At 45.6% G+C, this 47,285-nt stretch carries 46 protein-coding genes and 9 tRNA genes (1 of these 55 only partly in view); 40 read left to right on the top strand and 15 right to left on the bottom strand.

What is annotated here, in order from left to right:
• On the bottom strand, window positions 1–718 hold the 5' portion of the coding sequence (gpmM, locus tag LNL84_RS14965; RefSeq protein ID WP_244358369.1) for a 2,3-bisphosphoglycerate-independent phosphoglycerate mutase. Its footprint begins 815 nt before the window's first position; 718 of the gene's 1,533 nt are visible here — the first part of the coding sequence; it begins with the start codon at window positions 716–718; its stop codon lies off the left edge, out of view.
• A 384-nt stretch (window positions 719–1,102) separates the two neighbouring features.
• On the opposite strand from gpmM, the gene LNL84_RS14970 reads away from it, so the two are divergent.
• From LNL84_RS14970 to cysE, 4 genes are all read left to right on the top strand, one after another.
• Window positions 1,103–1,537: a rhodanese-like domain-containing protein gene (locus tag LNL84_RS14970; RefSeq protein ID WP_244358370.1), complete on the top strand. Its 435-nt coding sequence runs from the start codon at window positions 1,103–1,105 to the stop codon at window positions 1,535–1,537.
• A gap of 163 nt (window positions 1,538–1,700) precedes the next feature.
• A complete protein-coding gene (secB, locus tag LNL84_RS14975) occupies window positions 1,701–2,168 on the top strand; it encodes a protein-export chaperone SecB (RefSeq protein WP_244358371.1) in 468 nt (155 codons plus the stop codon).
• A gap of 156 nt (window positions 2,169–2,324) precedes the next feature.
• Complete coding sequence (gpsA, locus tag LNL84_RS14980) at window positions 2,325–3,344, top strand: NAD(P)H-dependent glycerol-3-phosphate dehydrogenase (RefSeq protein ID WP_244358372.1); 1,020 nt, start codon at window positions 2,325–2,327, stop codon at window positions 3,342–3,344.
• 42 nt (window positions 3,345–3,386) lie between these two features.
• Window positions 3,387–4,208 (top strand): serine O-acetyltransferase, encoded by an 822-nt coding sequence (gene cysE / locus LNL84_RS14985; protein WP_244358373.1) that lies wholly within the window; start codon window positions 3,387–3,389, stop codon window positions 4,206–4,208.
• A 54-nt stretch (window positions 4,209–4,262) separates the two neighbouring features.
• Here the strand turns inward: cysE and LNL84_RS14990 are convergent, their stop codons facing one another.
• The gene (locus tag LNL84_RS14990; RefSeq protein WP_244358374.1) at window positions 4,263–5,612 is read right to left on the bottom strand and encodes an MATE family efflux transporter; all 1,350 of its coding nucleotides are present in this window, start codon (window positions 5,610–5,612) and stop codon (window positions 4,263–4,265) included.
• 244 nt (window positions 5,613–5,856) lie between these two features.
• Here LNL84_RS14990 and LNL84_RS14995 point away from each other — a divergent pair, with 244 nt between their 5' ends.
• The 3 genes from LNL84_RS14995 (at window position 5,857) to LNL84_RS15005 (ending at window position 8,616) form a co-directional block, all read left to right on the top strand.
• Window positions 5,857–6,147 carry a co-chaperone GroES gene (locus tag LNL84_RS14995; RefSeq protein WP_017061289.1) on the top strand — a complete coding sequence of 97 codons (291 nt, stop codon included), beginning with the start codon at window positions 5,857–5,859 and terminating at the stop codon, window positions 6,145–6,147.
• A gap of 71 nt (window positions 6,148–6,218) precedes the next feature.
• On the top strand, window positions 6,219–7,865 hold the full coding sequence (groL, locus tag LNL84_RS15000; protein ID WP_244358375.1) for a chaperonin GroEL: 1,647 nt from the start codon (window positions 6,219–6,221) through the stop codon (window positions 7,863–7,865).
• Between the two features lie 187 nt (window positions 7,866–8,052).
• A complete protein-coding gene (locus LNL84_RS15005) occupies window positions 8,053–8,616 on the top strand; it encodes a VC2662 family protein (protein WP_244358376.1) in 564 nt (187 codons plus the stop codon).
• Window positions 8,617–8,665: 49 nt separating this feature from the next.
• On the opposite strand, the gene LNL84_RS15010 is transcribed toward LNL84_RS15005, so the two are convergent.
• Together LNL84_RS15010 and epmB are read right to left on the bottom strand one after the other, a co-directional pair.
• Entirely contained in the window at window positions 8,666–9,148 is a 483-nt protein-coding gene (locus LNL84_RS15010) for an MgtC/SapB family protein (RefSeq protein ID WP_244358377.1), read from the bottom strand.
• 92 nt (window positions 9,149–9,240) lie between these two features.
• Window positions 9,241–10,263 carry an EF-P beta-lysylation protein EpmB gene (epmB, locus tag LNL84_RS15015; protein ID WP_244358378.1) on the bottom strand — a complete coding sequence of 341 codons (1,023 nt, stop codon included), beginning with the start codon at window positions 10,261–10,263 and terminating at the stop codon, window positions 9,241–9,243.
• A gap of 33 nt (window positions 10,264–10,296) precedes the next feature.
• Between epmB and efp the strand changes: the two genes are divergently transcribed.
• Window positions 10,297–10,863, top strand: coding sequence for an elongation factor P (efp, locus tag LNL84_RS15020; RefSeq protein ID WP_244358379.1), 567 nt, complete (start codon window positions 10,297–10,299; stop codon window positions 10,861–10,863).
• Window positions 10,864–10,931: 68 nt separating this feature from the next.
• Here efp and frdD read toward each other — a convergent pair whose 3' ends face one another.
• From frdD to frdA, 4 genes are read right to left on the bottom strand one after another with little or no spacing between them, the layout of a single operon-like run.
• Entirely contained in the window at window positions 10,932–11,294 is a 363-nt protein-coding gene (gene frdD, locus LNL84_RS15025; RefSeq protein ID WP_341829461.1) for a fumarate reductase subunit FrdD, read from the bottom strand.
• A gap of 10 nt (window positions 11,295–11,304) precedes the next feature.
• A complete protein-coding gene (gene frdC, locus LNL84_RS15030; protein WP_244358381.1) occupies window positions 11,305–11,688 on the bottom strand; it encodes a fumarate reductase subunit FrdC in 384 nt (127 codons plus the stop codon).
• 3 nt (window positions 11,689–11,691) lie between these two features.
• Window positions 11,692–12,450 (bottom strand): succinate dehydrogenase/fumarate reductase iron-sulfur subunit, encoded by a 759-nt coding sequence (locus tag LNL84_RS15035; protein WP_244358382.1) that lies wholly within the window; start codon window positions 12,448–12,450, stop codon window positions 11,692–11,694.
• Window positions 12,450–14,264: a fumarate reductase (quinol) flavoprotein subunit gene (gene frdA, locus LNL84_RS15040; RefSeq protein WP_244358383.1), complete on the bottom strand. Its 1,815-nt coding sequence runs from the start codon at window positions 14,262–14,264 to the stop codon at window positions 12,450–12,452. Before frdA ends, LNL84_RS15035 begins: the two co-directional genes overlap by 1 nt.
• A 251-nt stretch (window positions 14,265–14,515) precedes the next feature.
• On the opposite strand from frdA, the gene epmA reads away from it, so the two are divergent.
• Window positions 14,516–15,487 (top strand): elongation factor P--(R)-beta-lysine ligase, encoded by a 972-nt coding sequence (gene epmA, locus LNL84_RS15045; RefSeq protein ID WP_244358410.1) that lies wholly within the window; start codon window positions 14,516–14,518, stop codon window positions 15,485–15,487.
• On the opposite strand, the gene LNL84_RS15050 is transcribed toward epmA, so the two are convergent.
• From LNL84_RS15050 to rsgA, 4 genes are all read right to left on the bottom strand, one after another.
• Window positions 15,484–16,380: a DMT family transporter gene (locus tag LNL84_RS15050; protein ID WP_244358384.1), complete on the bottom strand. Its 897-nt coding sequence runs from the start codon at window positions 16,378–16,380 to the stop codon at window positions 15,484–15,486. The two genes, epmA and LNL84_RS15050, sit on opposite strands and share 4 nt — an antisense overlap.
• Before the next feature lie 110 nt (window positions 16,381–16,490).
• Window positions 16,491–17,906: an SLC13 family permease gene (locus LNL84_RS15055; protein WP_244358385.1), complete on the bottom strand. Its 1,416-nt coding sequence runs from the start codon at window positions 17,904–17,906 to the stop codon at window positions 16,491–16,493.
• 264 nt (window positions 17,907–18,170) lie between these two features.
• The gene (gene asd, locus LNL84_RS15060) at window positions 18,171–19,040 is read right to left on the bottom strand and encodes an archaetidylserine decarboxylase (protein WP_244358386.1); all 870 of its coding nucleotides are present in this window, start codon (window positions 19,038–19,040) and stop codon (window positions 18,171–18,173) included.
• A gap of 123 nt (window positions 19,041–19,163) precedes the next feature.
• Window positions 19,164–20,219: a small ribosomal subunit biogenesis GTPase RsgA gene (gene rsgA / locus LNL84_RS15065; RefSeq protein WP_244358387.1), complete on the bottom strand. Its 1,056-nt coding sequence runs from the start codon at window positions 20,217–20,219 to the stop codon at window positions 19,164–19,166.
• Window positions 20,220–20,318: 99 nt separating this feature from the next.
• On the opposite strand from rsgA, the gene orn reads away from it, so the two are divergent.
• From orn to LNL84_RS15115, 10 genes are all read left to right on the top strand, one after another.
• Window positions 20,319–20,864 (top strand): oligoribonuclease, encoded by a 546-nt coding sequence (gene orn / locus LNL84_RS15070; protein ID WP_244358388.1) that lies wholly within the window; start codon window positions 20,319–20,321, stop codon window positions 20,862–20,864.
• Between the two features lie 170 nt (window positions 20,865–21,034).
• Window positions 21,035–21,110 (top strand) — tRNA-Gly (locus tag LNL84_RS15075).
• 41 nt (window positions 21,111–21,151) lie between these two features.
• Window positions 21,152–21,228 (top strand) — tRNA-Met (locus LNL84_RS15080).
• 118 nt (window positions 21,229–21,346) lie between these two features.
• Window positions 21,347–21,422: transfer RNA gene (locus LNL84_RS15085), tRNA-Gly, on the top strand.
• 41 nt (window positions 21,423–21,463) lie between these two features.
• A tRNA-Met gene (locus LNL84_RS15090) sits at window positions 21,464–21,540 on the top strand.
• A 118-nt stretch (window positions 21,541–21,658) separates the two neighbouring features.
• A tRNA-Gly gene (locus LNL84_RS15095) sits at window positions 21,659–21,734 on the top strand.
• A gap of 41 nt (window positions 21,735–21,775) precedes the next feature.
• Window positions 21,776–21,852, top strand: a tRNA-Met gene (locus LNL84_RS15100).
• A gap of 118 nt (window positions 21,853–21,970) precedes the next feature.
• A tRNA-Gly gene (locus tag LNL84_RS15105) sits at window positions 21,971–22,046 on the top strand.
• 41 nt (window positions 22,047–22,087) lie between these two features.
• A tRNA-Met gene (locus LNL84_RS15110) sits at window positions 22,088–22,164 on the top strand.
• Between the two features lie 118 nt (window positions 22,165–22,282).
• Window positions 22,283–22,358 (top strand) — tRNA-Gly (locus LNL84_RS15115).
• A 749-nt stretch (window positions 22,359–23,107) separates the two neighbouring features.
• Here LNL84_RS15115 and queG read toward each other — a convergent pair.
• Window positions 23,108–24,235 carry a tRNA epoxyqueuosine(34) reductase QueG gene (gene queG, locus LNL84_RS15120; RefSeq protein WP_244358389.1) on the bottom strand — a complete coding sequence of 376 codons (1,128 nt, stop codon included), beginning with the start codon at window positions 24,233–24,235 and terminating at the stop codon, window positions 23,108–23,110.
• Window positions 24,236–24,466: 231 nt separating this feature from the next.
• Between queG and tsaE the strand changes: the two genes are divergently transcribed.
• The 13 genes from tsaE to rlmB all read left to right on the top strand — a co-directional run bounded on the left by tsaE (window position 24,467) and on the right by rlmB (window position 39,647).
• A complete protein-coding gene (gene tsaE / locus LNL84_RS15125) occupies window positions 24,467–24,931 on the top strand; it encodes a tRNA (adenosine(37)-N6)-threonylcarbamoyltransferase complex ATPase subunit type 1 TsaE (RefSeq protein WP_244358390.1) in 465 nt (154 codons plus the stop codon).
• Between the two features lie 2 nt (window positions 24,932–24,933).
• A complete protein-coding gene (locus LNL84_RS15130) occupies window positions 24,934–26,640 on the top strand; it encodes an N-acetylmuramoyl-L-alanine amidase (protein WP_425244315.1) in 1,707 nt (568 codons plus the stop codon).
• A gap of 12 nt (window positions 26,641–26,652) precedes the next feature.
• The gene (gene mutL / locus LNL84_RS15135) at window positions 26,653–28,641 is read left to right on the top strand and encodes a DNA mismatch repair endonuclease MutL (protein WP_244358391.1); all 1,989 of its coding nucleotides are present in this window, start codon (window positions 26,653–26,655) and stop codon (window positions 28,639–28,641) included.
• A complete protein-coding gene (gene miaA / locus LNL84_RS15140) occupies window positions 28,638–29,585 on the top strand; it encodes a tRNA (adenosine(37)-N6)-dimethylallyltransferase MiaA (protein ID WP_244358392.1) in 948 nt (315 codons plus the stop codon). The genes mutL and miaA overlap by 4 nt, the downstream gene beginning before the upstream one ends.
• 190 nt (window positions 29,586–29,775) lie before the next feature.
• Window positions 29,776–30,039: an RNA chaperone Hfq gene (hfq, locus tag LNL84_RS15145; protein WP_244358393.1), complete on the top strand. Its 264-nt coding sequence runs from the start codon at window positions 29,776–29,778 to the stop codon at window positions 30,037–30,039.
• Window positions 30,040–30,083: 44 nt separating this feature from the next.
• Entirely contained in the window at window positions 30,084–31,373 is a 1,290-nt protein-coding gene (gene hflX, locus LNL84_RS15150; protein ID WP_244358394.1) for a ribosome rescue GTPase HflX, read from the top strand.
• Between the two features lie 45 nt (window positions 31,374–31,418).
• Window positions 31,419–32,618 carry an FtsH protease activity modulator HflK gene (gene hflK / locus LNL84_RS15155; protein ID WP_244358395.1) on the top strand — a complete coding sequence of 400 codons (1,200 nt, stop codon included), beginning with the start codon at window positions 31,419–31,421 and terminating at the stop codon, window positions 32,616–32,618.
• A gap of 2 nt (window positions 32,619–32,620) precedes the next feature.
• On the top strand, window positions 32,621–33,601 hold the full coding sequence (gene hflC / locus LNL84_RS15160; RefSeq protein WP_244358396.1) for a protease modulator HflC: 981 nt from the start codon (window positions 32,621–32,623) through the stop codon (window positions 33,599–33,601).
• Between the two features lie 63 nt (window positions 33,602–33,664).
• Window positions 33,665–33,853, top strand: coding sequence for a DUF2065 domain-containing protein (locus tag LNL84_RS15165; RefSeq protein ID WP_244358397.1), 189 nt, complete (start codon window positions 33,665–33,667; stop codon window positions 33,851–33,853).
• 176 nt (window positions 33,854–34,029) lie between these two features.
• On the top strand, window positions 34,030–35,346 hold the full coding sequence (locus LNL84_RS15170) for an adenylosuccinate synthase (RefSeq protein ID WP_244358398.1): 1,317 nt from the start codon (window positions 34,030–34,032) through the stop codon (window positions 35,344–35,346).
• Between the two features lie 300 nt (window positions 35,347–35,646).
• A complete protein-coding gene (gene motX, locus LNL84_RS15175; RefSeq protein ID WP_425244314.1) occupies window positions 35,647–36,282 on the top strand; it encodes a flagellar protein MotX in 636 nt (211 codons plus the stop codon).
• A gap of 128 nt (window positions 36,283–36,410) precedes the next feature.
• Entirely contained in the window at window positions 36,411–38,894 is a 2,484-nt protein-coding gene (gene rnr, locus LNL84_RS15180) for a ribonuclease R (RefSeq protein ID WP_244358399.1), read from the top strand.
• 12 nt (window positions 38,895–38,906) lie between these two features.
• Complete coding sequence (rlmB, locus tag LNL84_RS15185) at window positions 38,907–39,647, top strand: 23S rRNA (guanosine(2251)-2'-O)-methyltransferase RlmB (RefSeq protein ID WP_244358400.1); 741 nt, start codon at window positions 38,907–38,909, stop codon at window positions 39,645–39,647.
• Between the two features lie 61 nt (window positions 39,648–39,708).
• Here the strand turns inward: rlmB and LNL84_RS15190 are convergent, their stop codons facing one another.
• Both LNL84_RS15190 and LNL84_RS15195 read right to left on the bottom strand, forming a co-directional pair.
• Window positions 39,709–39,936, bottom strand: a complete 228-nt coding sequence (locus LNL84_RS15190) for a SlyX family protein (RefSeq protein WP_244358401.1) — start codon at window positions 39,934–39,936, stop codon at window positions 39,709–39,711.
• Window positions 39,929–40,918 (bottom strand): WD40 repeat domain-containing protein, encoded by a 990-nt coding sequence (locus LNL84_RS15195; RefSeq protein WP_244358402.1) that lies wholly within the window; start codon window positions 40,916–40,918, stop codon window positions 39,929–39,931. The genes LNL84_RS15190 and LNL84_RS15195 overlap by 8 nt, the downstream gene beginning before the upstream one ends.
• Window positions 40,919–41,092: 174 nt before the next feature.
• Between LNL84_RS15195 and fkpA the strand changes: the two genes are divergently transcribed.
• The 8 genes from fkpA to fusA all read left to right on the top strand — a co-directional run bounded on the left by fkpA (window position 41,093) and on the right by fusA (window position 47,161).
• Window positions 41,093–41,872, top strand: coding sequence for an FKBP-type peptidyl-prolyl cis-trans isomerase (gene fkpA, locus LNL84_RS15200; protein ID WP_244358403.1), 780 nt, complete (start codon window positions 41,093–41,095; stop codon window positions 41,870–41,872).
• Window positions 41,873–42,154: 282 nt separating this feature from the next.
• A complete protein-coding gene (locus tag LNL84_RS15205; RefSeq protein ID WP_244358413.1) occupies window positions 42,155–42,829 on the top strand; it encodes a helix-turn-helix transcriptional regulator in 675 nt (224 codons plus the stop codon).
• 2 nt (window positions 42,830–42,831) lie between these two features.
• A complete protein-coding gene (gene tusD, locus LNL84_RS15210; RefSeq protein ID WP_244358404.1) occupies window positions 42,832–43,227 on the top strand; it encodes a sulfurtransferase complex subunit TusD in 396 nt (131 codons plus the stop codon).
• Window positions 43,227–43,580, top strand: a complete 354-nt coding sequence (gene tusC, locus LNL84_RS15215; protein WP_244358405.1) for a sulfurtransferase complex subunit TusC — start codon at window positions 43,227–43,229, stop codon at window positions 43,578–43,580. Before tusD ends, tusC begins: the two co-directional genes overlap by 1 nt.
• An 8-nt stretch (window positions 43,581–43,588) precedes the next feature.
• Window positions 43,589–43,870: a sulfurtransferase complex subunit TusB gene (gene tusB / locus LNL84_RS15220; protein ID WP_244358406.1), complete on the top strand. Its 282-nt coding sequence runs from the start codon at window positions 43,589–43,591 to the stop codon at window positions 43,868–43,870.
• A 175-nt stretch (window positions 43,871–44,045) separates the two neighbouring features.
• On the top strand, window positions 44,046–44,420 hold the full coding sequence (gene rpsL / locus LNL84_RS15225; protein WP_004399892.1) for a 30S ribosomal protein S12: 375 nt from the start codon (window positions 44,046–44,048) through the stop codon (window positions 44,418–44,420).
• Between the two features lie 96 nt (window positions 44,421–44,516).
• A complete protein-coding gene (gene rpsG / locus LNL84_RS15230) occupies window positions 44,517–44,987 on the top strand; it encodes a 30S ribosomal protein S7 (protein ID WP_244358407.1) in 471 nt (156 codons plus the stop codon).
• A gap of 77 nt (window positions 44,988–45,064) precedes the next feature.
• A complete protein-coding gene (gene fusA, locus LNL84_RS15235) occupies window positions 45,065–47,161 on the top strand; it encodes an elongation factor G (RefSeq protein WP_244358408.1) in 2,097 nt (698 codons plus the stop codon).
• The last annotated feature ends 124 nt before the right edge of the window (window positions 47,162–47,285 follow it).

Below are 47,285 nucleotides of genomic sequence, written 5' to 3' on the forward strand. Positions count from 1 at the left end.
GCTCTGTTGGTGCAACGAATTCATCGTTTTCTTCACGAGCGTAAGCGGCTTCCAAGCCTTCTACGGCCGAGTCAAACGTAAAGGCACCCTCTGCTTGAGTCAGCAGATCGTAGGCCTTTTCTACGCGATCCCAGTTGTTGTCGCGATCCATTGCATAGTAACGCCCCACAAGAGACGCGACGCGGCCTTTACCAAGTTCGGCAAATAGAGCGTCGAAGCGTTTTAGTGAACCTTCAGCACTGCGTGGTGGAGTGTCGCGTCCGTCTAGGAAGCAATGTAGGTAGATTTTTTCAGCGCCACGCTCTGCTGCCATTTTTACTGCCGCATAGATGTGATCTTCGTGAGAGTGTACGCCACCTGGAGACATCAGCCCCATTAGGTGAACCGCTTTACCTGCTGCTATGGCTTTATCCATCGCGGCAGCCAGTACTTCGTTTTGACCGAATTCACCATCAGAGATAGATTTAGTGATACGCGTAAGATCCTGATATACCACTCGGCCTGCACCAATGTTGGTATGACCAACTTCAGAGTTACCCATTTGACCATCAGGAAGACCCACGTCCATGCCAGAAGCAGAGATTAAGGTATTTGGATTGTTGGCAATCAAGCTATCCATTACAGGCGTGTTCGCGTTATTAATTGCATTGCTTGCGCTATCTTCACGGTATCCCCAACCGTCAAGAATCACTAGAGCCATCGGCTTCTTAGCAGACATAGTGTATGACCTCGTCAAATTCAAAGTAACTTTACAAAAACAAATTAGCGTAATTTTACTACACTTTTTAACCAAAACTGTAGTGGCAGATCAAATATTGTTGCTGAAAAACTGTTGTTTGCTTTCAAGTGTGGTGTTGGATTACCCGCAAACAGGGGGCTGCGCCCCTGTAATCATAGGCGTAATCTTTAAGTAAAGTGGCTGTTTCGAACCATTTATACGCTAGGAATGTTGAGTAACTCCAATTGATGGTGCCTATTTCACTAATAGTAAAGGAGAATGATCTCAATTATTGGCTAGAAACATTTTCCCCTCTCGCCACAGCGAGGGTTAGCCGCTATACTCCTCGTCTGATTTTATGTTCAACCGATAAGAGCGCAAGCTATGCAAGAGTACTTAGAATTTTTTCAGCAAAATATGATCATGTCGTTAGTTTGGGTTGCACTATTCGTTGCTCTCATTGCCAACATTGTTAAAGCAGCCAACGCGGCTTACAAAGAGATCTCCGCAGCTCAGGTCACTCAATTAATGAACCATGAGAACGGTGCTGTGATTGATATTCGCTCTAAAGATGATTTCAAACGTGGTCATATTACGGGCGCACTTCACATTTTGCCGTCTGATATCAAAGCAGGTTCAATCGCGGAGCTTGAAAAACGTAAATCAGACCCAATCATTGTGGTATGTAAGACAGGACAGACAGCGCAAGAAAGCGCAAACCTTCTAGCGAAGGCTGGCTTTGAGAAAGTGTACCTATTGAAAAACGGCCTAGTGGCATGGAGCGAAGCGAATCTTCCTCTAGTTAAAGGCAAAAAGTAGGGCGTTACTGGCTAAAATCGCGGCATTTATCGACCAAGGGTGTGATAAATGCCACGTAATTTAAGGCTCGCCTAGTCATCACTCGTCGGCTTCGTTAGTCTGCTGTCAAAGAGAATCACTCGTCTCGACAGAATTAATTTAGACGTATTTAAGGATAAGCATCATGGCTGAAGCAGCACAACAAGACGCACAACAAAACTTCACGATTCAACGTATCTTTCTAAAAGACCTATCGTTTGAAGCTCCTAATTCACCAGCAATGTTCCAAAAAGAATGGAACCCTGATGTGAAACTTGACCTTGATACACAAAGTCGTGAGCTTGGTGAAGGTGTATACGAAGTTGTACTTCGTTTGACTGTGACCGTTAAGAATGCTGAAGAAACAGCTTTCCTTTGTGAAATTCAACAAGGTGGTATTTTCACTGCTGAGAAGATGGAAGCGGGTCAACTAGCTCATTGCCTAGGAGCATTCTGCCCGAACATCCTGTTCCCTTACGCACGTGAAACGATTTCTGGCCTAACGATGAAAGGTACGTTCCCACAACTGAACCTAGCGCCAGTTAACTTTGACGCTTTGTTCATGAACTACCTACAACAGCAAGCTAACCAAGAAGGTCAAGCTGACGCTTAATTGCAAGCGCTGACGATAGAGTTTCGTCAGGTTTTGAAGCTAAAGCAAAATAAATGCACAGCGCGGTATGCGGTGTGCATTTTTTGTTTAGAGATCTAAGAATACGTAATACACTGTCTCTCAACAGCAACACGAGATTGTTAATCAGGTGAAACAATGAATAATGCATACGGAAAAGAGATCACTATGACAGTGATCGGTGCGGGGTCTTACGGAACATCACTCGCGATCTCGTTGGCGCGTAATGGTGCTAACGTTGTGATTTGGGGGCACGATCCTCAACATATGGCTCGTCTACAAGCAGACAGAGCAAACCACGAATTTTTACCGGGCATTGAGTTTCCAGAATCACTCATCGTCGAGGCCGATTTAGAGAAAGCGGTGAGCGCGAGCCGAGATCTGCTGGTCGTTGTACCTAGCCATGTATTTGGCGTGGTTTTAACGAGCATTAAACCGCATCTGCGTGCTGATACTCGAATTTGCTGGGCAACAAAAGGATTGGAGCCTGAGACGGGTCGTTTGCTAAAAGACGTCGCTCATGATGTTCTTGGTAGTCACTACCCTCTTGCGGTGCTTTCTGGCCCAACGTTTGCCAAAGAGCTTGCCATGGGCATGCCAACGGCGATATCGGTTGCTTCTCCGGACGCGACATTTGTGGCAGATCTGCAAGAGAAAATTCACTGCAGCAAAACATTTCGAGTGTATGCCAATAACGACTTTACTGGCATGCAACTGGGTGGCGCGGTGAAAAACGTTATCGCTATCGGTGCAGGTATGTCTGATGGCATCGGTTTTGGTGCTAATGCTCGCACCGCATTGATCACTCGTGGTCTGGCTGAAATGACCCGTCTTGGTGCGGCATTGGGTGCGCAACAAGAAACGTTTATGGGCATGGCAGGGCTAGGTGATTTAGTGCTTACTTGTACCGATAATCAATCTCGTAATCGTCGTTTTGGTTTGGCTTTAGGTCAGGGTAAAGATGTTGATGAAGCTCAGACAGAAATTGGTCAGGTCGTTGAAGGCTATCGTAATACCAAAGAAGTATGGCTACTGTCTCAGCGTATGGGGGTAGAAATGCCAATAGTTGACCAAATCTATCAAGTGTTGTATCAAGGGAAAGATGCAAGGAATGCTGCACAAGATCTGTTAGCTAGAGACAAAAAAGCAGAAAAATAACGCAGCGAATCCGGTGGGTATTTCTCGTTCGTAGGACATGACATGAAACACTGTGAGAAACAAAAAGTTTGGCAAGCAATCGTTAAAGAAGCAAGAGAGTATTCGGAGCAAGAGCCGATGCTCGCGAGCTTCTATCATGCGACCATCATTAACCATGAGAGTTTGGGGGCAGCTTTAAGCTATATTTTAGCGAACAAGCTAAAGACCGCATCGATGCCAGCAATGGCGGTGCGCGAAGTGGTTGAGCAAGCCTTTAGTGAAGATCCATCGATTACGGGTTCTGCAGCATGTGATATCTGTGCGACGGTCAATCGAGACCCTGCGGTATCAATGTATTCTATGCCGCTGCTGTATTTGAAAGGCTACCATGCTCTTCAAGGTTATCGTGTTGCCAACTGGTTGTGGAAGCAAGGCCGTAAGGCTCTTGCCACTTACTTGCAGAACCAAATTTCAGTCGCGTGCCAGGTTGATATCCACCCGGCGGCTAAAATTGGTCGAGGTATCATGCTCGACCATGCCACAGGGATTGTGATTGGTGAAACGGCGGTTGTCGAAAATGATGTGTCAATCCTGCAAGATGTCACCTTAGGCGGTACTGGTAAAGAAGGCGGGGATCGTCACCCCAAAATTCGTGAAGGCGTTATGATAGGCGCTGGTGCCAAAATACTGGGTAACATTGAAGTCGGCGTTGGCGCAAAAATCGGCTCGTGTTCTGTGGTATTGCAACCTGTACCTGCACACACGACCGCAGCAGGTGTACCGGCTAAAATCGTCGGTAAACCGAAAACTGACATGCCTTCATTGGATATGGACCAGCAGTTTAACGGCAAGTCTCAAACCTTTGTCGGCGGAGACGGCATCTAAGTTACGGTATTGCGTTGCCTGGTGATCGTTAGGCAACGCAAACTCTTTCCCAGCTTACTTACTTTGAACTGGCAAACCTTGATATTTACGCAGCCTTAGTGCGTAGAAGTAGCCCCAAATGCCTCCAGCGATATTGCCAACCGCAATACCAATAAACAACCCTTCAATCGAATACCAATGACTGCCCAGTGCCGCAAAGGGCAATGTGAACACAAACAAGCGCATTGCGCTCCAGCTAAATGCCTTCATAGGTTGGTGCATGGCGTTTAATCCGCTAACCAGCATCATAATGATGCCCTGGAAACCATAGCTAATGGGTACCACCAACAAGTAATGCCACAGCATATCTCTTACCGCTTGTTCTTGCGAAAACAGGGCTGAAATCGGAATGCTTAGCGGCACCATCACAATAAATAGAAATAGCTGAAACACGATGGAAAAGCGGATGCTAATGAACATGCCTGAAAAACTGCGCTCTGGAGAGTTCGCACCAAAGTTCTGAGACATGAAAGGCGTCAATGCCGAGCTTAAAGAGATCAATACCAGAATCAATATGGATTCAATTCTCTGTGCGGCACCATAGGCAGCGACGGCAGCGGTTCCATGTGTAGAAAGAAGCTTCATGAGGATGGCTCCAGACAACGGAGACATGGCTGTGGACAGCCCGGCAGGAGTGCCTATTTTGAGAATTAGAAGCCAATCATTGAGTAACGTTTTACGATAGATGGCAGCCAGTAACTTTTCCCTGGCAATCAATACGTACAAAGAGCCAAACAGAGCACCAAGCCAAGCCAGACCACTGGCAATGGCCGCTCCTTGAATACCAAGTTCAGGAAAAGGACCAATGCCAAAGATCAGCAGCGGATCGAGGATGCCATTCAAGACGCCAGACAACATCATTATTTTTGCAGGTGTTTTGGTGTCCCCTGTCGCTCTGATAGCACTGTTACCAGCCATTGGGATCACCAGCAGGGGAATCGTGAGGTACCAGATACTCATATATTGATTGATCAAGGGCAGCAACGATTCTTCGGCGCCAAGTAGGCGAAACAGCGGATCGATAGTAAGCAGCCCAATGGCTGAAGCCAAGATAACCAGCAATACCGCGAGCAATAGGCCATGAGTGGTAAAGCGCGCGGCATAAGTGGCATCACCCTGACCGAGCAATCGACCGATATTGGTTGATAATCCCATCCCGATACCCATCGTAATGCAGTTGACGGCAAATGTAACAGGGAAGGTAAAGCTTATCGCAGCGAGGGCTTGCGTCCCTAACAAAGAGATAAAAAAAGTATCGACGAGATTGAACATCAGGATCGCCACCATGCCAAAAACCATGGGGACCGTCATCTGACGTAGAACAAGTGGTATAGGGGCGCTCAGTAGGCCGTGTTTGTCTTGCATTCGCTATAGCAGAAAAATGAAGCTGGTGCCAAGCATACAGTAATTTGGTACAGACAGCGACCATCTCCACCATAGCCGCTCTCAATGGTCGTATAAGCGACAATCTTCACGCAAAAGCGTTAATGTAATCACACTTTTTTCATGCTGTCCCCTTGGGTTTAGAGGAAATGCCCCCAACATAATTACCACATGCCAATGAACGGCAACTCAAAGCATAAATGAAAACAATCAGGAGAAACGACCGATGAATATCCGTCCTCTACACGACCGTGTAATCGTTGAACGTCAAGAAGTTGAATCTAAGTCAGCTGGTGGCATCGTTCTAACTGGTTCGGCTGCTGAAAAATCAACACGCGGCACGATTCTCGCTGTGGGCAAAGGTCGCATCTTAGAAAATGGTTCTGTACAGCCATTGGACGTAAAAGTTGGTGATACCGTTATCTTTGCTGAAGGCTACGGCACGAAAAGTGAAAAAATCGATGGTAAAGAAGTTCTCATCATGTCTGAAAATGACATCATGGCAATCGTTGAATAACGAAGTAGACGTTGAGTAATTTTTGCTCTGAATTGAAGCAAAAACAATGAATTTAGATAAGGAAATAAAAGATGGCTGCTAAAGACGTTAAATTTGGTAATGACGCACGAATTAAAATGCTAGAAGGTGTCAACGTTCTGGCTGACGCGGTAAAAGTAACACTAGGTCCTAAAGGCCGTAATGTCGTTCTAGACAAATCTTTTGGCGCACCCACCATCACTAAAGATGGTGTTTCCGTTGCTCGTGAAATTGAACTTGAAGACAAGTTCCAAAACATGGGCGCGCAAATGGTTAAAGAAGTTGCTTCACAAGCAAACGATGCGGCGGGTGACGGTACGACAACGGCAACAGTATTGGCTCAATCTATTGTGAGTGAAGGCCTTAAAGCGGTTGCTGCAGGCATGAACCCAATGGATCTGAAGCGCGGTATCGACAAAGCTGTCGCTGCTGCGGTTGAAGAACTGAAAGCATTGTCCGTTGAGTGTAAAGATACCAAGGCGATTGCTCAGGTAGGTACTATTTCTGCAAACTCAGACGAAACCGTTGGTAACATCATTGCAGAAGCGATGGAAAAAGTAGGCCGTGACGGTGTTATCACCGTCGAAGAAGGTCAGGCGCTACAAGATGAATTAGACGTAGTTGAAGGTATGCAGTTTGATCGCGGTTACCTATCTCCTTACTTCATTAACAATCAAGAAGCTGGAAGCGTTGATTTAGAGAGCCCGTTCATTCTTCTTATTGATAAGAAAGTATCAAACATCCGTGAGCTCCTACCAACACTAGAGGCAGTTGCTAAAGCGTCTCGTCCGCTGCTTATCATCGCAGAAGATGTTGAAGGCGAAGCGCTAGCAACGCTAGTAGTGAATAACATGCGTGGCATCGTAAAAGTGGCTGCTGTTAAAGCGCCTGGTTTTGGTGATCGCCGTAAAGCAATGCTACAAGATATCGCTATCCTGACTGGCGGTACGGTGATTTCTGAAGAAATCGGCCTAGATCTTGAGAAAGTAACATTAGAAGACCTAGGTCAAGCTAAGCGCGTTACGATCACCAAAGAAAACTCAACCATCATTGATGGCGCGGGTGAAGAAGGGATGATTCAAGGTCGTGTTGCTCAAATTCGTCAACAAATTGAAGACGCAACATCTGACTACGATAAAGAAAAACTTCAAGAGCGTGTTGCTAAGCTAGCGGGCGGCGTTGCTGTCATTAAGGTTGGCGCGGCAACTGAAGTAGAAATGAAAGAGAAGAAAGACCGTGTTGAAGATGCTCTGCACGCGACTCGTGCTGCTGTTGAAGAGGGCGTGGTCGCAGGTGGCGGTGTTGCTCTTATTCGCGCCGCGTCTAAAGTTGCAGGCCTAGAGGGCACTAACGAAGAGCAGAACGTGGGTATCCGCGTAGCACTTCGAGCAATGGAAGCACCACTACGTCAAATTACGACAAACGCAGGTGATGAAGAGTCTGTGGTTGCCAACAACGTCAAAGCCGGCGAAGGCAGCTACGGCTACAATGCCGCGACTGGCGAATATGGCGACATGATTGCGATGGGTATTTTGGACCCAACGAAAGTAACGCGCAGTGCACTTCAGTTTGCCGCATCGGTTGCTGGCCTGATGATCACCACTGAAGCGATGGTGACAGATTTACCACAGAAAGACTCCCCAGCAATGCCTGATATGGGTGGCATGGGCGGCATGGGTGGTATGCCAGGCATGATGTAGTCATGTAAGTTCTGACTGACAAAGCCGAAGGATTTTCCTTCGGCTTTTTTATGGCTAAACGTTTGTGCCTTGAAAAACCGAATGTATTGAAACTTTAATAACTTAAATGTGATGTTTCCATTGTTGGAGTAATTAACATCACCTATAGTTATTGGGATACGTCATAAATGTCAGTGGAGACAAATAAATGAAAAAGATGATGTCAGCATTAGCAGTAGCAGCGGTGGTCGCTTCCCCAATGGCTTTGGCAGATAGCTCACCAGTTATGTTCTCAACCCTTAACGGCTTTAACGCTCCAGACGCAAATGCCGTTGGCGGTGTCAGGTTATCAGTACTGCACGGTAAGGTAAGTGAAGTCAAAGGTGTCGATTTCTCACTGCTTGGTATGTCTGAAACTCAGCGTACGACAGGTGTGAACTTTGGTTTATTCTTTGGTGCGTCAAAAGTAACTCAAGAAATGAAAGGTGCATCGCTTGGTATTTTCAACTGGAACACAGGCAAAACCACCGGTGTTAACCTAGCAGCAGTCAACGTTACCAATGATGTGAAAGGCCTTAACTGGAGTGCGGTTAACTACTCAGAAGGCTACACAATGGCAGATATTGGTCTTGCAAGTTTCTCTGAAAAATCAAACTTCCAGCTAGGTATCTTCAACATGACCTCTCAAATTGATGGGGTTCAAATCGGCCTTATCAACTGTGCAGATAACGGCTTCTTCAAGTGTTTCCCTATTGTGAACTTTGCTAAGTAATCGATAGGCTGCACCAGAAAAGAGCTCTTGGTTACCCAGGAGCTTTTTTCTATTTTGAGAAGCGGTGACGCTTGAGGATTTTTTTGTGAACGCCTCTGCGCAGACTTTGAAAACTGCTTTCAGCTTTATCAACACCCAGCAATACCATCAGCGCACATAACGTTAAAAGGATCGAAGATTGAAGGTAGCCCAGCCCAATCATCATTCCCAGCCCCGCGAGTACCCAGATAATGGCAGCAGAGGTTACGCCGTGGATCTTACCATCTTGCGTCATCATGACGCCTGCGCCTAAAAAGCCTACCCCAGTGATGACCTGTCCGAGAACTCGAGCGTGATCAAGCGAACTGGACGATAAAGAGACGGCCATAGCAATAAATAAGTAGGTGCCAGAGATAATCAGTATTGCAGTGCGGATGCCGACAGGTTTCCCTCTGGTTTGACGCTCAAGCCCGATTAGGGTGCCATTTAGCGCGCAGCAGCCCAGTGCCGCCCAACTAAAAGGCCCTAAATCCAACAGTTCAGAAATGTTCATTATGCTTGCCTCGAAAATAACGGAGTATCTTCCTATTAGACCGTGCAAGCGAACGAAAATATTTTGTCGACAGGATTAAAGCTTGCTCTAGCTTATTCCAATAGTAAATCGAGAGGAGTCTTGCTGCGTTTTCCTGCCTGCTCGCGAGTCAGCTTGGGAACAAGGTAGCCCGACACGCGCTCAATCACGCCTCTCATAATGTGCTTGGCCTGCTGATCGGAAACGAAATAATGGGCAGCTCCCTGCACCTTATCGAGTACGTGCATGTAATAGGGCAAGATACCAGCGGAAAAGAGCTTGTGGCTGAGAGTAACTTGCGTTTCGATGTTGTCGTTGATCCCTTTTAGCATTACGCCCTGATTGAGTAGCGTAACGCCCGCGAGTTTAAGCTTGCTCATTGCCATTGTGACGCTATCGTCCACTTCATTCGGGTGATTAATGTGGGTGACAAGGACGGTATTGAGCCGTGTACCTTGTAAAGCCTGACATAAAAAGTTGGTGACTCGGTCAGGGATCACGACTGGAAGTCGGCTGTGTATTCGTAGTGTTTTCACATGCTTGATGCTGGCCAGTTTATCGATGAGCCAAGCCAGTTCCTCATCTTTGGCCATCAAGGGGTCGCCTCCTGAAAAGATCACTTCGTCTACCTCAGGGTGCTGTGTAATGTAGTCTAGCGCTTGCTGCCAAGTCGCTTTGTTACCGCGGTTATCTTGATAGGGGAAATGTCGACGAAAACAGTATCGGCAATTGACCGCACAACCACCTTTGAGGATCATCAGTACTCGACTGGAATACTTATGTAATAATCCTGGAATCGGATTGTCTTGTTCTTGTAATGGATCGCTAGAGTAACCCTCATGCACTTCGAATTCCTCGCCTAAAGGCAAAACCTGCCTCAGGAGGGGATCTTGAGGGTTGCCTTTTTCCATTCTATCAACAAAGCTTTGAGGAACACGCATTGGGAATAACTTACGTGCCGCTAACCCCGCTTCCCAAGGTTCGAGGTCTATTTCGAGCTCTTTTAGTAATGTAGAAGGATCGGAGATCGCATTCGATAGTTGTTTGAGCCAGTTTTGCTCAACAGGAATCAGATTTCGGGGTATGATAGGCGGCATTGAATTTAACTCGAAGAACACTAAGAGGAAAAAATGGCTACTGTTAGCACAAATGAATTTAAAGGCGGTCTTAAACTGATGCTCGATAACGAGCCATGCGTAATCCTAGAAAATGAATACGTAAAGCCAGGTAAAGGTCAGGCATTTAACCGCGTAAAAATTCGTAAGCTGTTGTCTGGTAAAGTATTAGAGAAAACCTTTAAGTCGGGCGAAACCGTTGAACTCGCAGACGTAATGGATATCGATCTAGATTACCTATACAACGATGGTGAATTCTACCACTTTATGAACAACGAAACATTCGAACAAATTGCTGCTGATGTAAAAGCAGTCGGTGACAATGCTAAGTGGTTGGTAGAAAACAACACTTGTATGCTTACTCTTTGGAATGGTAACCCAATTACGGTCACTCCACCTAATTTTGTTGAGCTTGAAGTAACAGAAACCGATCCTGGTTTGAAAGGCGACACTCAAGGTACTGGCGGTAAACCCGCAACATTGACGACTGGCGCAGTGGTTCGTGTCCCATTATTCATCCAAATTGGCGAAGTTATTAAAGTGGATACTCGTACTGGTGAATACGTCAGCCGTGTGAAGTAATTGACTTCAACCCAATGACTTATAATAAAAAAGGCAGCGAATCCGCTGCCTTTTTTGATGGGCTTAGCTTAGATCATAAAGACGAAGATGATCGCAAGAGCACTAATGAGGCCGGCAAAGAAGTAGCAAGCGACTTTGCCGGCAACGCCAACATGCAATTTAAGATCGTGCATACCATGATGCAAGCGATGCATCGCATGCCACATTGGAAGGGCGAGGGTGCCAATGACAAAAAGAGCACCAATAAAGCTTGTCGCAAATTCTGAAACGCGCTCATAGCTCAACGATTCAGCATCGATGACTCCGAGTGGTGCAAGGATACCGAGTACTAAGATGGTTACCGGGGTAATCATGGCGAACCACGTACCACCTGCGCCAAATAAACCCCACCAAATAGGCTCGTCGGAACGCTTTGGATTTTGGTTAATCACATCAAACTCCTTACACAATGATTAAAACAATCAGAGAGATTGCGGCAACCGCAGCCCACTGTGTTAATACGATCGTCTTCTTGTCAACCAACTTGCCTTTAATGCGAATTGGCATAACTTGGGGCATCATGCTGAAAAACGTGTGTGCATGAAGCAAGCTGCCAGCTAATGCGACGATATTGATAGCAACCACTAGTGGGTTTGCCATAAAACTTAGCCAGCTTTGCCATGCTTCAGGGCCTTTGACTAAGGCACCCAACCCAAAGGTCAGGAAGAGGGTAAACAATATCAGTGGTAAAACGGTCGCTTCTCTCAACATGTAGAAACGATAAAAAGGATTGTTTTTCCACCACGTACGTTTGACTTCACGAACATAAGGTTTTCGATTACTCATCCGTTATGCCTCCACTTTTTTCGGTGAACCGTCGGGTTTTAGCATCGCAATGACAAAGTCCATCGACGATTCGACTTTTCCTTGGTTGACGGCCGCGGCAGGATCGACATTTTTGGGACAGACATCAGAGCAATAGCCCACAAACGTGCAACCCCAGGCACCGTTGTCACCATTGATAAGCGCCATACGCTCGTCTTTACCGTTGTCTCGGCTGTCGAGGTTGTAGCGATGCGCTAAAGTCAGCGCAGCTGGCCCCATAAACTCTGGGTTTAATCCAAATTGAGGACAAGCGGCGTAACAAAGGCCACAGTTAATACACCCAGCAAATTGCTTGTATTTGGCCATTTGCTCTGGTGTTTGAATGTTGGTCCCGTCTTCAGGCGTGCGATTATTACCGATAATGTAAGGCTTAATTGCTTCCAATCGTTCGATGAAAGGAGTCATGTCGACGATGAGATCTTTTTCGATAGGGAAATTCGCCAAAGGCTCGATTTTCAGTCCATCGGTAAAGTCTCGTAGGAAGCTCTTACAAGCCAACTTAGGCACGCCATTCACCATGATGCCGCACGAGCCACAGATGGCCATGCGACAAGACCAGCGATAGGCGAGATCTTTGTCGAGGTAATCTTTGATGTAACCGATAGCATCGAGCACTGACATCGTTTCATCGAAGGGGACTTCAAACGTTTGGAAATAGGGCTCTGCATCATTCTCTGGGTCATAACGCAGAATATCGACTTTCTGAATGCGATTAATAGACATTACTGTTGTTCCTCCACGCGATTTTCTGCTGCTTTGGCTTCCTCAGCAGCGGCCTTCTCGGCAGCTTCACCGTAGAGACGAGCTTTTGGCTGAGATTTCGTGATGGTCACTTTGCTGTAGTCGACGCTTGGTGCCGCATCTTCTTGATAGAAGGCAAGTGAGTGTTTTAGGAAATTGTCATCATCACGCTCGGTACAACCGTCATCCAAACGCTGATGCGCACCACGTGATTCTTTACGAAGGATCGCGGAATGCACCATGGCTTCAGCTACTTCAAGACCGTAACCCACCTCAATCGCATACAGCAAGTCGGTATTGAACACTTTGCCTTTATCTTTGATGCTTATTTTCTTATAGCGAGCTTTCAGTTCAGTGATCTTGTCGATAGTCGCTTGCATGAGATCTTCTTGGCGATAGATACCACACCCCGCTTCCATTGTTTGACCCATTTCCGTGCGGATATCGGCCCAGTTTTCATCGCCTTCCTGGTTCATCAGGCCTTCTATTCTCTTTTCGACTGCTTTAATTTGCTCTGCGATCGACTCTTCGTTCCAACCTGTAAACTCAGCAGCGCGCTGCACGGCTTGCTCACCGGCTACACGGCCAAATACGACAAATTCAGCCAGTGAGTTGGAACCAAGACGGTTGGCACCGTGTAGGCCTACCGAAGCACATTCACCGACGGCAAATAGGCCTTTGATGCGAGTTTCACATTGACCGTTGGTCTCAATACCACCCATGGTGTAATGAACCGTTGGACGAATTGGAATTGGCTCTTTGGCAGGGTCAACATTGACGTAAGCTTTGGCTAGCTCGCAGATAAAGGGTAAGCGCTCTTGTAAGTAATCTTCGCCTAGGTGGCGCAGATCAAGGTGAACCACATCACCTAAAGGGTGCTTGATGGTGTTACCTTTTTGCTGCTCATGCCAGAAAGCTTGGGAAACTTTGTCACGAGGACCCAGTTCCATGTATTTGTTTTTCGGCTCGCCGACAGGTGTTTCAGGCCCCATTCCATAGTCTTGTAGGTATCGGTAACCATTTTTGTTGACAATGATACCGCCTTCACCACGGCAGCCTTCTGTCATCAAAATACCCGTTCCAGGCAGACCTGTTGGGTGGTATTGGACAAACTCCATATCACGCAGTGGGATACCGTGGCGATACGCCATCGCCATGCCATCACCTGTTACGATACCGCCATTGGTATTGCAGTGATAAACACGACCCGCGCCGCCCGTTGCCAATACGACTGATTTTGCCTTGATAGTGACTAACTCACCCTCAGACATATGAATGGCGATAAGACCCTGGACTTCACCGTCATTGACGAGCAAGTCGACAACAAAGTACTCATCGAATCGTTTAATTTGATCATATTTCATCGACGTTTGGAACAGAGTATGCAGCATGTGGAAGCCCGTTTTGTCGGCGGCAAACCACGTTCGCTCGACCTTCATACCACCAAAACGGCGAACATTAACCTCACCATTTTCTTTACGACTCCAAGGGCAGCCCCATTGTTCCATTTGAATCATTTCGCGTGTTGCATTTTTGACAAAGTAGTCAACAACATCTTGCTCACATAACCAATCGCCACCGCCTACGGTGTCGTTAAAGTGGTTGTCGAGACTGTCCTCATCTTTGATGACAGCAGCAGAACCACCCTCAGCTGCGACCGTATGGGATCGCATCGGGTAGACTTTAGAAATAAGTGCGACTTCTAATTCTGGGTTTGCTTCGGCGGCTGCTATAGCCGTTCTAAGACCAGCGCCACCGGCGCCGATGACCGCGATATCTGTGGTAATTGTTTTCACAGTTATCCTCCAGTGTGAAAGCGAGATGTTTCTCGCGAGTTATAATTTATTGCTAATTAAAGCTTTGTAGGGAGAAAGTCAGTTTAGAGAAGCGCCGCGTCAGAAAAATTGATGTAGTTGGGGTTTTCTCTCGGAAGTGCATGTATTGGCATAGTAAAATCTGCGATGTGTGATTAATATCACGCACAATTGAGCTAATCGATGTTAACGCGTACAATTATTGATAAATACAGCTAATGAGTTTGATTATGATTTGCAGTGACTGGCAGCCTACAGCCACCATGCTCTCCCTTAAAAAGCGCGCTTCGTTGATCTCCAAGATAAGGGCCTTCTTTTCATCACGTAATGTAATGGAAGTGGAGACGCCAGCAATGAGCCATGCAACGGTCACCGACGTGCATTTACACACTTTTACCACTCAATTTGTTGGGCCTGGGTATGCGGATGGGCGCACATTGTTTTTTATGACTAGCCCAGAGTTTCACATGAAACGGCTTCTGGCTGCGGGCAGTGGATCGATTTATCAAATGGGGCGAGCTTTTCGCAATGAAGAGAGTGGTCGCCATCACAACCCAGAGTTCACCATGCTTGAGTGGTATCGCATCGGGTTTGATCATCACCAATTGATGGATGAAGTCGACGAGTTGCTCATGCTACTACTCAAGACCTCCCCTGCCGAACGAATGAGCTATCAAGAAGCGTTCATCACACATTTGCAGGTGTGCCCATTGTCAGCCTCAATGAATGAGCTGCGTATTGCTGCCGATCAACTAGGGTTGAGTGACATTGCCGAAAAGGAGCGCGACCGGGATACCTTGCTACAGTTGCTGTTTAGCGTTGGTGTGGAAGGAAAAATTGGTCAATCGGTGCCAGCGTTTGTTTACGATTTTCCGGCTTCTCAAGCGGCGCTTGCTAAGGTGAACATGAATGATCCTCGAGTTGCGGATCGTTTTGAAGTGTATTTTCAGGGAATCGAACTGGCAAATGGCTTCCATGAGCTCGATAACCCCAAAGAGCAGCTTGCTCGATTTGAGAAAGACAATGAAAAACGCATGGAAATGGGGTTGAACCCACAACCGATCGACCATCACCTGATTGCGGCATTAGACGCTGGATTGCCGCCGTGTGCTGGCGTTGCGTTAGGAGTCGACCGTCTGATAATGCTGGCTATGGGCGCTAGCCATATTAATGAAGTCGTCGCCTTTCCCTTTCCGCGAGCTTAGCTGACCAAAATGCTGGTACCTGATACTGCCAGCAGAGCGCCTAACCACGCATATCGATTGGGGCGCTGTTTGGTATAGAGCCAAAGCAGCGGCAGTACCATGATTGGCGTGGTCGATGAAAGCAATGCCACCATGCCGACATTACCTGTTTGTAAGGCGAACAAAATCAGCGTCATTCCCACCGCCATTGCTAAAAAACCATTAAGAGCGGTAATGGTAAAAATAGACCACGTAATAGGATTGAGGCTTTTGGCGTGTCTTGCGCCAGTAAAGAGAAAAAGGCTGTGGGCGACAAATGCCGTGATCATCCGAATGGCTGATGCTGCGATTGGATCAACGTCTGTTTGCATAACGGGTTTTGCGATGATGCCACCTAAAGCCTGGCAGAGGGCGGCGGTGATGCCTAATCCAACCCCAAACCAGACATTCCCTTTGATGTTATCGAGTGCACTTGCCTTACTATTTGTATTACCTTTACGCCCAAAAAATATGGCTGTTGCAACACCAGAAAATACCAAAGCAGAGCCTAGCAGTTCAAGCGAGGTCATGGTTTCTGAAAATAAAAAATAGCCCAGTACGGCAGAAAACACAGCGTGGCAGGAGAACAATAGCCCAGCCTGCCTTGGGCCCATACGGTTGAGGCAAGCAAACAGCGCGGTATCGCCAATGAAGATCCCGATCAGCCCAGAAAGCATCATTGGCGTAATATGAGACGACGTGACGCTTGCCCAACCACCAGTCATCAGAGCCATTGACGAGAGAATGAAGGCAGTGCATCCCATTCTCCAACGACTGTAAGAAAAGGATCCTAAGTGCTTGGCGGGCGTGACCGAGATGATGCTTGATACTGCCCATAAAAACGCGGCAATCAGTGCCAACCATTCAAATCCCATTACTGTCCCTAGAGTCTGTGTTTTCTTTATTGGATTAGGTTTTACTACGGAGGCTAAGAAAGTGCAATGAAATCCTCTTGTCTCGCCAAGAGGATTTCACATCGGTGGTGTTAGGTTAGGATGAGCGTGGCGCTGTAGACGATAATCAGACCAATGACACCAATGATGATCCCCGTTTTAGCCATATCCTTACTTTCGATAAGCCCCGTCGAATAGGCTAACGAATTAGGAGGTGTAGAGACTGGGAGAATCATGCCAAGAGATGCCGAGAACGCAACTACGACGAGTAATCCTTGCAACCCGCCGATGCTTGCTAAGCTTTCCATCGAAGCGCCAATTGCGGCAGCGATAGGCATCAGCAAGTTGGCTGTCGCAGTGTTAGACATAAAGTTAGCCATTAACCAGCAGACCATCGATAAGGTCGCAACCACAGCCATAGGTGACAAAGACTCATAATCAATAGCGTGCGCCAGCGCCACCGCTAACCCCGTTTTATCGAGTCCGATGCCAATCGCAATTCCCCCGGCGACAAGCCAAAGAACATCCCAGTTGATTTGTTTCAGTTCCTCTTTGCCCATAATTCCGGTGAGCGTGAAAATGGCCAAAGGAATAATCGACACAACGTAGGTATTCATTCCATGTATCTTGGTGGTCATCCAAAGCACTATTGTCAGCGCAAAGGTGATATACACGACGATTGCGCGCCAATTGCGTTGAAATTGGCCGTTGAGCTTAAGAACCATCTCTTCTTGTGAAGAAGGAAACAGTTTTTGCAGTAAGAACCAAGCGATCGTCAGTTGAATCATTACAAAGGGCAAGCCCATCATCATCCAGGATAGAAAGTCTATGCTGTTTTCGCCGGTTAAATATTGCAATGCTATGGCATTGGGGGGAGTACCAATTGGAGTTGCTATCCCTCCGGTATTCGCTGCGATGGGGATACAAAGTACCAATGCTTTGATACCCAAATCGCCCTTAGGAGCGGAAGCGACGATAGGGCCAAGCAAAGCAAGCATCATCACCGTCGTCGCCGTATTCGACATAAACATAGAAAACACGGCGGTGATTAGCATCAGCCCGAGCATGATGTAACGAGGTTGGTGGCCAAAGGGCTTTAATAACACCCGCGCAAGGTTATTGTCGAGCTGGTACTTTGAGGCGGCAATCGCCAATGCAAACCCCCCCATAAAAAGGATAATAATTGGCGAAGAAAAGGCACCGAAAATGTCAGTGTATTTCATCAGCTCGCCAAGTTCGTGGCCAGCTGGTGGCGCACGAAATAGATGTAATCCCTTGTCTGAAATCATAATCAGCTCAAGAGCAATAATAAGGATAGAGGTGGCGAAAACCGGCACAGGTTCAAGCACCCATAATAGTGCAGCTAAGAGAAATATTGCCAAAAGTCGATGCTGGATGAGGGTTAGATCGTCAATAGGTATGGCATCGATAGGCATCATTAAGACGCCGAGAGGAATGGCAAAACAAGCAAATAGCTTGATGAGCAGCCCTGTGTTCAACTTAGGCATGGCAGTGATTACCCTATGTAATTTTTAAAGACTGCCAATTAGGTTAAATTATCTAAGAATTAGGGTCTTAGAGGATTGTTGTACTTTTGGAACTTTGTCGCGTTTTTCGTGACGAGTCTTGTTCTTTATCAATGAATAAGCCGGAAACAGTCGCCAGACATGACAGCGATAAAAATCATGACTCATTGCGTTACAAGAGAGACTGATTAAATGAAAAAACGGCGCGTTAAGCACCGTTTTTATCATGATAAAAGCGAATAATGATCAGGGTTGCGACGATGTACCGTGTGCGTATGGCGTCCCCATCACTGTTGGCTCATTATTTTTCATGGTGTCATCGAAAGTCAGTGCACCTTTAGCGAAGAGGTTAATGACCGTTGAGCCTAATTTAAAGCGGCCCATTTCTTCACCTTTCTTAAGAACAACAGCGCGGTTACCTTCGCTTGGGTAATCCCAGCGATAGATGCTTTTTCCACGCGGTGGAGTTACGGTGCCAGACCAGATTAGCTCGATACTGCCGACAATGGTTGCTCCAACTAAAACCTGCGCCATTGGGCCAAATTCAGTGTCGAAAATGCAGACTACACGTTCATTACGAGCAAACAAGTTTGGCACATTCTCAGCAGTCAGTGGATTTACCGAAAACAGATCACCCGGTACGTATATCATCTGGCGTAATACGCCGTCACATGGCATGTGAACTCGGTGATAATCGCGTGGCGATAGATACAGAGTCGCAAAGTCGCCATCGACAAACTCATTCGCTAATGCTTCGTCGCCACCTAGCAATTCTTGAGCACTATAATTGTGGTTCTTAGCTTGAATAAGTTGACCCGACTCAATCGGTCCGAACTGGCTCACACACGCATCGGCTGGGTGGCAAAGGGTGTCGCTGTTATCATCAATCGGGCGAGTCCCTTGTTTTAATTCGCGAACGAAAAACTCATTGAAAGTTTTGTAATGAGCAGGGTCTGAGTTGAGAGCTTCATCCATGTTGACGTTGTACTGCTTAACAAACCAGCGAATGATTCCCGTGGTTAGGCTGCCTGCTTCTGCAGATGCTAGCTTACCAACGAGGCGCGTTAGTCCATGCTTAGGGAGACAGTACTGCAGTCCAACTTTCATCTTATCCATTGTTTAAATTTCCAACACTCATTGAATATTCTTAATACAGGGCGCGAGATACTAAAGCAATTGTTGTGGGTTGTCAGCTTTTAGTCTCGCACATCTGGGTGGTGATAACAGTATTAGTGCTAATTACAAGTCAGCCTTTTTGTTACGTGAATACTGCCTATTCGCTTTATTTTCGACCATGCTTTCAATTATTCGGTGGTAATTCTCGTAACGAGAACGATCAATTTTTCCGTTCTCGACCGCTTCAGTGATGATACACCCAGGATCATCACCATGTTTACAATCTCTGAATTTACAGCCACCTAGATAGGGACGAAACTCAACAAAAGCGTCAGTGACTTCGTGGGTTTCTAGATGCCACAAGCCGAACTCTCGAACTCCCGGTGAATCGATCAAATCGCCACCCGATGGGAAGTGATACAGTCGAGCTGCAGTGGTGGTATGTTGCCCTAGCCCTGAATTGGAAGAGACTTCCCCTTCTTCAACGTCAAGCTCAGGCATCAGCGCGTTGACAAGGCTGGATTTACCAACACCAGATTGTCCAACGAAAATATTGATCTTGTCTTTGAGGTGGGTTTCAAGTTCAGAGATGCCTTCCCCTGTCTCCTTGCTCACAAAAACAACTTGATAACCAATGCGCTTGTAGATTTCCAATTGATCGAAAAAGGTTTGTCGCTGGTCGGTGTCGATAAGATCTATTTTATTAAGAACGATTAGAGGAGCAATTTGTAATGTTTCCGATGCTATGAGGTAGCGGTCAATAATATTGAGCGACAGTTCAGGCAAAACCGAAGAAACGATCACCATTTGATCGACGTTTGCTGCGACTGGTTTTAAACCGTCATAGTAATCAGGGCGGGTTACTATGGATCGTCTAGGCTCAACGGCTTCAACCACTCCAGAAATTCCGGCCATAGATTCAAGTCCAACGCGCCAAGTCACGATGTCGCCAGAGACAAGAGATTCTATCCCTCTACGCAAGTTGCAGCGGTGAACGTCTTGGGTTTCAAGATCTTCAATATCCGCATGCTGTCCGAAACGAGTAATAACAAGACCTTGTTTGGATCCGCCAAGCATGGACTCGTCCCATTGGACCGTCTCTTCATTTTTTAAGCGTTTTTTTTGATTGCTACGTACACGACGTACCTGACCTTTTGTCAGTTTTTTCTTTTTAGCCACAATATATTATTGATGCTCATCACATCAAACCGTTTGGGTTGCTGGATTTATTTTCGGTATAGTACCTTTTTTAAAAGAAAACAAATAGGCGAGGACAGTATGTCTTTTAGTGATCAGAACTTAATTTGGGTCGATCTTGAGATGACAGGGCTAGATCCTGAGCAACACAAGATCATTGAAATAGCTTCCATCGTGACGGACAGTCAGCTCAATATCCTAGCGGAAGGCCCTGTCATTGCGATTCACCAGCCCATTAGCGAATTGGCGAAGATGGACGATTGGTGTACACGGACTCACACCGAAAGTGGCTTAGTGAAGCGCGTTCAAGAAAGTGAGATTGATGAAGAACAAGCAATAAATGAGACGATTGCCTTTCTAGAACATTGGGTACCGAAAGGTGCATCACCGATTTGTGGCAACAGTATCGGCCAAGATCGACGTTTCTTGTACAAGCACATGCCAAAGCTTGAAGAGTATTTCCACTATCGTTATGTTGATGTAAGCACCATAAAGGAATTGACGCGCAGGTGGCAACCGAGTGTTTTAGACGGCTTTACCAAGCAAGGTACCCACTTGGCCCTTGATGATATTCGCGAGTCAATTGCAGAGTTAAAGTACTATCGCGAGAATATCTTTACTATCTGATGAAGTGCGTTTTTCGTGGGATTGCTCATAAAGTGTTAATTATGAGTGGTTTTTTGTGTGCTTTTTCATCAAGATCGAAAAAAAAAGAGTTTTTTATCCATAAGGACTTGCATCACAAAAAAATGCTCTTATAATTCGCAGCCCTAAACGACGAAACACGTTGTTTAATTGCGACACTAGCTCAGCTGGTAGAGCGCAACCTTGCCAAGGTTGAGGTCACGAGTTCGAACCTCGTGTGTCGCTCCAATTTGATAAGCTCTCATCATGCTTTAAATGATGACTACGGACGCGGGGTGGAGCAGCTTGGTAGCTCGTCGGGCTCATAACCCGAAGGTCGTCGGTTCAAATCCGGCCCCCGCAACCAAATTCAGACGAACGTTTGGTGGTTTTAATATCATAACCCTCAAGCCGTCGACGGATGCGCCGCCCGATTCAAATCAGGCCCGCAACCAAATTCAGTCAATAGCGTTTGCTGTTGATATGCGACACTAGCTCAGCTGGTAGAGCGCAACCTTGCCAAGGTTGAGGTCACGAGTTCGAACCTCGTGTGTCGCTCCAATTTGATAAGCTCTCATCATGCTTTAAATGATGACTACGGACGCGGGGTGGAGCAGCTTGGTAGCTCGTCGGGCTCATAACCCGAAGGTCGTCGGTTCAAATCCGGCCCCCGCAACCAAATTCAGACGAACGTTTGGTGGTTTTAATATCATAACCCTCAAGCCGTCGACGGATGCGCCGCCCGATTCAAATCAGGCCCGCAACCAAATTCAGTCAATAGCGTTTGCTGTTGATATGCGACACTAGCTCAGCTGGTAGAGCGCAACCTTGCCAAGGTTGAGGTCACGAGTTCGAACCTCGTGTGTCGCTCCAATTTGATAAGCTCTCATCATGCTTTAAATGATGACTACGGACGCGGGGTGGAGCAGCTTGGTAGCTCGTCGGGCTCATAACCCGAAGGTCGTCGGTTCAAATCCGGCCCCCGCAACCAAATTCAGACGAACGTTTGGTGGTTTTAATATCATAACCCTCAAGCCGTCGACGGATGCGCCGCCCGATTCAAATCAGGCCCGCAACCAAATTCAGTCAATAGCGTTTGCTGTTGATATGCGACACTAGCTCAGCTGGTAGAGCGCAACCTTGCCAAGGTTGAGGTCACGAGTTCGAACCTCGTGTGTCGCTCCAATTTGATAAGCTCTCATCATGCTTTAAATGATGACTACGGACGCGGGGTGGAGCAGCTTGGTAGCTCGTCGGGCTCATAACCCGAAGGTCGTCGGTTCAAATCCGGCCCCCGCAACCAAATTCAGACGAACGTTTGGTGGTTTTAATATCATAACCCTCAGGCCGTCGACGGATGCGCCGCCCGATTCAAATCAGGCCCGCAACCAAACTTAGTCAATAGCGTTTGCTGTTGATATGCGACACTAGCTCAGCTGGTAGAGCGCAACCTTGCCAAGGTTGAGGTCACGAGTTCGAACCTCGTGTGTCGCTCCATTTTCTCTCAGTAGAAAGAACAAGCCATCAGTGTGCTTAACGCTGACAAAGTGCAACACTCGCTCTGCTTATAGAGCATTCCCTAATAAGGTTGAGGTCAACTTCTTTATCTTAAATTAGAGAATATTATGTGCGGCCAAAATCAAATAGCCTTCATTGTGCTAAACAATGACGCTGCGGTATGAACTCGATAAAGTTCAACAAAGTTGAGATAACTTAGTCCCCATTACTGCTGCTCTTTACCCAATGCTGAGAAGCACCATCCCATGCAATCCAAGCTAATAGCGTTTGTTTTGAGTCATTCTCATAGTTATCCACCTTTTTGTGTCACTTAAAAGGCAAGATTTCCAGAGCTGGCAGTCAATTTACGTAAGCTAATGGTTTCAATTTACAGTTTAACTAACAGACTTACCCACAGAACAGTACTTGTGGATAACTTAGTGGGTAAAGTGTATTTATCCTTTTCTATAAAGTATTCCAGAAAGATCTTTTGGAAACGGAAAATGCCTTCTTCTTTTTGTTTTACTTTAACTGTTTGAAAATAAAGGTTTTTATTGTTTTTGGGCTTTAAGGCGTGAAACTAAAAATGATCAATAGCTTACATTTATTTGATCCTAGTCATATGTTGGATATGTGTTTAACCTTTTTTCTCAACGACTAAAGAGTGCATCGAATGTAGTTTTTCCACAAAATCAGAAATGAGATGCTGGTCAATAAATTATATTTGCTTTTTTAGGATGCCTTGTTGGTTATGCATCTCGAGGCAATCCCTTTTTCACTATCCGGATTAAGCGACGTTTTCTAATTTCAATGCGCGAGTTTTGCTCGAAAGGTAGCTGTGCAAGTTGTTGATCCAAAGCCCAAGAAATATGTTCATCAAGCAGTGTGCTCATGCCCATGCGCATTTCCAATGCATCCAGGTATTCTTGTTTAAATGGTGCATTACCAATAGCAACGGCAATGTTACGCAGCCACTGTTGATGCCCGATACGTCGAATGGCACTGCCTTCCAAATTTTTTAAGAAGGTATCTTCATCCCATTTAAACAATGCAAGTAGGTCAGAATCGCCAAAAATGTCTTTTCTCTGGAAGTCGTGGCGTTGAGAAAGCGGAGCTTCTCTATTCCAAGGGCAAACCAATTGGCAATCGTCACAACCATAGATTCTATTTCCGATCGCTTTTCGAAACTCAATCGGAATAGCGTCCTTGTTCTCTATGGTTAAATAAGAGATGCAACGCCTACTATCAACAATCCCTTCTTCAACGATGGCCGAGGTAGGGCAAGAGGTCATGCAAGCACTGCATTTTCCGCATTGATTGGTACTGGCTTCGTCGACAGGCAGCGGTAAGTTGATGAAAAGCTCACCTAGAAAGAACCACGATCCGGCATCTTCATCTAACAGCAGCGAATGTTTTCCTATCCAACCAAGTCCAGCTTGTTGTGCCAGAGGTCGTTCAAGTACAGGCGCTGAATCAACAAACGGACGGTAACCTAGTTCTCCCGCTTCGCTCTCTATTTTTTGCGCCAGCTTTTTCAGTTGGTTACGCATTAACTTGTGATAATCCCGCCCAAGAGCATAGCGACTAATATAACCACTATCTGCATTCTCAAGGTTTGAGGCAAATAAAGCCTGAGAGGGAAGGTAATTCATACGAACACTAATGATTCGGGTGGTACCAGGGTGGAGTTTATCCGGGTTCAGCCTTAGCTCCTGGTTTTCCGCCATCCAAGCCATATTGCCGTGATAGCCAGCCTCTAGCCAATTTGAAAGGCCGACTTGTTGTGTGGAGAGATCGATATCACTGATCCCAACTTTTTGGAATCCGAGTTCAAAAGCCCAGGTCTTAATGCTGCTGGCAAGGTTATCGAAATTCATTTAGTTTTCATCCACGGCGAAAAGGGGTCGTATTCTATACCTAAAGTGTACTCAATTCCGAGCAAAGATTAGGGGGATTGAGTAAGTTGTATGGATCTGTTTTTGTTATTGATCACGTCATAGACAATAATTTTCGGATAACTTACATAAGATCGCTTGTCTCTTAAAAGCCAGACAGTTTACTATTCTTATTATTTTGTGTTATTTAGCCGCCATTTAGAGAAAACTGTGATGAGCATTAAAAAATTTGTATTGGTTGATGAAGCAGCCACTATTTCCATGGGAACTAAATTGGCGTCTGTCTGTTCAAAACAAACAACGGTGTACCTGCATGGTGATCTTGGAGCAGGAAAAACAACGTTTAGCCGTGGCTTTATTCAAAGTCTGGGTCATAACGGTAATGTTAAAAGCCCGACTTATACGCTGGTTGAACCGTACCAACTTGAGGGGTGGAATGTTTACCACTTCGACTTGTACCGTCTTGCGGATCCAGAAGAGCTAGAATTTATGGGGATCCGAGATTACTTTTCTGATGATGCGATCTGTCTTGTTGAATGGCCAGAGAAAGGACAAGGCCTGCTACCAGAAGCAGATCTAGACATTGAACTTCGCTATGTGGAGACACATCGAGAAATCACCTTTACGGCAAATACCGAATATGGAAATCAGTTACTCGAACAATTGGAGTTAAGTTGAACATTAGGACGTTGACGAATGTAGTATACGCTTTATTCGTATCTCTATTATTTCTGCCGACATTGACTTTTGCCAATGCACTTGAAGGTATTCGAGTGTGGCCCTCACCTGATGAAACTCGGGTTGTTATTGATTTAAAGTCTGAGGCGCAATACAGTTATTTTTCGTTGACCAGTCCAAATCGGGTAGTGGTTGATCTTGAAAATACCACACAAAGTACCAAGCTGCCGCTCACTGTAACGGACAGCCCAGTATTGACAAAAATTCGCAAGAGCTCACCGCCCGATAAAAGCAGCTATCGATTGGTGTTGGAGCTCAAAGCATCTTCAACGCCACAATTGTTTAAGCTCAAACCTACCCCTGGTGGACAATATGGCCATCGTTTGGTCATTGATCTTCCTCACGGTAAAGAAGCCTCTTCAACGGCAAGTGTTCCTGCTAGTCAAACTAAAGTAAGCAAAGACGCCTCCCAATTTCAGGGAACCGCGGACATTGTGGTTGCCATCGACGCCGGACATGGCGGGGAAGATCCAGGCTCGATTGGACCCACAAGGAAATATGAAAAGCACGTGACCTTAAGTGTCTCGAAAAAATTGGCTGCTCAAATTAATGCAATACCTGGTATGAAAGCGGTATTAACCCGCCGTGGTGACTATTTTGTGAACCTCAATAAGCGTTCAGAAATTGCACGTAAAAATCAGGCGCATTTATTGGTCTCAGTTCACGCAGATGCATTTAGAACACCTCAACCTCGCGGAGCGTCCGTATTTGTGTTAAACACCAAACGGGCAAACACTGAAATCGCTCGTTGGGTCGAAAACCATGAGCAACAATCGGAGTTATTAGGCGGTGCTGGTCAAGTACTGGCTAAAAACACTCAAGACAGAAATGTCAGCCAAACGTTGCTCGATTTGCAGTTTAGCCATTCGCAGAAAGAAGGTTATAAAGTCGCAACTAAGATCTTAAAGGAAATGGGCAAAGTGGCGCATCTTCATAAAAAGGATCCGGTTAATGCGAGTCTTGCTGTGCTTAAATCCCCCGATATTCCGTCAGTATTGGTTGAAACGGGCTTTATCTCTAATCCGAAGGAAGAGCGGTTACTCAATACTAGAAGCCACCAAGACAAATTAGCGCGCGCTTTAACCAAAGCGATTGTGCAGTACTTTGAAGATAACCCGCCGCCAGGAACATTAATGGCGAATCGTACTAAAGCACAAAAACATTCAGTTAGTCGTGGTGAGTCATTATCGGTTATCGCCAGTAAATACGGTTCATCGGTTTCAGAAATTAAAAAAGCGAATAACCTAAAAGGTAACTCTCTTGCGATAGGGCAGGTGTTGCTTATCCCTGGCGCGACTCAATCAATTTCAGTACCCAATCGAGTGAATACCGTGGAAACAGAGACCATCACCCATGTGGTTCAACGTGGAGAGTATCTGGGTAAAATAGCGACTAAATACAAAGTATCAGTGGGCGACATTCGAAAAGAAAACAAGCTCAAAACGGATGTGTTGAAACTGGGTCAAAAGCTGAAGATCACGGTGAGTCTAAAAGATCGCCCTGTGCGCAAGCATAAGGTGCAGCGCGGTGAGTTTCTTGGCAAGATCGCCAGTAAGTATAGTGTTACGGTGAGTAGCCTACGCTCAGCCAATCAATTGCGATCGGATGAACTGGCCATAGGTCAAGTTCTTGTTATACCAAATCGATAGGGCTGAACCGAAATGACGATTAAAATACTACCAGCTCGATTAGCCAACCAAATAGCCGCAGGCGAAGTGGTAGAAAGGCCTGCGTCGGTAGTGAAGGAGTTGGTCGAAAATAGCCTAGATTCCGGTGCAACAAGAATCGATGTTGATATCGAAAAAGGCGGAACGAAGCTGATTCGCATCCGTGATAATGGTAAAGGGATTGTCAAAGATGAATTGCAACTAGCCCTCAGCCGACACGCTACCTCCAAGATTCATACTCTCGATGATTTAGAAGCGATCATCAGCTTGGGCTTTAGAGGCGAAGCATTGGCCAGTATTTCTTCGGTATCGCGACTGACTCTTACCTCACGTCCCGCTACTCAGCAACAAGCATGGTCTGCTTATGCGGAAGGTCGTGAAATGGCTGTGAAGATTCAGCCAACTGCGCACCCAATCGGGACCACTGTGGAAGTGCTGGATCTTTTCTTTAATACGCCCGCGAGACGAAAGTTTCTTCGTACCGAAAAAACTGAGTTTACCCATATTGATGAACTGCTTAAACGCATTGCTCTAAGTCGTGTTGACATAACGATAAACCTCAAGCATAACGGTAAGATGGTTCGTCAGTACCGAGCGGCTAAAACAGAGGTTCAGTGTGAGAAGCGCATAGCATCGGTGTGTGGAAATGCTTTTGTTCGTAATATGTTGAAGATCGAGCTAGAGCATAATGGTCTTAAGCTGTATGGCTGGATTGCGACTCCTGAAGGAGCGCGCGCGCAAAGTGATATGCAGTTTTGCTACGTCAATGGTCGTATGATGCGAGATAAACTCATCAATCATGCCATTCGTCAAAGTTACGAAACGAGTCTAACGTCTGAACAGTACGCGGCCTACATTCTCTTTATTGAAATTGATCCACACCATGTTGATGTTAATGTCCACCCGGCCAAACATGAAGTGCGCTTCCATCAATCTCGACTGGTGCATGACTTTATTTATCAAGCTCTTGCCAGTGCCTTATTACAGGCAGATCATGTCAAACAGCCTAAAGCGTCTGCCGCCGCTTTTCATACAGCAACAGAGCCTCAGTCGAATTTAAATCAAAACACCTTGAACGAGCCAAAGGCTCCGGAACCCCTTGATGGCGCATTGCTCGATGCCATTGAAAAGATACCTGATTATCCCGGACGCTCAGGGTATCAACAAGTGTCTGTACCGACGTCGACAAGTGGGCAAAATTTGTCCGCGAGGCAGCGTGAGGGTGGTCAAACAAGCGAGTGGCAAAGTACTCGCCCTCAAAACAGTTATGGCTCTTCTAAACAGCATTCATCGATAAGAGAAACAGCCCCTAGCCGCAAAGAGGTGGAGGCCTATCATCAGCTGATGTCAACACCTTTACCCAATGACAATGGGCGTGACACACTCGCATTGAGCACGCCATATACAGCGGATGTCACGTCACCGGCCATTGGAGCACTCGGTAAATCCATTGCAGTTGTTCACGACACATATTTATTGATGACAATAACTGATGGGTGCGCATTGGTCTCGGTATCGCGTGCTGAATGGTGGCGCAGTCGTTATCAACTCGACGTTAGTAAAGGGGCGTTAAAGGCACAACCTTTGTTGGTGCCTTTGGCAATGAAGTTACCAGCAGAACAATTGCAAGTGCTTGATAGCCTGATGCCACTGTTATCAAAATTCGCCATAGAATTAAAAGTCCGGGACAGTAAAAATGTGATGGTCATGGCGGTACCGCAACCATTACGTCAACAAAATTTGCAATTGTTAATTGGTGAAATGTTGGCATACTTGGCGGCCAATCTGACAGCAAGCCCTGAACAACTGGCCTGTTGGTTAGCTGACAAGGTACAAGTGGAAAAAAGTCACTACACTTTGTCTGAAGCGATACAGGTTTTAGCAGAAGTGGAACGTTTAGCGGATGGCGAGTTGCCATTGAATGATTCGCGCTTTGTTAAGCCTGTAGATTTTTCGACAACTATTGCAGCATTGATATCATGAGTGAGAAACTACCTTTAGTCTTATTTTTAATGGGACCAACAGCCTCCGGTAAAACAGAATTGGCGATTCGATTGCGTCAGAAATTTCCGGTAGAGATCATTAGTGTCGATTCAGCCCTGATTTATAAGGGTATGGATATTGGTACAGCAAAACCTGATGAGAGTGAGCTTACATTGGCGCCGCATCGTCTGATTGATATTTTAGATCCGGCGCAAGCGTACTCGGCGGCTGACTTTCGCGCTGATGCCCTTAAAGAAATTGCTGACATTCATGCTCAAGGTAAAATCCCATTGTTGGTTGGCGGTACCATGATGTACTTCAAAGCGTTGTTAGAAGGGTTATCGCCACTTCCAGCGGCCGATCCTGAGATCCGAAAGCAGATTGAAGAGCAAGCTAAGCAAAAAGGTTGGAGCGCGATGCATGATGAGTTACGTAGCTTTGACCCAGTATCGGCTGATAGGATCCACCCCAACGATCCACAACGCTTATCTAGAGCTATCGAAGTTTATCGTATATCTGGAAAGTCATTGACTGAACTTACCTCAACCAAAGGTGAACCGCTGCCATTTCGTGTGAAACAGTTTGCGGTTGCTCCACAAGATAGAGCATTACTTCACAAAAGAATTGAATTACGTTTTAATAAGATGATACAAGCAGGCTTTGAACAAGAAGTTAAAGCGTTATATGCTCGTAAAGATCTACATTTGGATCTTCCATCTATTCGTTGCGTTGGTTATCGACAAATGTGGGAATATTTGGACGGCAGTTGCAGCCTTGATGACGCGGTTTTTCGTGGTATCTGTGCAACTCGTCAATTGGCTAAACGTCAGATCACCTGGTTAAGGAGTTGGGATGATTTGGTTTGGCTTGATAGCGAACACATTGAGGAATCTTTAGAAACCCTATCAGACGCCATAGCATCCGATGGCATTAACTGTGTATAATGTGGTCGCATTTGCGTATTTATACCCAAAAAGGAACTGAGTTTTATTTTCAAAGTGAATTGATGATCTATGATTATAAAACTAAGGGGTATTTCATTGATTTAGCTCAGATGCAAAGGCAGCACCGAACTTGCAGTGCACCAATAGCTAAATAATTACAACAACAAAATTAATATAAGGAAAATAACAAATGGCTAAGGGGCAATCTCTTCAAGACCCATTTTTGAATGCACTACGACGCGAGCGTATTCCTGTTTCAATTTATCTGGTTAATGGCATCAAGCTACAAGGTCAAATTGAATCATTTGATCAATTCGTGATCCTTTTGAAAAATACAGTTAACCAGATGGTGTATAAGCATGCGATCTCTACTGTTGTTCCGGCTCGTGCCGTAAGTCACCACAGTGGTGAGCGTCCAATTTCTAATGGCCAACAAGAGAAATCTGAAGATTAATATTCGTTTTCCTGGAAATACAGCATTAGATAGGAGTTGGCAGCTTGTTTGACCGTTATGAATCGGGTGAGCAAGCTGTACTTGTTCATATCAACTTCACGCAAGAGGGTGAGTGGGAAGATCTCAACGAGTTTGAGATGCTAGTTTCCTCAGCAGGGGTTAGTGCACTGCAAGTCGTGACAGGCAGTAGGCAGTCACCTCACCCTAAATACTATGTCGGAGAAGGAAAGGCTCAAGAAATAGCACAGGCCGTCCAGCTTGCTGGCGCTGATATTGTTATTTTTAATCACGCACTTTCACCAGCTCAAGAGCGAAACCTCGAGCAAATTTGTAAATGTCGAGTGTTGGATCGTACTGGTCTTATCCTAGATATATTTGCTCAACGAGCACGAACCCATGAGGGTAAGCTGCAAGTAGAGCTCGCTCAGCTACGACATATCTCAACTCGATTAATTCGAGGTTGGACTCACCTTGAAAGACAAAAAGGTGGGATAGGCTTACGAGGTCCTGGTGAGACTCAACTCGAGACTGACCGACGTCTATTGCGTGATCGGATCAAAACCATTCTTCGTCGATTGGCGAAAGTGGCTAAACAACGTGAACAAGGCAGACGAGCAAGAAATCGTGCAGAAATCCCAACGATTTCATTAGTGGGTTATACCAATGCTGGTAAATCAACATTGTTCAATCGCATCACTGAAGCTGGGGTTTATGCCGCAGATCAGCTGTTCGCGACTCTCGACCCCACGTTAAGAAAAATTGAATTAGCGGATATCGGACCTGCAATTCTTGCAGATACCGTTGGATTTATCCGTCATCTCCCGCACGACTTAGTCGCCGCCTTCAAAGCAACATTGCAAGAAACGCAAGAAGCTGACATTTTGTTACATGTTGTAGATGCAAGTGACGACCGTTTTCGGGAGAATATGCAAGCCGTTCAGGACGTGCTAGAAGAGATCGATGCCCATGAGGTGCCCTCTCTAGTCGTTATGAACAAGATAGACAATCTAGAAGAACAACGCCCTCGCATTGAACGCGATGGCGAAGGTAAACCAAGAATTGTTTGGGTGTCTGCCATGGAAGGGCTTGGTATCGAACTGTTATATGAGGCGCTAACTGAACGGTTAGCTAGTCAAATGGTTCAATATCAACTGTGTATCCCACCGCAATATCAAGGTCGGATCCGCAGTACATTTTTCCAGATGAAATGCATACAAAGAGAAGAGTATGATTCAGATGGTAACTTGTTGATTGATATTCGGATGCAACAAATAGATTGGTCTAGACTTGAGAAAAGAGAAGGGGCGCTCTTAGGTGACTTTATCGTTACTTAAAGGGCTGCTACAGTATAACGTCATACTAAATGATGGAGCTTCCTAATGGCGTGGAATGAGCCTGGTAATAATAATGGAAACAACGGCCGCGATAATGACCCTTGGGGTAATAACAATCGCGATGGCCGCAAGTCCGGCGACCGTAATCAAGGTCCGCCTGACTTAGACGAAGTTTTCAATAAGCTAAGTCAAAAGATTGGTGGTAAATTTGGCAAAAAAGGTGGCGGTGGCTCATCAATAGGCGGTGGCGGTAGCGCAATCGGCTTTGGTGTTATTGCATTGATCGCTGTTGTCATTTGGTTCTCCTCTGGTTTTTATACCATTGGTGAAGCAGAACGTGGTGTTGTCCTTCGTCTGGGTAAATACGATCGTATTGTCGATCCTGGTCTAAACTGGCGACCTCGCTTTATTGATGAGTACCAAGCGGTCAACGTACAAGCGATTCGTTCACTGCGTGCATCGGGTACTATGCTAACTAAAGATGAAAACGTTGTGACAGTGGGTATGGATGTCCAATACCGAGTGTCTGACCCATACAAGTATTTGTTTGTGGTAACCAATGCAGACGACAGTTTGAGTCAAGCGACTGACTCAGCACTACGCGCGGTTATTGGTGATGCGTTAATGGATAGCATTCTAACAAGTGGTCGTCAGCAAATTCGTCAAAGTACACAAGAAACCTTGAACGATATTATCGATAACTACGATATGGGTCTTAGCATTGTTGATGTGAACTTCCAGTCGGCTCGACCACCAACACAGGTGCAAGACGCGTTTGATGATGCGATTTCTGCTCGAGAAGATGAAGAACGTTTTATTCGTGAAGCTGAAGCTTACAAGAATGAAATTACGCCCAAAGCAACGGGTCGTGCTGAGCGTTTGAAGAAAGAAGCACTCGGTTACTCTGAGCGTACGATCAACTCAGCGTTGGGTCAGGTAGCTCAGTTCGAGAAATTACTACCAGAATATCAGGCAGCGCCAGAGGTTACACGTAATCGTCTCTACCTAGATACGATGGAAGAAGTGTACTCCAACACATCGAAAGTGATTATTGACTCTGAATCGAGTGGCAACTTGCTGTACTTACCAATTGATAAGTTAGCGGGACAAGAGTCGTCGACACAAACCCGTAAGCCAAAAGCGACTTCTGCCTACGATGAGATTCAATTGGATTCACAATCAAGTGGAACGCCACCGAGTAGTAGCAATTCACGCGATTCGAATTCACGTCAAGGGAGATACTAACAATGCGTAAATTGACGATACCAGTATTAGTCGTTGCATTAGCATTGATGCTGATGTCTCTATTTGTGATTCCAGAAGGCGAGCGTGGCATCGTAATTCGATTTGGTCGAGTGCTGAGTGATGACAACAATGTTTCTCGCATCTATGAGCCTGGACTTCACTTTAAAATGCCACTGTTTGACCGAGTGAAAACACTCGATGCTCGTATTCAAACAATGGATGGTCGTGGAGACCGCTTTGTAACGTCTGAGAAAAAAGATGTTATCATCAATACCTATGTGAAGTGGAAGATTGAAGATTTTCGTCAATACTACCTTGCTACAGGTGGTGGTGATGCTCTGACCGCTCAAGCACTATTGGAAAGAAAAGTGACTGATGTGTTGCGTTCTGAAATTGGTGCAAGAGAAATCAAGCAGATAGTTTCTGGCCCTCGCAATAAAGACGTATTGCCTGAAAGTGCAGACAGTGACGAAGTGACAACAGAAGCTGCAAAACAGGCGCTTGAGATTGATGGTGAGCGTGACAAGATCATGGATAATGTACTGCGTGATACTCGTGACAGCGCAATGAAAGATCTTGGTGTACGTGTTGTTGATTTCCGAATGAAGAAAATCAACCTACCAGATGAAATCAGTGAATCGATCTATCGCCGTATGCGTGCAGAACGTGAGTCAGTTGCTCGTAAGCACCGCTCTCAAGGTCGTGAAAAAGCTGAAGTCATTCGTGCTCAAGCAGAACTTGAAGTCGCAACGGTTCTCGCTGAAGCTGATAAAACCGCTCGTGTAACACGAGGTGGAGCTGATGCAAAAGCTGCGAAGATTTATGCGGATGCCTACAGCAAAGATCCTGAGTTTTACGGCTTCATGCGTTCTCTTGATGCGTATAAGACATCATTCTCAAGCAAGAATGATATCTTAGTTCTTGATCCGAAGAGTGAATTCTTCCGATACATGAACGACGCAAACGGCGCACCCGCCAAGTAATCTCGTTGAATAATAATATGAATGGAGCCTTATGGGCTCCATTTTTGTCTGTGAGGGAATAAGATGTCGGAAGCCATTTGGATTGCATTGGGGCTGGTTTTAATTGTTGAAGGGTTAGGGCCATTATTGGTCCCAAGCCATTGGCGGGCGATGATTGTTGAAATGACCAGGAAGCCTGATGCTCAGTTGCGACGGGTTGGCGGGTGCCTGGTGGTTGCCGGTGCTGTTATAGTCTTTATGCTTCTTCGTTGAATTAATACCATAAGGTGATTGAAGGACTCAAAAGATAGAGCCATAGAAATTCATTTTTTTTGTCTTTCTGGGACAAAGGTTTAGTTAAGTTACTTGCCAAAATGCTTAAAAAATGACTGCACAATTTGTCGATTCGGTGCTAGAATCCTTTTTTAACTAGCAATCAGATTGGAAAGATGGGTAATAACGTAGTCGTTCTGGGCACCCAATGGGGTGACGAAGGTAAAGGTAAAATCGTAGACCTTTTAACTGAAGATGCAAAGTACGTGGTTCGCTATCAAGGCGGTCACAACGCAGGTCACACTCTAGTCATTGACGGTGAAAAAACCGTTCTTCATTTGATTCCATCAGGTATTCTTCGCAATAACGTTAAGTGCGTTATTGGTAATGGTGTTGTTCTATCACCAGATGCGCTTCTAAAAGAAATGAAGCCATTAGAAGAGCGTGGAATTCCAGTTCGCGAGCGCTTATTCATCTCTGAAGCTTGCCCGCTAATTCTGCCTTACCATGTTGCAATCGACCAAGCGCGTGAAATCGCACGTGGTAAAAAAGCAATAGGTACGACAGGTCGTGGCATCGGTCCAGCCTACGAAGATAAAGTTGCTCGTCGCGGTCTTCGCGTTGGCGATCTTTTCGACAAAGAGGCATTTGCTGAGAAATTAAAAGAAGTCATGGAATTCCATAACTTCCAATTAGAGCATTTCTACAAAGCGGAACCAGTCAGCTACGAAGAAGTCCTTGAGCAAGCGATGAGCTACGCTGACCTACTGACTTCAATGGTTATCGACGTGACAGATGAGCTTGATGCAGCGCGTAAGCGTGGTGACAAGATCATGTTCGAAGGTGCTCAAGGTACGCTTCTAGACATCGACCACGGTACATACCCTTACGTGACGTCTTCTAATACGACGGCTGGTGGTGTTGCTGCAGGTTGTGGTTTCGGTCCTCGCCACATTGGTTACATCCTTGGTATTACGAAGGCTTACTGTACTCGCGTGGGGTCAGGTCCATTTCCGACTGAACTGTACGATGGCCTAGACAAGCAAGATCCAGTTGGTAAGCATCTAGGTGATGTTGGTCATGAGTTTGGTGCAACGACTGGTCGACTACGTCGTACGGGTTGGTTTGACGCTGTCGCGATGCGCCGAGCTATTCAACTAAACTCTTTGACAGGTATTTGTTTAACGAAACTAGACGTATTAGACGGACTAGAAGAGCTGAAAATCTGTACTGGTTATAAGATGAATGATGGCTCTATCTTAGAAGTTTCTCCTATGGCGGCTGAGTCATTTGAAGAAGCGACTCCGATCTACGAAACGATGCCGGGTTGGTCTGAAAACACTGTGGGTGCAAAATCGTTAGATGCACTACCACAAGCTGCACTCGATTATATCAGCCGCATTGAAGAGCTGACTGGTGTTCCAATTGATATCGTATCGACAGGTCCAGATCGCAACGAAACGATCATTAAAGTTGACCCGTTTAACGCATAATAGCGGCGGCAACAGATAGTTTGAATAAAAACCGATGCCAAGCATCGGTTTTTTTATGTCTTGTTTTAAGATAAGAGTGTGATCATCAGTCCAAATATCGTGTGGCTTTTCAGAAAGGGGGCAAAATATTGCCGCTTGTCAGTGAGGGTCGCTAAAGTTCACCGAGTTGTTGCCGATAAACAGTGAACATAGGCAAATACGGGTTGTGCGGTCACTATAGGTGACAATCCATCGTGTTTTGCTCAATAATTTGAGAGTGGCATTCTTATTTCGAAGAAGTACAAGGTAGAGTAGTAAACTATGAGACAAAAAAAGTTAGCGGCTTTGATGTGTTTCGCTATGTTTTTCTCCACAGTCAAAGTTCAGGCTGGGGGCGTCAGTTCGCCGGTGCCTATCTATCCAGAAAATGAGCTACTTAACTTAATCGAAGAAAACCGACATTTAGAACGTGTCAAAGCGGATAATTGCCAGCTGGTTGAAGATATTGTTGCGCGTGCTACTCGCATTAACCTACCGGCATACGAGTTTTTATATGGTGATATGCTCGCATGGGGTGTTTGTGTTGCACAAGATGTTGAACTTGGCTTGTACTATATGGAAAATGCTGCCCACCAAGGCCTACCAGTCGCACTTGAGCAGTTGGGGCGCTATTACTCGCGTGGAACATTTGTTCAGCAAGATAAAGAACGTGCGATTCCCTATTTTCGAGAAGCTGCATCAATGGGGAACCTTGATGCAAGAATACAATTAGCCGAATTATTGCTGCGTGATTATGGTAGCCCGTTGGACTACGAAGATGCCTATCGCTGGTTGTATAACTCAGTTACCCCAGACTCGTTAAAGCATAAGCGTATCGCGCGATTACGCCAGAGCTTGGAGCGCCGAATGCCAGACAACATCATAGCGAGAGCAAAACGCCGCACCACCTTTTGGTAACTCTATTTTTTATCTCATTTAAAGCCCTTTTAGTGGGCTTTTTAGCTATTTAACGAAGCAATTCTGTAGCTTAAGCCGACCCTCGGTTATAATCTGGCTAACCCTCCTAAAAAAAGATAGGCTTAGCTATGTCCAAAGAGACTCCTAGACAGCCAACAAACGATCCGTTTGCTGAAAGAGAATCCCAAAACTACGACAACCCGATCCCGAGTCGTGAATTTATTCTCGAGTTTTTGCAAACAGCCAATGTGCCGATGAATCGTAATGATCTTTTTGAGGCATTAGGATTATCCGGTGAGGAACATTACGAAGGCTTGCGTCGCCGATTAAGAGCGATGGAGCGTGACGGTCAACTTGTGTTTACCCGCCGCCAATGTTACGCGCTTCCCGATAAGTTAGAGATGATCAAAGGTCACGTGATTGGCCATAAAGACGGCCACGGCTGGGTTCGCCCTGAAGGGTCTGTAGGAAAAGATAACGATGTCCTGCTTCCTCACCATCAAATGCGCACCATTCTTCACGGCGATTTTGTTTTGGTTCAACCTACGGGTACCGATAAACGTGGTCGCAAAGAAGGGCGTCTTGTTCGTGTATTAGAGGAGCGTAAAGCTCAAATCGTCGGGCGATTTTTCTTGGAATACGGCTACGCATATGTGGTGGCCGATGATTCACGTATTAGTCAAGATATCCTCATTCCTAATGAGCATAAATCTTCAGCTCGTATGGGAAATGTAGTAGTGATCGAGATTACCGATAGAGGTAGTCGTTCACGCGGTATGACAGGTCGTGTCATTGACGTTCTTGGTGAAAGTATGGCACCGGGAATGGAAACACAAATAGCGATTCGCACCCATCAGATCCCTAATGAGTGGCCAGAAGACGTTGAGCAGCAAGTCAAACACTTTGGTGAACATGTCCCTGAAGATGCCAAACAAGGCCGTGTTGATTTAAGAGAACTGCCTCTAGTGACGATTGACGGCGAAGACGCCAGAGACTTCGACGACGCGGTGTACTGTGAAAAGAAGCGCAGTGGAGGTTGGAGACTGTGGGTCGCAATTGCCGATGTTAGCTATTACGTTAGAACCGACAGTGCGCTAGACAAAGAAGCGATCAATCGTGGTAACTCGGTGTACTTTCCATCCCAAGTCGTGCCCATGTTACCTGAGGTGCTCTCCAATGGTTTGTGTTCACTAAATCCACAAGTAGATCGACTATGTATGGTATGTGAAATGACCATCTCTGATAGCGGCAAGCTTTCAGGCTATAAGCACTACGAAGCGGTGATGAACTCTCATGCTCGACTGACTTACAATAAGGTTGGCGCAATCCTTGATGGTGACTTAGAGTTGCGAGAGCGCTATCAAGCGGTGGTTCCACATCTTGAGCAACTTCATAGTATGTATGGGGTACTTAAGAATGCACGGGCGCAACGAGGGGCTATCGAATTTGAAAGCGTAGAAACGAAGTTTATTTTTAACGCTGAGAAGAAAATCGATCGCATTGAGCCTGTGATCCGCAATGACGCTCATAAAATTATTGAAGAATGCATGATATTGGCCAATATTGCTTCAGCGAGCTTGGTTGAAAAGGCAAAAGAAGCAGCGCTGTATCGAATTCATGAATCTCCCGGGGAAGAACGTCTGACAGGCTTTAGAGACTTTCTTGGTGAGTTGGGGCTGAATTTGACGGGTGGCTTAGAGCCCTCACCAACAGATTATGCAGAGATAATGAAGCAGATCAGCGATCGTCCAGACAAAGAACTGATTCAAACCATGTTATTAAGATCGATGAAACAAGCGGTCTACAATGCGGATAACTGTGGCCACTTTGGACTCGCCCTTAAACGTTACGCTCATTTCACTTCACCTATTCGCCGTTATCCGGATTTGTTGCTACATCGAGCGATCAAGTATCTGATTGCGAAAGAGGAAGGTCGTAACCAAGACCGTTGGACACCGACGGGTGGCTATCACTATTCTTTTGATGATATGGATTTTTACGGTGAACAGTGTTCTATGACTGAGCGTCGTGCTGACGATGCAACCAGAGAAGTCTCTGATTGGCTGAAATGTGAATACATGCAAGATCACGTTGGCGAAGAGCTTGATGGCGTTATTGCGAATGTCACGGGGTTTGGTTTTTTTGTACGATTAACTGAATTGCACATTGATGGTCTAGTTCACATCTCGACCTTAGCGAATGATTACTATCAGTTTGACCCGACGGGTCAGAGGTTGATTGGTGAAAGCTTTGGTAATATTTACCGATTAGGCGATGCAGTAAAGGTAAAAGTACTGTCGGTTAATCTCGATGATCGACAAATTGACTTTGAATTAGTTGAAACAAGTCGTAAGCTACGCGGCAAAGGTAAAACGGCCAAAAAACGTGCTGCAGATGCTCAGAAAAAAGCACAAAGCAATAAGCGGACGGCGGTAAAAGGGCGACGAGCGGGTCAAAGTGCCAAGCCATTAGTCGAGCCGATGAAGCGACCGGATGACGTTTTGCAAGACGAATCAAAGACAAAGAAACGTAAAAAGTCTAAAGCCGAGAAAACGCGAAAGGATAAAGCGAAAAGTAATGCGGCTAAGGCTCGTTCTAAGAGAAATAATTAAGCAAGGTATACGATGAGTAATGAATTTATCTATGGGATCCATGCAGTCAAAGCTGTGCTTGCCAAGGATCCTGCGCGATTTATAGAAGCTTATGTTCTAAAAGGGCGTCAAGATGATCGGTTAATGCCCTTACTGAACGAGTTAAATCAGTTTGGTGTTTCTATTCAGCAAATGGGCCGAAAAGTGTTGGACGATAAAGCCAGTGGCGCCAACCATCAAGGTATCATCGCCAAAGTAAAACCGATGAAGCAACTCAATGAAAATGATCTCGATGACATTCTTCGTCAGCATGAAAGTCCGCTATTGTTGGTTCTTGATGGTGTGACTGACCCGCATAACCTTGGCGCGTGTTTGCGCAATGCTGATGCAGCGGGTGTTGCTGCTGTTATTGTACCGAAAGACAAATCAGCACCGTTAACGGCAACCGTAAGCAAGGTAGCTTGTGGTGCTGCGGAAACTGTTCCTTTGATTCGCGTAACGAATCTTGCGCGTACTATGCGAGCTCTTCAAGAGCAGGGTGTATGGTTTGTCGGTACAGCGGGTGAGGCGACTCACGACATTTATCAAGCAAAGTTGTCAGGAGCATTGGCTATTGTGATGGGCGCAGAAGGGGATGGCATGAGACGCCTGACGCGAGAAACTTGTGATGATCTCATCAAAATACCAATGGCGGGCAGTGTATCAAGCCTTAATGTTTCGGTAGCGTCCGGGATCTGCTTGTTTGAGGCCGTTAGGCAGCGCTCATTATCTTAATGGGGAAAGGCCAGCGTAAAGCTGGCCTTTTTAATACTCATTCGCGAGGCTCGCGACGATTTTAGTAATGCGGCGGTGGCGTTTCCTCCGAAGGATCGGCCATGTTTGATGAATCCATATTTTTCACTTTACCTACCACAAACTTCATCTGATCTTGCATTACAGTGATCAGCATTTGCTGCTTGGATAGCGCATCGTTGAGTTCATCTATCGTTTGGTCTTGAAATGCCAACTTGCATTCCATGTCGTTAATACGCTCTTCTAGCGCACGAATAATTTCATTACTCATAATTTAGTTCCGAATTCCAAGCTTGTATAACGCCGGACGACGCCGCAGAGACGACATGTTGATTGTTGTCAAAGGCCGCATCATACACTACAGCGCGCGGCGGGCTGATCGATTTCAGTAATTCTACCTCAAAACTTTCAATTCTTTCTCCTGAGTTTGTATTCCAAAGAGAAACTCTTGCCGCTGGACTGCCTGTAACGAGTAATTTGCCATCATCGGAAAAACGAGCCGAAGAGAAAATCAATTGTCTGGACCAACTTTTAAGTTGAGCTTGCTGCTTACCCGAAGACAAGTTCCAAATGATCGCATGATTGCCTGAGTCTGATGTGAGCGCGAGGTGTCCGTCGCGTTGTAATGTCACAGTACGGATGCGTTGCTTATGGGGAAAATGATGAAGTATTTGGCCAGACTCGGTGCTCCAAAAATACGCATTGTGGTCATTGCCGCCAGTTAAAGCATAGCGACCATTTGGGGATATAGACACTGAGTTGACTTTTTCGACATGGGCAAGGAACTCTAGGCGACGTCCGCTGACTAAGTCAATGAAGATTGCCTTGCCGTTGGTTAGACCAAGTAAGACTTCTTCACCATTGTTGCTAATGGCGATGTCGGTAATCAAACCATCAGAGACAGACCATAGACCACTTGACTGAGACCAAGCTAAATCCCAGACAGCGAAATTAGTTTGGGTTGCGGTAACGGCGAAACGGCCATTATCGGAAAAACGAATAGTCGAGATAATGTTCCTTTCTGGATCTTGAATGCCTAGCTGTGTTAGGAGCTCTGAAGATGAAAGATCCCAAAGTTGCAGATGCTTCTCTTTTGAGTAAAGTAGAGCGAAACGGGCATCGCGGCTCAGGGCAATGCTGGTTGTTCCTTGGTCTGCAAGGGTCCAGCGCTGACGTTCTTGGCCAGAGAAAAAGCAGCCATTTAACAGGCTGATGACAATGAGCCACATAGCAGAATGAGATATTATTCGCATGATTGACGATATTCCACATTGAGTCTTTAGGCTAAGCTAGTATATTGGTACTACACGATAATTCATACTAGATTAAATGAGTTACGCTCACAGACCTAAGGGTTACGCTAAAAAGTATTTATGAATATGGACGGTAACTCAAAAACCATGGCTGTCCATGAATTGGAGAAATAAATGAAATCACTATTTAAAGTGTCGTTACTTGCAGCGACCGTTATGTTGGCAGTTGGCTGTCAAAAAGAAGAAACGCCAAAAGTAGACCCGGCGGCCGAACAGCAAGTTCAAGCTGAAACAGGTAAAACAGTACACTTTAAAACAGACGATGATAAAGCGGCTTACGCAATCGGTGTTTCTTTTGCAAACTACCTAAGCACTAGTATCGAAAAGCCAGGCGAGCTTGGAATTGAACTCAAAAAAGATTTGGTATTAAAAGGTATTGAGCATGCATTTGCTGGTAATCCAGAATTAACAGAAGATGAAATTCGCGCGGCACTGGAAGGCTTGGATCAACGAGTAGCTCAAACTATGCAACAGCAAGCTGAAGAAAAAGCAACGGCGGCGAAAGCTGAAGGCGACACCTTCCGAGCGGAATTTGAAAAGCAAGAAGGTGTGAAGAAAACTGACTCAGGACTTCTTTATCAAGCGTTAACAGACGGTTCGGGTGCTCAACCGAAAGATACAGATACTGTAGAAGTTCACTACAAAGGTACTTTGATTGATGGTACTCAGTTCGACTCTTCATACGATCGTGGTCAATCAGCGACTTTCCCGCTTAACCGCGTGATCCCTGGTTGGACCGAGGGTGTTCAGCTAATGAATGTTGGTTCTAAGTACAAGTTTGTTATCCCGCCAGAGCTAGCGTATGGCGAGCAAGATACACCAACGATTCCAGCTAACTCGACACTCGTTTTCGAAGTGGAATTGTTAAATATTGAAGCTGAAACGGCACAATAAAGGCCGCCAATTGGTTATTAAAGGCTCACTTCGGTGAGCCTTTTTTGGTATTTGTGGCACGTTATCAGAGTCTGTAACAACAGCAAAGACGTAATTTTCTGTAAAAATGATGAGATAGCGCTGAGTAAAATTACAGACTTTCTTTGTTCTAGGTCACTAGTTGATAAGTTACTGGAGTGAGTTGTTAAAATTTTCTGATAAACTTACATTAATTTTTTTAATTTTCGCTTAAAGGCCAAAAAAACCGTGACTGACAGTATCAACCCAGATACGTTGCTTGAAATGGAATCCGTTGATGTGACGCCATTTAGTGAGCACGATAAAATAATTTTAAAATCCTATGAAGCGGTCGTTGATGGTATCGCGAGCTTGATTGGTCCTTTTTGTGAGATAGTCTTGCACTCTTTAGAAGATCTCAATACATCCGCGATTAAAATCGCCAATGGTGAAAACACGGGACGTCAAGTGGGATCGCCAATCACCGACCTCGCCCTTAAGATGCTTAAAGATATTGAAGGCTCGGAAAGAAACTTTTCACGTTCATATTTTAGCCGAGCAAAAGGCGGTGTATTTATGAAGTCGATTACCGTTGCTATTCGCAATGGCGAAAATCGCGTAATCGGCCTCTTGTGTATCAACGTCAATTTGGATGCGCCTTTTTCTCAAGTCTTGCAGTCTTTCATGCCCACCCAAGAGGCCAAAGACGCGGCGTCATCCGTAAACTTTGCTAGTGATGTTGAAGAACTCGTGGACCAGACGGTTGAGCGCACTATCGAAGATATTAATGCTGACAAATCGGTGTCTAACAATACTAAGAACCGTCAAATTGTCATGGAACTCTATGACAAAGGCATCTTTGACATCAAAGATGCAATCAACCGCGTAGCGGATCGATTGAACATTTCAAAGCACACGGTTTATCTTTACATTCGTCAACGCAAAACTGAGGATGAGTGAGCTTGCAATCTCTAACCTATACCTTAGTGGTTAACGGCTCTGTGTATGGCTCTCAAAGTGCACGTTGCGCGTACTTGTTCGCGCAAGCACTGATCGAGAGTGGTCATAAACTTGTCAGTGTATTTTTCTACCAAGACGGCGTCCTAAATGCGTCGAACTTAACTTTGCCAGCGAACGATGAATTTGATCTGGTTGCCGCGTGGCAAGCGCTACACAGAGAGCATTCGGTTAAACTAGACTGTTGCATAGCCGCATCCTTGCGTCGTGGTATCGTTGGTGAAGAAGAGATGACGCAGCACGAGCTTGCGGCCAGTAATCTTGCCAGTGGATTTGAACAAGCTGGTCTTGGAAGTTTGGCTGAGGCGCTACTGACACAAGATAGGGTTGTACAGTTTTAATGAAGTTAGGATTTGTTTTCCAAAGTTATCCCCACACCTCTTCGGCTGGACGCGAAGGGCTCGATGCACTCTTAGCCGCTTCTGCTTTTTGTGAGGACATCGCGGTGTTCTTTTCAGGTAAGGGCGTGACACAACTCGTCGACAGGCAGCAGCCCAGCTCCGTGTTGTCTCGTGATTACATTAGTGCATTCAAATTATTGGAACTCTACGACATCGAGCAAGTTTATGTGTGCCAGGAAAGCTTAGATAAATACGGTTTACTACCAGAGCAGTTGATTATCGACGCAACCGCTATATCAAGTGGCACACTAGCGACACTGCTCAATAGTTGTCGAAAAGTACTGACATTTTAAGGAACAGGATGCTACATATCATTAAATCTCGTGATGGATTTGAAGCCGCAAAATCGTATAGCTGTGACCAGGACACCTTTTTATTGATAGAAGATGCGGTGTACCTCGCAATTTGTTCGGAATTTAAACAGCAAGGTACAAAAGAATCGAATGTGAATGTCTACGCATTAGAAAATGATATTGAGGCGAGGGGGTTGACTAGGTTGTTAGGTTGTGAAGTTAAACTTGTTGATTATAAAGGCTTTGTTTCTCTAACGGCAAAGCAGGAAAACTCGATCACGTGGCAATAATTGCATTAATATGTTTTAACACTTCTTTTTAATCGCGCCTTGATTGAAAAAAGATCTGTATATTTCTTGACACACCCCCCCCTGCTGAATAGAATTTTGCGTCCCTATTTGTACTAGTTGCAAAAGGGAATAGATTTTTCACAAAGCTTACTTTAAGTAAATCAGGAGCTAGTTAATGGCAACTATTAACCAGTTGGTTCGCAAGCCTCGTGCAAAGCAGGTTGTTAAAAGCAACGTGCCAGCACTAGAAGCGTGCCCACAAAAACGTGGTGTATGTACTCGTGTTTACACAACTACACCTAAAAAACCTAACTCAGCACTTCGTAAAGTTTGTCGTGTTCGTCTAACGAACGGCTTCGAAGTAACTTCGTACATCGGCGGTGAAGGTCACAACCTTCAAGAGCACAGTGTTGTTCTAATCCGTGGCGGTCGTGTTAAAGACCTTCCGGGTGTACGTTACCACACTGTTCGCGGCGCACTTGACTGTGCTGGCGTAAATGACCGTAAACAAGGTCGTTCTAAGTACGGTGTGAAACGACCTAAGTCTTAATGGATTCCGTTAAGTAAGGCCAAACACTAAAATTATTTAATTTTGAAGAAACTGAAAAGTTTTGGATAACCTGAAGAAGACAACGGAGAATATTCCATGCCACGTCGTCGCGTAATTGGTCAGCGTAAGATCCTTCCAGATCCTAAGTTCAAATCTGAATTGCTGGCAAAGTTCGTTAACATCCTAATGGTTGACGGAAAGAAATCTACTGCAGAGAAAATCGTTTACACTGCACTAGAAACTATGGCTGAGAAATCTGGTAAAGATCACTTAGCTGTATTTGAAGAAGCTCTTGAAAATGTTCGCCCATCGGTAGAGGTTAAATCTCGCCGTGTTGGTGGTTCAACTTACCAAGTACCTGTAGAAGTTCGTCCGGTTCGCCGTAACGCACTTGCTATGCGTTGGTTGGTTGAAGCTGCGCGTAAGCGTGGTGAAAAATCTATGGCTCAACGCCTAGCTGCTGAAATGCTAGACGCGTCTGAGAACAAAGGTACTGCGGTTAAGAAACGTGAAGACGTTCACCGCATGGCTGATGCTAACAAAGCATTCGCTCATTACCGCTGGTAATACCTTTTCAGTGCTGCGAGTCTCCCTCGCAGCGCTTTTCTTTACTCTAAGGTTAACCTTAGTCAGAGGATACAATCGTGGCTCGTAAAACTCCTATAGAGCGCTATCGTAATATCGGTATCGTTGCTCACGTAGATGCAGGAAAAACAACCACAAGTGAGCGTATTCTGTTCTACACTGGCCTTTCTCACAAAATCGGCGAAGTTCACGATGGTGCCGCTACCATGGACTGGATGGAGCAGGAGCAAGAGCGTGGTATTACTATCACATCTGCTGCTACTACAACCTTCTGGCGTGGTATGGAAGCACAATTCCAAGATCATCGCGTAAATATCATTGACACCCCAGGACACGTTGACTTTACTATCGAAGTAGAGCGCTCTTTGCGTGTACTAGATGGTGCTGTGGTAGTATTCTGTGGCTCTTCAGGTGTTGAACCTCAGTCTGAAACTGTATGGCGTCAAGCCGATAAATACAGTGTACCTCGTATGGTATTCGTCAATAAGATGGATCGAGCGGGTGCAGATTTCCTACGCGTTGTGGACCAAATTAAAGATCGTCTTGGTGCAAACCCAGTTCCTATCCAATTGAACATTGGAGCGGAAGATGAGTTTAGAGGTGTCATCGACCTTATCAAGATGAAAGCAATCAACTGGAACGAAGCCGATCAAGGCATGACCTTCACATATGAAGATATTCCAGCTGACATGCTAGAAGATGCTCAAGAGTGGCGAACTAATCTAGTTGAAGCCGCTGCTGAAGCAAACGAAGAGTTGATGGATAAGTACCTTGAAGAAGGTGAATTAACTGAAGCTGAAATTAAAGCCGGTCTTCGTACTCGTACACTAAATAATGAAATCGTACTCGCGACATGCGGTAGTGCGTTTAAAAACAAAGGTGTGCAAGCTGTACTAGACGCAGTTATTGAATTTCTACCATCACCCGTCGATGTTCCAGCGATTAAAGGTGTTGATGAAGAAGAAAATGATGTTGAGCGTCATGCAGATGACAACGAACCGTTTTCAGCATTAGCATTTAAAATTGCAACTGACCCATTTGTTGGCACCCTAGCGTTTATGCGCGTTTATTCGGGTGTGGTTAACTCGGGCGATGCAGTTTATAACTCAGTGAAGCAGAAACGTGAGCGCTTTGGTCGTATCGTGCAAATGCACTCGAACAAGCGTGAAGAAGTGAAAGAGATCCGAGCAGGCGATATCGCCGCGGCTATAGGTCTGAAAGATGTGACCACGGGTGATACTCTGTGTGACCAGAATCATAAAGTGATTTTGGAGCGTATGGAATTCCCAGAACCGGTTATTCAGATCGCCGTAGAGCCTCGCTCTCAAGCAGACCAAGAGAAAATGGGTATTGCGCTAGGTAAACTAGCAGCAGAAGACCCGTCGTTTCGTGTTGAGACCGATGATGAAACTGGCCAAACGCTAATTTCAGGTATGGGTGAACTTCACCTTGATATCATCGTAGATCGCATGAAACGTGAATTCAGTGTTGATTGCAACGTGGGTAAACCTCAGGTTGCGTACCGTGAAACTATTCGCGGCAGCACAGAAGTTGAAGGTAAATTTGTTCGCCAATCTGGTGGTCGCGGTCAATACGGTCATGTATGGCTGAAAATTGAACCGTCAGAACATGGTGAAGGGTTTGTCTTTGTAGACGAGATTGTGGGTGGTGCTGTTCCTAAGGAATACATCAGCTCGGTAGCGAAAGGTATCGAGGAACAAATGAACAACGGTGTGTTGGCTGGATTTCCTATGTTGGATGTTAAGGCAACATTATTCGATGGTTCATACCATGATGTCGACTCAAGTGAGATGGCGTTTAAGATCGCTGGCTCAATGGCATTTAGAAAAGGTGCGTTAGACGCGCAACCTGTAGTTCTAGAGCCAATGATGAAAGTTGAAGTAACGACTCCAGAAGACTGGATGGGTGATGTTGTTGGTGATCTAAACCGTCGCCGCGGTATCATCGAAGGTATGGACGAGGGGACAGCTGGCCTGAAGATAATTCGTGCACAAGTTCCGTTGTCCGTCATGTTCGGGTACGCAACTGACTTACGTTCTGCAACACAAGGGCGTGCTTCATACTCTATGGAGTTCTTTGAGTACGCTGAAGTGCCCAAAAATGTTGCTGATGCAATTATTGCAGAGCGTGGCTAAATCGTTATTTGATTAATAACGAATCTATTGCGTTGAAGAAAATTGACGCATAAAATAGCAATTTCTGGCGCGCCTCGAATTATTTGTTATCGGGGCGAATCATAACTAGGAAGGAACACGATCG

Source organism: Vibrio gelatinilyticus, from assembly GCF_022836845.1.
GTDB classification, from domain to species: domain Bacteria; phylum Pseudomonadota; class Gammaproteobacteria; order Enterobacterales; family Vibrionaceae; genus Vibrio; species Vibrio gelatinilyticus.

Excerpts from the sequence above, each read along its gene's own strand:
- LNL84_RS14990 (WP_244358374.1), bottom strand. The coding sequence starts at position 5,612 with ATGCAAGACAAACACGGCCTACTGAGCGCCCCTATACCACTTGTTCTA.
- LNL84_RS15005 (WP_244358376.1), top strand. The coding sequence starts at position 8,053 with ATGAAAAAGATGATGTCAGCATTAGCAGTAGCAGCGGTGGTCGCTTCC.
- groL (WP_244358375.1), top strand. The coding sequence starts at position 6,219 with ATGGCTGCTAAAGACGTTAAATTTGGTAATGACGCACGAATTAAAATG.
- rpsL (WP_004399892.1), top strand. The coding sequence starts at position 44,046 with ATGGCAACTATTAACCAGTTGGTTCGCAAGCCTCGTGCAAAGCAGGTT.
- asd (WP_244358386.1), bottom strand. The coding sequence starts at position 19,040 with ATGGATAAGATGAAAGTTGGACTGCAGTACTGTCTCCCTAAGCATGGA.
- mutL (WP_244358391.1), top strand. The coding sequence starts at position 26,653 with ATGACGATTAAAATACTACCAGCTCGATTAGCCAACCAAATAGCCGCA.
- efp (WP_244358379.1), top strand. The coding sequence starts at position 10,297 with ATGGCTACTGTTAGCACAAATGAATTTAAAGGCGGTCTTAAACTGATG.
- gpsA (WP_244358372.1), top strand. The coding sequence starts at position 2,325 with ATGAATAATGCATACGGAAAAGAGATCACTATGACAGTGATCGGTGCG.
- LNL84_RS14970 (WP_244358370.1), top strand. The coding sequence starts at position 1,103 with ATGCAAGAGTACTTAGAATTTTTTCAGCAAAATATGATCATGTCGTTA.
- LNL84_RS15195 (WP_244358402.1), bottom strand. The coding sequence starts at position 40,918 with ATGCGAATAATATCTCATTCTGCTATGTGGCTCATTGTCATCAGCCTG.
- miaA (WP_244358392.1), top strand. The coding sequence starts at position 28,638 with ATGAGTGAGAAACTACCTTTAGTCTTATTTTTAATGGGACCAACAGCC.
- cysE (WP_244358373.1), top strand. The coding sequence starts at position 3,387 with ATGAAACACTGTGAGAAACAAAAAGTTTGGCAAGCAATCGTTAAAGAA.
- hflC (WP_244358396.1), top strand. The coding sequence starts at position 32,621 with ATGCGTAAATTGACGATACCAGTATTAGTCGTTGCATTAGCATTGATG.
- secB (WP_244358371.1), top strand. The coding sequence starts at position 1,701 with ATGGCTGAAGCAGCACAACAAGACGCACAACAAAACTTCACGATTCAA.
- tusB (WP_244358406.1), top strand. The coding sequence starts at position 43,589 with ATGCTACATATCATTAAATCTCGTGATGGATTTGAAGCCGCAAAATCG.
- orn (WP_244358388.1), top strand. The coding sequence starts at position 20,319 with ATGTCTTTTAGTGATCAGAACTTAATTTGGGTCGATCTTGAGATGACA.
- LNL84_RS15170 (WP_244358398.1), top strand. The coding sequence starts at position 34,030 with ATGGGTAATAACGTAGTCGTTCTGGGCACCCAATGGGGTGACGAAGGT.
- hfq (WP_244358393.1), top strand. The coding sequence starts at position 29,776 with ATGGCTAAGGGGCAATCTCTTCAAGACCCATTTTTGAATGCACTACGA.
- motX (WP_425244314.1), top strand. The coding sequence starts at position 35,647 with ATGAGACAAAAAAAGTTAGCGGCTTTGATGTGTTTCGCTATGTTTTTC.
- LNL84_RS15035 (WP_244358382.1), bottom strand. The coding sequence starts at position 12,450 with ATGTCTATTAATCGCATTCAGAAAGTCGATATTCTGCGTTATGACCCA.
- fkpA (WP_244358403.1), top strand. The coding sequence starts at position 41,093 with ATGAAATCACTATTTAAAGTGTCGTTACTTGCAGCGACCGTTATGTTG.
- LNL84_RS14995 (WP_017061289.1), top strand. The coding sequence starts at position 5,857 with ATGAATATCCGTCCTCTACACGACCGTGTAATCGTTGAACGTCAAGAA.
- LNL84_RS15190 (WP_244358401.1), bottom strand. The coding sequence starts at position 39,936 with ATGAGTAATGAAATTATTCGTGCGCTAGAAGAGCGTATTAACGACATG.
- tsaE (WP_244358390.1), top strand. The coding sequence starts at position 24,467 with ATGAGCATTAAAAAATTTGTATTGGTTGATGAAGCAGCCACTATTTCC.
- hflK (WP_244358395.1), top strand. The coding sequence starts at position 31,419 with ATGGCGTGGAATGAGCCTGGTAATAATAATGGAAACAACGGCCGCGAT.
- rnr (WP_244358399.1), top strand. The coding sequence starts at position 36,411 with ATGTCCAAAGAGACTCCTAGACAGCCAACAAACGATCCGTTTGCTGAA.
- rlmB (WP_244358400.1), top strand. The coding sequence starts at position 38,907 with ATGAGTAATGAATTTATCTATGGGATCCATGCAGTCAAAGCTGTGCTT.
- LNL84_RS15010 (WP_244358377.1), bottom strand. The coding sequence starts at position 9,148 with ATGAACATTTCTGAACTGTTGGATTTAGGGCCTTTTAGTTGGGCGGCA.
- LNL84_RS15050 (WP_244358384.1), bottom strand. The coding sequence starts at position 16,380 with ATGGGATTTGAATGGTTGGCACTGATTGCCGCGTTTTTATGGGCAGTA.
- queG (WP_244358389.1), bottom strand. The coding sequence starts at position 24,235 with ATGAATTTCGATAACCTTGCCAGCAGCATTAAGACCTGGGCTTTTGAA.
- LNL84_RS15165 (WP_244358397.1), top strand. The coding sequence starts at position 33,665 with ATGTCGGAAGCCATTTGGATTGCATTGGGGCTGGTTTTAATTGTTGAA.
- epmB (WP_244358378.1), bottom strand. The coding sequence starts at position 10,263 with ATGCCGCCTATCATACCCCGAAATCTGATTCCTGTTGAGCAAAACTGG.
- tusC (WP_244358405.1), top strand. The coding sequence starts at position 43,227 with ATGAAGTTAGGATTTGTTTTCCAAAGTTATCCCCACACCTCTTCGGCT.
- frdC (WP_244358381.1), bottom strand. The coding sequence starts at position 11,688 with ATGAGTAATCGAAAACCTTATGTTCGTGAAGTCAAACGTACGTGGTGG.
- rpsG (WP_244358407.1), top strand. The coding sequence starts at position 44,517 with ATGCCACGTCGTCGCGTAATTGGTCAGCGTAAGATCCTTCCAGATCCT.
- LNL84_RS15055 (WP_244358385.1), bottom strand. The coding sequence starts at position 17,906 with ATGCCTAAGTTGAACACAGGGCTGCTCATCAAGCTATTTGCTTGTTTT.
- LNL84_RS15205 (WP_244358413.1), top strand. The coding sequence starts at position 42,155 with ATGGAATCCGTTGATGTGACGCCATTTAGTGAGCACGATAAAATAATT.